The sequence below is a fragment of the Streptomyces sp. 17_S59 genome, from assembly GCF_056930295.1.
Genome location: NZ_JBXOWD010000001.1, coordinates 4832349 through 4886177, shown reverse-complemented (window position 1 = coordinate 4886177; position 53829 = coordinate 4832349). Strand labels below are relative to the sequence as shown.

Annotated in this window: 61 protein-coding genes and 1 pseudogene (2 of these 62 running past the window's edge); 19 read left to right on the top strand and 43 right to left on the bottom strand. The window is 71.0% G+C overall.

Features of this window, described 5'->3' with window-relative positions:
* From AC1Z4A_RS22330 to AC1Z4A_RS22225, 22 genes are all read right to left on the bottom strand, one after another.
* Window positions 1–1264: the 5' portion of a YfjI family protein gene (locus AC1Z4A_RS22330; RefSeq protein WP_483683682.1), read on the bottom strand. 221 nt of this gene lie to the left of the window's left edge; the window shows 1264 of its 1485 coding nt (coding positions 1–1264); its start codon is at window positions 1262–1264; its stop codon lies off the left edge, out of view.
* Window positions 1265–1320: 56 nt separating this feature from the next.
* Window positions 1321–1665, bottom strand: a complete 345-nt coding sequence (locus AC1Z4A_RS22325) for a hypothetical protein (RefSeq protein WP_483681456.1) — start codon at window positions 1663–1665, stop codon at window positions 1321–1323.
* Window positions 1662–2573, bottom strand: a complete 912-nt coding sequence (locus AC1Z4A_RS22320; protein WP_483681454.1) for a bifunctional DNA primase/polymerase — start codon at window positions 2571–2573, stop codon at window positions 1662–1664. The genes AC1Z4A_RS22325 and AC1Z4A_RS22320 overlap by 4 nt, the downstream gene beginning before the upstream one ends.
* 86 nt (window positions 2574–2659) lie before the next feature.
* Window positions 2660–3121, bottom strand: coding sequence for a single-stranded DNA-binding protein (gene ssb / locus AC1Z4A_RS22315; protein ID WP_483681452.1), 462 nt, complete (start codon window positions 3119–3121; stop codon window positions 2660–2662).
* 77 nt (window positions 3122–3198) lie between these two features.
* Complete coding sequence (locus tag AC1Z4A_RS22310; RefSeq protein WP_483681450.1) at window positions 3199–4032, bottom strand: phosphoadenosine phosphosulfate reductase; 834 nt, start codon at window positions 4030–4032, stop codon at window positions 3199–3201.
* Window positions 4033–4117: 85 nt separating this feature from the next.
* On the bottom strand, window positions 4118–4627 hold the full coding sequence (locus AC1Z4A_RS22305) for a hypothetical protein (protein ID WP_483681448.1): 510 nt from the start codon (window positions 4625–4627) through the stop codon (window positions 4118–4120).
* A 17-nt stretch (window positions 4628–4644) separates the two neighbouring features.
* Window positions 4645–4938: a hypothetical protein gene (locus AC1Z4A_RS22300; protein ID WP_483681446.1), complete on the bottom strand. Its 294-nt coding sequence runs from the start codon at window positions 4936–4938 to the stop codon at window positions 4645–4647.
* The gene (locus AC1Z4A_RS22295; protein WP_483681443.1) at window positions 4935–5453 is read right to left on the bottom strand and encodes a MazG-like family protein; all 519 of its coding nucleotides are present in this window, start codon (window positions 5451–5453) and stop codon (window positions 4935–4937) included. Before AC1Z4A_RS22295 ends, AC1Z4A_RS22300 begins: the two co-directional genes overlap by 4 nt.
* Complete coding sequence (locus AC1Z4A_RS22290; RefSeq protein WP_483681441.1) at window positions 5450–6064, bottom strand: hypothetical protein; 615 nt, start codon at window positions 6062–6064, stop codon at window positions 5450–5452. Before AC1Z4A_RS22290 ends, AC1Z4A_RS22295 begins: the two co-directional genes overlap by 4 nt.
* Before the next feature lie 10 nt (window positions 6065–6074).
* Complete coding sequence (locus AC1Z4A_RS22285) at window positions 6075–6269, bottom strand: hypothetical protein (RefSeq protein WP_483681439.1); 195 nt, start codon at window positions 6267–6269, stop codon at window positions 6075–6077.
* Window positions 6266–6472: a hypothetical protein gene (locus AC1Z4A_RS22280; RefSeq protein ID WP_483681437.1), complete on the bottom strand. Its 207-nt coding sequence runs from the start codon at window positions 6470–6472 to the stop codon at window positions 6266–6268. Before AC1Z4A_RS22280 ends, AC1Z4A_RS22285 begins: the two co-directional genes overlap by 4 nt.
* Before the next feature lie 209 nt (window positions 6473–6681).
* Window positions 6682–8853 carry a cell division protein FtsK gene (locus AC1Z4A_RS22275; protein ID WP_483681435.1) on the bottom strand — a complete coding sequence of 724 codons (2172 nt, stop codon included), beginning with the start codon at window positions 8851–8853 and terminating at the stop codon, window positions 6682–6684.
* A gap of 92 nt (window positions 8854–8945) precedes the next feature.
* The gene (locus tag AC1Z4A_RS22270) at window positions 8946–9161 is read right to left on the bottom strand and encodes a hypothetical protein (RefSeq protein WP_483681433.1); all 216 of its coding nucleotides are present in this window, start codon (window positions 9159–9161) and stop codon (window positions 8946–8948) included.
* Between the two features lie 16 nt (window positions 9162–9177).
* A complete protein-coding gene (locus AC1Z4A_RS22265; RefSeq protein ID WP_483681431.1) occupies window positions 9178–9507 on the bottom strand; it encodes a hypothetical protein in 330 nt (109 codons plus the stop codon).
* A gap of 82 nt (window positions 9508–9589) precedes the next feature.
* Window positions 9590–9784, bottom strand: coding sequence for a hypothetical protein (locus tag AC1Z4A_RS22260; protein ID WP_483681429.1), 195 nt, complete (start codon window positions 9782–9784; stop codon window positions 9590–9592).
* A gap of 29 nt (window positions 9785–9813) precedes the next feature.
* Window positions 9814–10200 carry an RRQRL motif-containing zinc-binding protein gene (locus AC1Z4A_RS22255; protein WP_483681427.1) on the bottom strand — a complete coding sequence of 129 codons (387 nt, stop codon included), beginning with the start codon at window positions 10198–10200 and terminating at the stop codon, window positions 9814–9816.
* A complete protein-coding gene (locus AC1Z4A_RS22250; protein ID WP_483681425.1) occupies window positions 10200–11504 on the bottom strand; it encodes a hypothetical protein in 1305 nt (434 codons plus the stop codon). The genes AC1Z4A_RS22255 and AC1Z4A_RS22250 overlap by 1 nt, the downstream gene beginning before the upstream one ends.
* Window positions 11501–11833 carry a hypothetical protein gene (locus AC1Z4A_RS22245; protein ID WP_483681423.1) on the bottom strand — a complete coding sequence of 111 codons (333 nt, stop codon included), beginning with the start codon at window positions 11831–11833 and terminating at the stop codon, window positions 11501–11503. The genes AC1Z4A_RS22250 and AC1Z4A_RS22245 overlap by 4 nt, the downstream gene beginning before the upstream one ends.
* Window positions 11830–12486, bottom strand: a complete 657-nt coding sequence (locus AC1Z4A_RS22240; RefSeq protein ID WP_483681421.1) for a hypothetical protein — start codon at window positions 12484–12486, stop codon at window positions 11830–11832. The genes AC1Z4A_RS22245 and AC1Z4A_RS22240 overlap by 4 nt, the downstream gene beginning before the upstream one ends.
* Window positions 12483–13127: a GGDEF domain-containing protein gene (locus AC1Z4A_RS22235; RefSeq protein ID WP_483681419.1), complete on the bottom strand. Its 645-nt coding sequence runs from the start codon at window positions 13125–13127 to the stop codon at window positions 12483–12485. The genes AC1Z4A_RS22240 and AC1Z4A_RS22235 overlap by 4 nt, the downstream gene beginning before the upstream one ends.
* Window positions 13124–13435, bottom strand: coding sequence for a hypothetical protein (locus AC1Z4A_RS22230; RefSeq protein ID WP_483681417.1), 312 nt, complete (start codon window positions 13433–13435; stop codon window positions 13124–13126). The genes AC1Z4A_RS22235 and AC1Z4A_RS22230 overlap by 4 nt, the downstream gene beginning before the upstream one ends.
* A gap of 127 nt (window positions 13436–13562) precedes the next feature.
* Complete coding sequence (locus AC1Z4A_RS22225; protein ID WP_483681415.1) at window positions 13563–13688, bottom strand: hypothetical protein; 126 nt, start codon at window positions 13686–13688, stop codon at window positions 13563–13565.
* Between the two features lie 857 nt (window positions 13689–14545).
* On the opposite strand from AC1Z4A_RS22225, the gene AC1Z4A_RS22220 reads away from it, so the two are divergent.
* The 4 genes from AC1Z4A_RS22220 (at window position 14546) to AC1Z4A_RS22205 (ending at window position 17759) form a co-directional block, all read left to right on the top strand.
* Window positions 14546–14914 carry a GntR family transcriptional regulator gene (locus AC1Z4A_RS22220; RefSeq protein ID WP_483681413.1) on the top strand — a complete coding sequence of 123 codons (369 nt, stop codon included), beginning with the start codon at window positions 14546–14548 and terminating at the stop codon, window positions 14912–14914.
* Between the two features lie 245 nt (window positions 14915–15159).
* Window positions 15160–16569, top strand: a complete 1410-nt coding sequence (locus AC1Z4A_RS22215) for a helix-turn-helix domain-containing protein (protein ID WP_483681411.1) — start codon at window positions 15160–15162, stop codon at window positions 16567–16569.
* Between the two features lie 39 nt (window positions 16570–16608).
* Window positions 16609–17292: a RibD family protein gene (locus AC1Z4A_RS22210; RefSeq protein ID WP_483681408.1), complete on the top strand. Its 684-nt coding sequence runs from the start codon at window positions 16609–16611 to the stop codon at window positions 17290–17292.
* Between the two features lie 35 nt (window positions 17293–17327).
* A complete protein-coding gene (locus tag AC1Z4A_RS22205; protein ID WP_483681406.1) occupies window positions 17328–17759 on the top strand; it encodes a cytidine/deoxycytidylate deaminase family protein in 432 nt (143 codons plus the stop codon).
* Between the two features lie 606 nt (window positions 17760–18365).
* Here AC1Z4A_RS22205 and AC1Z4A_RS22200 read toward each other — a convergent pair.
* The 5 genes from AC1Z4A_RS22200 to AC1Z4A_RS22180 all read right to left on the bottom strand — a co-directional run bounded on the left by AC1Z4A_RS22200 (window position 18366) and on the right by AC1Z4A_RS22180 (window position 22903).
* Window positions 18366–18707 (bottom strand): hypothetical protein, encoded by a 342-nt coding sequence (locus tag AC1Z4A_RS22200; protein ID WP_483681404.1) that lies wholly within the window; start codon window positions 18705–18707, stop codon window positions 18366–18368.
* A gap of 120 nt (window positions 18708–18827) precedes the next feature.
* Window positions 18828–19661 (bottom strand): transposase family protein, encoded by an 834-nt coding sequence (locus AC1Z4A_RS22195; RefSeq protein WP_483676202.1) that lies wholly within the window; start codon window positions 19659–19661, stop codon window positions 18828–18830.
* A gap of 54 nt (window positions 19662–19715) precedes the next feature.
* On the bottom strand, window positions 19716–20171 hold the full coding sequence (locus AC1Z4A_RS22190; protein WP_483676201.1) for a hypothetical protein: 456 nt from the start codon (window positions 20169–20171) through the stop codon (window positions 19716–19718).
* Window positions 20172–20799: 628 nt separating this feature from the next.
* Window positions 20800–21606: a polysaccharide deacetylase family protein gene (locus AC1Z4A_RS22185; protein ID WP_483681402.1), complete on the bottom strand. Its 807-nt coding sequence runs from the start codon at window positions 21604–21606 to the stop codon at window positions 20800–20802.
* Window positions 21607–21757: 151 nt separating this feature from the next.
* Complete coding sequence (locus AC1Z4A_RS22180) at window positions 21758–22903, bottom strand: ferritin-like domain-containing protein (RefSeq protein WP_483681399.1); 1146 nt, start codon at window positions 22901–22903, stop codon at window positions 21758–21760.
* A gap of 199 nt (window positions 22904–23102) precedes the next feature.
* Here AC1Z4A_RS22180 and AC1Z4A_RS22175 point away from each other — a divergent pair, with 199 nt between their 5' ends.
* From AC1Z4A_RS22175 to AC1Z4A_RS22155, 5 genes and pseudogenes are all read left to right on the top strand, one after another.
* Complete coding sequence (locus tag AC1Z4A_RS22175) at window positions 23103–24038, top strand: AurF N-oxygenase family protein (protein ID WP_483681397.1); 936 nt, start codon at window positions 23103–23105, stop codon at window positions 24036–24038.
* A 38-nt stretch (window positions 24039–24076) separates the two neighbouring features.
* The gene (locus AC1Z4A_RS22170) at window positions 24077–24799 is read left to right on the top strand and encodes a TetR/AcrR family transcriptional regulator (RefSeq protein ID WP_483681395.1); all 723 of its coding nucleotides are present in this window, start codon (window positions 24077–24079) and stop codon (window positions 24797–24799) included.
* A gap of 48 nt (window positions 24800–24847) precedes the next feature.
* A pseudogene (locus tag AC1Z4A_RS22165) lies at window positions 24848–25057 on the top strand (AAA family ATPase); the annotation flags it as partial.
* 125 nt (window positions 25058–25182) lie between these two features.
* Window positions 25183–25476, top strand: coding sequence for a hypothetical protein (locus tag AC1Z4A_RS22160; protein WP_483681393.1), 294 nt, complete (start codon window positions 25183–25185; stop codon window positions 25474–25476).
* A 141-nt stretch (window positions 25477–25617) separates the two neighbouring features.
* Window positions 25618–26304 (top strand): coiled-coil domain-containing protein, encoded by a 687-nt coding sequence (locus AC1Z4A_RS22155; protein ID WP_483681391.1) that lies wholly within the window; start codon window positions 25618–25620, stop codon window positions 26302–26304.
* Window positions 26305–26533: 229 nt separating this feature from the next.
* On the opposite strand, the gene AC1Z4A_RS22150 is transcribed toward AC1Z4A_RS22155, so the two are convergent.
* The 5 genes from AC1Z4A_RS22150 to AC1Z4A_RS22130 all read right to left on the bottom strand — a co-directional run bounded on the left by AC1Z4A_RS22150 (window position 26534) and on the right by AC1Z4A_RS22130 (window position 32322).
* The gene (locus AC1Z4A_RS22150; protein ID WP_483681389.1) at window positions 26534–27787 is read right to left on the bottom strand and encodes a styrene monooxygenase/indole monooxygenase family protein; all 1254 of its coding nucleotides are present in this window, start codon (window positions 27785–27787) and stop codon (window positions 26534–26536) included.
* A gap of 6 nt (window positions 27788–27793) precedes the next feature.
* A complete protein-coding gene (locus tag AC1Z4A_RS22145; protein ID WP_483683681.1) occupies window positions 27794–28399 on the bottom strand; it encodes a GTP-binding protein in 606 nt (201 codons plus the stop codon).
* A 106-nt stretch (window positions 28400–28505) separates the two neighbouring features.
* A complete protein-coding gene (locus AC1Z4A_RS22140; RefSeq protein WP_483681387.1) occupies window positions 28506–28928 on the bottom strand; it encodes a DUF742 domain-containing protein in 423 nt (140 codons plus the stop codon).
* Complete coding sequence (locus AC1Z4A_RS22135; RefSeq protein WP_483681385.1) at window positions 28925–29461, bottom strand: roadblock/LC7 domain-containing protein; 537 nt, start codon at window positions 29459–29461, stop codon at window positions 28925–28927. Before AC1Z4A_RS22135 ends, AC1Z4A_RS22140 begins: the two co-directional genes overlap by 4 nt.
* Before the next feature lie 26 nt (window positions 29462–29487).
* On the bottom strand, window positions 29488–32322 hold the full coding sequence (locus AC1Z4A_RS22130; RefSeq protein ID WP_483681383.1) for a sensor histidine kinase: 2835 nt from the start codon (window positions 32320–32322) through the stop codon (window positions 29488–29490).
* A 155-nt stretch (window positions 32323–32477) separates the two neighbouring features.
* Here AC1Z4A_RS22130 and AC1Z4A_RS22125 point away from each other — a divergent pair, with 155 nt between their 5' ends.
* Entirely contained in the window at window positions 32478–33251 is a 774-nt protein-coding gene (locus tag AC1Z4A_RS22125) for a hypothetical protein (RefSeq protein ID WP_483681381.1), read from the top strand.
* Between the two features lie 106 nt (window positions 33252–33357).
* On the opposite strand, the gene AC1Z4A_RS22120 is transcribed toward AC1Z4A_RS22125, so the two are convergent.
* The gene (locus AC1Z4A_RS22120; RefSeq protein WP_483681379.1) at window positions 33358–33876 is read right to left on the bottom strand and encodes a MarR family winged helix-turn-helix transcriptional regulator; all 519 of its coding nucleotides are present in this window, start codon (window positions 33874–33876) and stop codon (window positions 33358–33360) included.
* A gap of 233 nt (window positions 33877–34109) precedes the next feature.
* Here AC1Z4A_RS22120 and AC1Z4A_RS22115 point away from each other — a divergent pair, with 233 nt between their 5' ends.
* Window positions 34110–34964 carry a lysozyme gene (locus tag AC1Z4A_RS22115; protein ID WP_483681377.1) on the top strand — a complete coding sequence of 285 codons (855 nt, stop codon included), beginning with the start codon at window positions 34110–34112 and terminating at the stop codon, window positions 34962–34964.
* A gap of 71 nt (window positions 34965–35035) precedes the next feature.
* On the opposite strand, the gene AC1Z4A_RS22110 is transcribed toward AC1Z4A_RS22115, so the two are convergent.
* The 3 genes from AC1Z4A_RS22110 to AC1Z4A_RS22100 all read right to left on the bottom strand — a co-directional run bounded on the left by AC1Z4A_RS22110 (window position 35036) and on the right by AC1Z4A_RS22100 (window position 38837).
* Entirely contained in the window at window positions 35036–37882 is a 2847-nt protein-coding gene (locus tag AC1Z4A_RS22110) for a M4 family metallopeptidase (protein WP_483681376.1), read from the bottom strand.
* A gap of 135 nt (window positions 37883–38017) precedes the next feature.
* Entirely contained in the window at window positions 38018–38578 is a 561-nt protein-coding gene (locus AC1Z4A_RS22105; protein ID WP_483681374.1) for a Uma2 family endonuclease, read from the bottom strand.
* Between the two features lie 58 nt (window positions 38579–38636).
* Window positions 38637–38837 carry a DUF397 domain-containing protein gene (locus AC1Z4A_RS22100; protein ID WP_483681372.1) on the bottom strand — a complete coding sequence of 67 codons (201 nt, stop codon included), beginning with the start codon at window positions 38835–38837 and terminating at the stop codon, window positions 38637–38639.
* On the opposite strand from AC1Z4A_RS22100, the gene AC1Z4A_RS22095 reads away from it, so the two are divergent.
* Window positions 38803–39081 carry a DUF6255 family natural product biosynthesis protein gene (locus AC1Z4A_RS22095; RefSeq protein WP_483681371.1) on the top strand — a complete coding sequence of 93 codons (279 nt, stop codon included), beginning with the start codon at window positions 38803–38805 and terminating at the stop codon, window positions 39079–39081. The genes AC1Z4A_RS22100 and AC1Z4A_RS22095 overlap by 35 nt on opposite strands.
* A gap of 369 nt (window positions 39082–39450) precedes the next feature.
* Here AC1Z4A_RS22095 and AC1Z4A_RS22090 read toward each other — a convergent pair whose 3' ends face one another.
* The 4 genes from AC1Z4A_RS22090 to AC1Z4A_RS22075 all read right to left on the bottom strand — a co-directional run bounded on the left by AC1Z4A_RS22090 (window position 39451) and on the right by AC1Z4A_RS22075 (window position 46205).
* On the bottom strand, window positions 39451–43242 hold the full coding sequence (locus AC1Z4A_RS22090) for a multifunctional oxoglutarate decarboxylase/oxoglutarate dehydrogenase thiamine pyrophosphate-binding subunit/dihydrolipoyllysine-residue succinyltransferase subunit (protein WP_483681370.1): 3792 nt from the start codon (window positions 43240–43242) through the stop codon (window positions 39451–39453).
* A gap of 240 nt (window positions 43243–43482) precedes the next feature.
* Entirely contained in the window at window positions 43483–44580 is a 1098-nt protein-coding gene (locus AC1Z4A_RS22085) for a sensor histidine kinase (RefSeq protein ID WP_483681369.1), read from the bottom strand.
* 91 nt (window positions 44581–44671) lie between these two features.
* Window positions 44672–45409: a response regulator transcription factor gene (locus AC1Z4A_RS22080; RefSeq protein ID WP_483681368.1), complete on the bottom strand. Its 738-nt coding sequence runs from the start codon at window positions 45407–45409 to the stop codon at window positions 44672–44674.
* A 91-nt stretch (window positions 45410–45500) separates the two neighbouring features.
* Window positions 45501–46205: a spermidine synthase gene (locus AC1Z4A_RS22075; RefSeq protein ID WP_483681366.1), complete on the bottom strand. Its 705-nt coding sequence runs from the start codon at window positions 46203–46205 to the stop codon at window positions 45501–45503.
* A gap of 220 nt (window positions 46206–46425) precedes the next feature.
* Between AC1Z4A_RS22075 and AC1Z4A_RS22070 the strand changes: the two genes are divergently transcribed.
* The 4 genes from AC1Z4A_RS22070 (at window position 46426) to AC1Z4A_RS22055 (ending at window position 50930) form a co-directional block, all read left to right on the top strand.
* Window positions 46426–47220 (top strand): rhomboid-like protein, encoded by a 795-nt coding sequence (locus tag AC1Z4A_RS22070; protein ID WP_483681364.1) that lies wholly within the window; start codon window positions 46426–46428, stop codon window positions 47218–47220.
* 251 nt (window positions 47221–47471) lie between these two features.
* Window positions 47472–49874, top strand: a complete 2403-nt coding sequence (gene lon, locus AC1Z4A_RS22065; protein ID WP_483681362.1) for an endopeptidase La — start codon at window positions 47472–47474, stop codon at window positions 49872–49874.
* Between the two features lie 57 nt (window positions 49875–49931).
* Window positions 49932–50714, top strand: a complete 783-nt coding sequence (locus tag AC1Z4A_RS22060; protein WP_483681360.1) for a MerR family transcriptional regulator — start codon at window positions 49932–49934, stop codon at window positions 50712–50714.
* Window positions 50715–50735: 21 nt separating this feature from the next.
* A complete protein-coding gene (locus AC1Z4A_RS22055; protein WP_483681358.1) occupies window positions 50736–50930 on the top strand; it encodes a hypothetical protein in 195 nt (64 codons plus the stop codon).
* 14 nt (window positions 50931–50944) lie between these two features.
* Here AC1Z4A_RS22055 and AC1Z4A_RS22050 read toward each other — a convergent pair whose 3' ends face one another.
* The 3 genes from AC1Z4A_RS22050 to AC1Z4A_RS22040 form a co-directional block, all read right to left on the bottom strand.
* Window positions 50945–51130 carry a hypothetical protein gene (locus AC1Z4A_RS22050; protein ID WP_483681356.1) on the bottom strand — a complete coding sequence of 62 codons (186 nt, stop codon included), beginning with the start codon at window positions 51128–51130 and terminating at the stop codon, window positions 50945–50947.
* 182 nt (window positions 51131–51312) lie between these two features.
* On the bottom strand, window positions 51313–51564 hold the full coding sequence (locus AC1Z4A_RS22045; RefSeq protein WP_483681354.1) for a DUF6255 family natural product biosynthesis protein: 252 nt from the start codon (window positions 51562–51564) through the stop codon (window positions 51313–51315).
* Window positions 51561–51866, bottom strand: coding sequence for a hypothetical protein (locus AC1Z4A_RS22040; protein WP_483681351.1), 306 nt, complete (start codon window positions 51864–51866; stop codon window positions 51561–51563). The genes AC1Z4A_RS22045 and AC1Z4A_RS22040 overlap by 4 nt, the downstream gene beginning before the upstream one ends.
* A gap of 146 nt (window positions 51867–52012) precedes the next feature.
* Between AC1Z4A_RS22040 and AC1Z4A_RS22035 the strand changes: the two genes are divergently transcribed.
* The 3 genes from AC1Z4A_RS22035 to AC1Z4A_RS22025 form a co-directional block, all read left to right on the top strand.
* A complete protein-coding gene (locus AC1Z4A_RS22035) occupies window positions 52013–52861 on the top strand; it encodes a helix-turn-helix domain-containing protein (protein WP_483681350.1) in 849 nt (282 codons plus the stop codon).
* Entirely contained in the window at window positions 52858–53061 is a 204-nt protein-coding gene (locus AC1Z4A_RS22030) for a DUF397 domain-containing protein (protein ID WP_483681349.1), read from the top strand. The genes AC1Z4A_RS22035 and AC1Z4A_RS22030 overlap by 4 nt, the downstream gene beginning before the upstream one ends.
* Window positions 53062–53357: 296 nt before the next feature.
* A protein-coding gene (locus AC1Z4A_RS22025) for a M4 family metallopeptidase (RefSeq protein WP_483681348.1) crosses the window boundary here: on the top strand, window positions 53358–53829 show its start. The gene runs 2357 nt beyond the window's last position; 472 of the gene's 2829 nt are visible here — the first part of the coding sequence; it begins with the start codon at window positions 53358–53360; its stop codon lies off the right edge, out of view.

The following is a 53829-nucleotide window of genomic DNA, read 5'->3' as shown; positions in this document are numbered from 1 at the left end:
GGGTGAGGACCTGGTGGGCGGCTTCCTGGGCGGGATCGGCACCCATCGCGTCGAAAACGTGCTGGGCGTGGGCGGTGAAGTAGTCGCCGAGGCGGGTTGCGCCAGCGAGGGTGGTGGCCTCGATCGGGCGAGTCCAGCCGTTGTCCGGGTGGGTGGCCAAGTGGAGCAGACCGGCGATGCGGGCCACGGCCCCGTCGCGCTTGCTAGCCCACTTGACGATCGCGGCGAGCGGTCCGCCCTTGCCGATCCGGGACTCGGTGACCTTCTGGTAGGCGAGCAGGACCGCGTCGGCCTCGAGGGTCAGGGTCAACAGGGCGGGATCCGTCCAGCCGTTCATGGCCATGGCCAGGCCGCCGAGGCGGCGGGCGTAGGCGTCGGCGACGTCGTCGGGGATGAGGCCGGGGGTGAGGTTGCGTCTGCCGACGAGGGACTCGGGCTGGGCGTAGAGGAAGCGGGCGAGGAGCCCGCGGCCATCCGCGCCCTTGATCTGCCCGATGGACTCCAGCACTTCAGGCTGAACCGCTAGGCCCATGGTGACGGCGGGGCGTTCGATGTGCTGGGCGTCGCGGCCCTGGCGGTTGACCCGGACCATGTCGCCCGCGTGCCCCTTGAGGAACACTTCCATATTGGGGGCGCCGCTGTAGCGTCCGGCGATGATGTCGAAGATGCCGCCTTCCGGGGAGAGCACGGAGATCCGCCCTTCCTGCTCGGCGAGGAGGGTGGCGAGATTTTCGGGGGTGACGTCGTCGGCCACGAGCTGTGGCTTGAACGGCACCATGATGTCCTCGGCGGCCTGTGCCAGGGCGACGGCGTCGGCAGTGAGCTGATCGCGCATGCTCGGGTCGGCGTTCGCGGCCTTGGCCGCGGCCTTGTCGGCAGCCGCCTTGGCCAAGCGTGCGGTGGTCTCGGCCTCCGCCCTCACGGGTCCGGAGAGTTCCACGAGTGCTTTCTCCGCAGCCATGAGCGGTTCGGTCATCAGGGAGAACACGGCGGACTTGCGGTTGCCAGGGTCGAGGGCGACCGCCGTGTAGATGTTGACCGGCTCGCGCCAGCGTCCCCGTATACAGACGACGGCCCGACCACCAGCGGCGGTGGCGATGACGGCGAGGGCCAGGCATCCGGCGAGGTCGGCCGGGGTCTGGGTCTCCTCGGCGACCGCGGCCACCATGTCGGCCAGCCAGTCGGGCAGGGCATCGACAGGGAAGGCGGGCAGGTCCGGGCGGAAGCCGAGAGGGACCGGGTCATCCCAGACGGGCCCGGTCATCTCCTCGGCGGCGATGGCGTTGAACCCCGCCCACAGGTCGGTCTCAGGCTGGGCGGTCACGCGGCGTTCCTCCCTTCAGCAGGGACGGCGGGGTCCGGGTGGTGCGGGCAGGCGCCGGGCTGGGCACGGTCGGTGAGTTCCGCGACGGCGGTGCGGCCGCGGGCGCGTTCGTGGTGCCCGCAGGCGCAGAGCCAATCCGCGATGGGGACGCCCGTCATGCGGATCTGCAGACCGGGCTTTATGCCGGTGACACTGACGATGTCCGCGTGCGGCTCTGCCGTGGGGTGAAGAGCTGAAAGGACGCCCTGACGGGCGGCCTTCTCCTGGCCGCACGGCGGAGCCGTTGGTGGCGCACTGTTGGCGGAGTCGGCCGTCGACGGGTCTTCGGCGGGGTCGGTCATGAGGTCTGCCCTGTGCCGGCGTCGAGTCCGTTGGTGACGGCTCGGTGTGCGTATGGCTCGGGGACGCCGACGGAGACGGTGGCGGCGATGATCTGCTGGCCGATGGCGTCCAGGCCGCACGGCCCAGGGCACTGCACGTGCTGGGCGGCCAGGAACTTGGCCACTCCGAAGGCTTGCGAGCTGGCGCCGGTTTCGGTGTGGCTGCGCACCTTGGCCAGGCCGCGGTCGAGGCCGGTGCGGATGTAGGTCTCGGTGTGCCTGCACCCGCTGGCCACGCTCTTGTCCCAGACGGCGCGCATGGGGGTTGAAGAAGCCACCGCTCCGCGCGCGGGGGTGGCCTCTTCCCTTACGGCCAGGGCGCGGACGGCCGGTGGCAGGTCCACGACGGTGCCGGTGCCGTGCCCGAGCCAGCGGGCGTAGGCCATGCGCGATTTGATGTCGACGCCGGGCCGGACCGAGTTGGCCGATGGCATGGTGCCCCGGTAGATCCAGTGCTCCCCGCGGGTGGTCGGCACCGTGCGGGTGGGCGGCAAGGATTCCCGGGCCCACGTCACGGCGTAGGTGTTGTCCAGGTCGACGACGGTGAGCCCGGCTCCGGCGGGGTGGTAGGCGACGGCCACGGCCTGCCGCCATGCCGGGGCCCATGCGGGGGAGGCGATCACGGTGGGGTCGGTGGTAGCGGCGGCCCAGCCGTGGCACACCAATGGGCACTGGCAGGTGCCCGCGCTCTTCATGTGGGGCCGCCCGCCGCAGGCGCTGCGCCTGCACGCGCGGCAGTTACCGAAGGGCACCTTGCCCTCGCGCAAGGGCAGCACGGGGATGCCCGCGTGGGCGAGTTCCAGCGCGGTGGGCAGGGGATCGGCCATGGTGTGGGCGGGGGCTCGCCAGGTGTCGGGGAGTTGGGTCATGCTGGTGGGGTCTCCTGTTCTGTGAGCAGGGACGGAGAGCCGGGGCGGTCGCGGTCTTTGGCGAGAGGCGGCCGCCCCGGGCGTGCCTAGAACGGGGGCTGTGCGGAATCCCCGGGCGCTGTTGCCGGGGCGGGTGCCGGGGTGCTCCAGGCGTCGGGGCCGGTGTTCCGGGCGGGGGCCGTCTGGGTGCGCTGGGGTGCGGCGGTGGCGAAGCGCAGGCTCGGGCCGATGTCGTCGGTCTCGAGGACGAGCATGGAGCGGTTCTCGCCCTCGTCGGTCTGCCAGTCGATCTGGCGCAGCCGGCCGGTGACGACGACGCGGTTGCCCTTGGCGAGGCTGGCGGCGATGTTCTCGGCGAGGGCGCGCCAGGCGGTGCAGCGCAGGAACATGGCGGTCCCGTCCTTCCAGCCGCCGCTGTCCCGGTCGAAGCTGCGCGGGGTGGAGGCAACGGTGAAGCGGGCCATGGCCGCGCCTGCGGTGGTGTAGCGGAGTTCGGGGTCGGCGGTGAGGTTACCGACGACGGTGATGGGGGTTTCTCCGACGGACATGATGTGGCTCCTTTGGGTGAGCGTGGACGGGAGAAGGCGGGGGCACCCACAGGTGGTCGGAGGCGCCCCGGCCTTGTTCAGGTCATGCACCAGCCGGAGTCGCAACCGGTGTCGAATTCGTCGAACGGAAGGGTGTCCACCCCGTCCGGGATGGCTTTGCGGAGCGGCATGCCGAATCGTGTGAGGTACACGTGGTCCTTGCCGAGGGCCTCGCGTCGATGGTTGAGAAGCTCTTCGAGCTGGCACGCCTTCTCGAACAGGGCCGGTTCGCGGCGGCGCATCTCCTGCCAGGTCTCGGGACGGTGGAAGGGGCAGAACCAGCACGAGGATTTCGGCGGAACGGGCAGGCCCGCGCTGCGGATGATCCGGGCGCAATCGGCCCGGCGTATCCCGCGTTCCAGGAGCGGGTACTCGATGCGTTCGTGGGGTTCGCAGCGCCGTTTATTGGCGCGTTCGATCTCATCCAGGCTGATGCCAATTCCGACCGTCGCGGGCTGCTCGGCGGTGGCGCCGCGCCGCTTGAGTTCGTCGGCAATGACCTTGATTTTGAACTGTGCTGTGCATGAACGGGTGCCCGGGGCCCCGTTGGACATGCGCACGGGGATCTTCAGCGAGCGTGAACCCTGGCGGGTGAGGTCCTGGTAGAGAGTGCGGGTCTCGCCCGTGCGCTTCATGATGCGTTCAAGGACCGTGAGTTCGATCCCGTGGGCATGCGCGAAGGGGATGGCGTGCTGCCGGAGGTAACGCAGGGTCCCGGGGTGTTCGGAGTCGTCACCGACGTTGGCCATCAAGAACACCTGGAAGTCGAGGTCCCCCCGGGCGGCCAGCACGAGCGCGGCAGTGGACTGCCAGCCGCCGCCGAAGCTGAAGGACCTTAACTCTCGGGTGCTGCTGTCTGGGATGTTGGGCATGCTGATGGTTCTCCTGTTCTGTGAGCAGGGGCGGAGAGCCGGGGCGGCTGCGGTCTTTGGCGAGAGGCGGCCGCCCCGGGCGCAGCTAGCGGTGCTTGATCCAGTGGGCGTACTCCTGGCGGACGTAGCCGCGCGGGTTCGCCTCGGTGTCGGGGTGCCCGGGCCAGTACGGGTCGCCGTGGTAGGCGCCGTCGCTGGTCTGGTCGATTTCGATCAGGCGCCGGGCGGCTTCGGTGGCGACCTCGTCGGCGTCGCCGTAGAGGGCGCCGTCGTCGTCGGCGAGCGCGAGGCGGTCGAGGGCGGCGGCCTTGCGGAGCCAGAACTCCCGCGAGGACGGGTTGAGGAGGCCGGTGTGGACGAGGTAGTCGGTGGTCCAGGCGATCTCGCTGATGACGTCGGGTGCCAGGAGGTAGGCCGCCTCCGGCGTGGGCCACGGCTCGCCCTTGGGCCGGTGCTCGGCCTTCATGTACAGGCGGGTGCCTGTGCCGTCACGGGTGGGGAGCTGGCGCACCGAGCCGGTGGCGAACGCCTCGCCCAGGGCCTTGACGACGCGCTCGGCCTCGGCCGGGGCACAGATGACGCGGATTTCGAACACGGTGGTGTCCTTCCGGATCAGAACGGCGGTTCACTGCTGGAGACGGTGGCCCATGGGTCGCTGGCGGTCCGGTGACGGCGGGGCAGGGTCGGCAGGGGGAGGACCCATCGGCGGTCCGGGTTCCAGCAGGGGCAGGGCTCCCAGTCGGTGCCGGCGTACTCGTCGGTCTCGTAGTGGTAGACGGTGCCGCCGAGGCCCTCGCAGGCGGAGCATTCAGGTCGGGGCGTGTCGGTGATGATGGTGAGGATGAGGGCTGGCCGGGGCCGGGTGGCGCGCTGGAGGCGGAGCCGGGGCAGGGTGCGGTGGTTCATGCGACGCCTCGCTGTACGTCGGCGGCGGCCGTGATGTCGTCGAGGTGCAGGAGCAGGTCGCCGAGCTGGCGGCGCGTGAGGGCGTAGCCATGGGGGGCGTACCAGTCGTCGCAGTCCAGCTCGATGACGACGACCTCGTCGGCGCTGGTGTCCATCTCGCTCTGCTCGGTGGTCTCGGCGTCCGGGTCGGGGAGGCCGGTCCGGGCGTGGTCGAGGCGGCGGGCGGCGGCGTGCAGCTTGGCGTTCAGGACGGCGGGCGGGTGGTGGGTGAAGGAGTGCAGGGCGACGGTGGCGGCGATGATGACGTCGCACAGTTCGTCGGCCACGTCGGAGCGGGTGTGGGTCGTGCCTTTGCGGGGGTTCTGGCCGGTCATCCCGATGTATGCGGCGGCTGCCTCGCCCGCCTCCTCGGTGACCTTCATCAGGCGCATGGCCGTCTCGTGCTCGCCCGTGCCGTTGACGGCGTTCAGGGCCGTGATGATGCGAGCGGTGATCGGCCATAAGGCGGTGCTCATGCGGGCTTCCTTTCGCTGGTGGGGAGTTCGGGCAGACCTGCCGCTTCCAGGGCCCGGGGGTCGAAGCCGGGCAGGGCGGCGCGGGTGATGAGCGCGGTGGCGAGCTGTTCGGCGTAGGCGGCGCCGCTGCGGGCAACCTCGATCTGCGCCCCGGCGCGCAGGGCTTCGACGCGTTCGATGTGGGCGTGTTCCTCGCGCCGTACAGCCACGTCGCGTTCGTGGGCGAGGGTTTCGTGGTGGTCGGTGCGCCAGGTGCGGGCGGCGAGGGTGTAGGCGATGACGGTGGCCAGGGTCCACAGCAGCAGGGGCAGGGATAGTCCGTCGGCGTATCCGGCGACTCCGGCCAGGGCGAGGCCGCCGGAGGTGGCGAAGGCGGTAGCGGCCAGGACGTTGTCGCCGGAGCAGCCGAGGGAGGCGGCGGTGCCGGCCGCGGCGGCTCCGGCTGCCAGGGCGGCCATGAGAACGGCGTCCCCGGTGGAGTGCTGGGCGCCGTTGGCGTTCCAGATGCGGCCGAGGATCAGCACGGTGGAGGTGGCGATGGCCGGGGTCGCTTTCGGCAGCACGGCGGGAAGCCAGTGGCCCGGTGCCGGGCCGGTGGTGTGCGGCTGCATGATTCTCCGTTCAGGTGCGGAGGTTGGCGATGGCCTGGGCGAAGGAGACGCACAGGTCGTGGATCGGCCCGTACGCGCCGGTTCCGGCGGTGAAGAAGCCGAGCAGGAAGACCACCAGGGCGCTGCCGAGTCCGACGGCCTTGGAGCGCAGGAGGAAGAAGACGGCGACGGCCAGGAGGAAGACGGCGGAGACGGTCAGGGTCATCGGGTGCTCCGGCCGGGGGTGGGGCGGGTGCCGTCGTGGTGGATGCGGGCGGCGCGGTGGTAGAGGTGGCGGCCGAGGCGGATGCGCAGTCCGGTGCCGTCGCAGCGGCGGCAGTGGCGGCCGCGCTTGGGGCGTCCCTTGCGGTCGGTGGTCATCTTGAAGCCCCAGCCGCGGCACTTGCGGCAGGAGCCGAACGGGCTCACCGCACACAGAGCGGCATAACCGAGAGTGACGAACAGGAGAGCGGGTATAGCGGTGAGCGACAGGGGCATGAAGGGCCTCCCGGGCGGGTTTGACGGTGCGCGCAGAGAGGGCCGCTAGCCACTAGCGACCTGATCAGGGCATATGTGAGGTGCTAGCGGGGCCGCTATCGATAGCGGGGTGTGCTGCTAGCGATAGCGGCCCCGGCGCGTCATCCGGCGTCCCGGTTTCCGTCACGCTCTGCGACAGCTGCGGTGATGTCGGCGCGGGTGATGCCGCGCCGGTTGACGAACTTGCCGTCCACGCGCTTGCCGATCTGGGCGGTGTCGATGCCGAACGGCTTGAGGGCGGCGGTCAGTTGCTCGGCGGCCCAGCCGGTGTAGGTCTCGGGCCGCAGTTCCTCCAGGCGGGATACGACCGTCTCGTTCCAGATCTTCGGCTCGTCGACGGCGACCACGGCGAGGATGTCGCCGAGCAGGTCGAACGATGCGGCCGCATCGGGCTGCGGCTCCTCCCCGAGGGCGTGCCCGGAGAGAGTGCCGGCGTCCTTGCGGAGCTGGTACGCGCGCAGCGCGATGACGTCGGCGGTGGGGGCGTCGACGTAGACGGCGCCGACGATGCGGGCGTCGGAGCCTTCGCCGACGAAGTAGTGGATGCCCTTGTCGCCCCAGGCGAACATCGTCGCCTGCACCCCGCGCTTGTAGCTGCTGGTGCCCAGCACCATGTCGTTCTCCCGCTGGCCCATGACCTTCAGGCACCAGCGGCTGGAGGCGTTGGCGCTGATGCCGGTGGGCAGGGCCTTGGCGTCCGGGCGCTGGGTGGCCAGCAGCAGCGTGATCCCCAGGGCCGGGCCGCGCTTGACCAGGTCGGTGCAGATTTCCTCGAACTCCTTGCCGTGCTCGGGGTGCTCGAACCACACCTGGCACTCGTCCACCCCGGCCACGATCGGGTGCAGGCCGAGCTTCTTCATGTCCGCCAGCGCGCTGGTGACCTTCGACTCCGGGCACAGGTCCCGGGGCAGGCTGCGGATCACCTTCGCCCGCCGCCGCAGCTCCTCCCGCAGCGCCCGCATGTCACGCAGGGCGTAGGTGATGTCCTCGTCGTCGTCCCCCGCCCGGTAGCTGTGGCACACGCGCTCCAGCGGCCCCAGGTCGCCAGTGCCCTTGAGGTCGTAGGCGTGCAGCTCCGCACGCGGATCCAGCGCCGCAACGAGCATCAGCAGGCGCAGCAGGAACGTCTTGCCCATGCGGGGGATAGCCCCGATGATCCCGGAGATGTACATGAGGGTGACGTCCACCCAGCGGCCGCGCTGGTCGTTGCCGTAGGGGGCGGGCTTGAACAGGTCGACGTGCCCGGCCTTCAGCAGCGGCCACGCAGGCTTCTTCGCCTTGGACATGTCCTGATCCCCTACCCACAGCACCAGGCGCCCGGTGTGCTCCTCGGGGACCGCCTCGGGCCACACGCAACCCAGCGGGCGGCGCAGACCGGAGGCGAGCTTGTCGCGGCGTTCGATCACGTCGGTGACGGTCACGCCGTAGGGCAGGTCTCCCTCGGCGCGCCAGCCAGGGCCGTCGCGGGTGATGGGGGCGGTGAAGGTGAAGCCGTCCCGGCCCTTGCCCTGCGCCTGACTGATCGCCGATATCCCCAGCGCACCCAGGGCACGCAGGACGATGTCGCTCGTCAGCTTCTGCGCCTTGGGCACCTCCACCGCCCGCGTGACCACAGGCGCATCGGCCGCACCCCCGGCACTGCCCAGGGCCAGCAGCAGCGCGCCCGCGGACAGGGCCTGCAGCCAGCCCGGCGCCAGCACGTAGACCGCAAGAGCTGCGCCCGCGCCGATGAGGGAGGCGAGGATGGCCACCAGGGTGCGCAAGCGCACCCGGCCGTCACGCTGCCGCGACAGCTTCAGGTACTCGGCCGCATCCTCCCGCCGAACGGCCGCCGCCCGCACCGGCTCGCCCTCAGTGTCGGCGACCCACCGCATGGTGCCGCCCACGAACCTGGCCCCACCCCGCGGCGCCTGCAGAGCCAGACGAGCGGCGTAGACCGGGGAGCGCCACAGGTGATAGGCGGTCAGGTGCCCGTAGTGGCCGGCCGCCCACTTCGCCGCGGTCTCCAGCTCCGCCCGCGAGCGAAGCCAGGACGGGATCACCGGGTGGCGCTTGGCGCTCATGATCCGGGCCAGGAAATCCGGCCCGGCCACATCCGGGCCGTCCACCTTCACCACCGCTTCCGGGTTCTCGGCTATCGGCGGTGCGGTGGATTCGCTGCGGGCGGTGCGGGCCTTGTCCAGGTCGACGACCTCGGCCCCGCCAGCGTGCTCACCGGTCTGCGGGGACTGCCCGGGTTCCGGCTCGTGGTGCTCGTTGTCTGCGTGATTCACTTGCCGTTCCTTCCTCAAGGGAGGGGATGCGGGGCCCGGCCGGCGCTGTGGAAGGTGGGCGGCCGGGCCCCGCGCGATGGATGCGGTGCTGGTCAGAGCTGGTTGGGCTCCAAGGCGAAGTACAGGACGACGATCGGCAGGCCGTACTCGTCCCGCAGCTGACCCATCAGGTGGTTGAAGCACTCGCCGCGGGTGAACCCGGCGGGCACGGTCAGGAGCCCGTCACGGGTGTTGAGCAGGCCGTCGTTGGTCTGCACGGTGGTCACGTAGTGGAAGTCCGTCATCGTGGCCGTGGTCTGGGTGGTCACAGTCGTCTCCTGGAGGTCAGATGTGGTGGGTGTGGTCGTGGGTGGGGTGGGCGGCGGCGATCTCCTGCCACCGCCGGTTCTCGCCCGCATCCGGGCAGGTCAGCCGTATGCGGAAGCCGCACCCGGCGACAGGGCAGTGGTGGGTGGTGGCGCAGAGCGCCTCCACCCCCTGGCGCACCGCTGTGTGCACGACCGCGTAAATGGCCAGGGCACACGGGGTGATGAGCGTTGCGGGGGCGTGGTAGGCGGCCAGCCATCGCGCGTAGTCGGCACTGACAACCGCCCCGGCGACAACGGCGGCCACGAAGGCCAAGCGCCGGGCCGCTTTCGAGGTCACGCTGAACATGGCTTGCAGTCCTTCGGGGGGATGCGGGGCCCGGCCGGCGCTGTGGAAGGTGGGCGGCCGGGCCCCGCAGGTCTGGGGCTGGTCAGCCCTGGGCGGGCCGGATGAGGAAGCTGCCACGGTGCTGGAGGCCGTCCTTGGCCATGGCCGCGCAGGCGTCCTGGTAGGCGTCATCGGCGGTGTAGCCGTGCGGGCCACTGGCGGTGCCGTGGACCACGACGGTCATGCCGAACTCGTACACCTCGGCCGACCACTTGTACGTGACGATGTTGCTGCTCATGCGACATCTCCTCAGAGGAGTAGGGGAGTTCACAGGGCGCGCTGTTCTTCGGGGTAGGCGCAGGTCACGCACACCCCGAGCGAGGCGGGGATGCAGTAACCGGCGTCGGTGCGGCACTGGGGGCAGGTGCGGCGGGCCGTCATCGCCCTGTCGAGCGCGGCCTGCTTGCCCGGGGTCATCGGCCGGACGGGCTTGGCCCTGTCCAGCCGGTAGAGGTAGGCCACCGCCACCCCGGTCTTGCGGCCGCGGGAGCGGCGCATCACCTGGGCTGCGACCGGCTGGCCACCAGGCCGCATGCCTCGCGCCCGCAGCTGACGGCGGGCGGCCAGCCCGTCGGGGGCCAGGCGCCAGGGGTAGGTGGGTATCCCCCACGTGGTGCCGTTCGGGTCGTAGCACTTACTGAAGACGGCGAACATCACTGCCCCGCAAGGGCGAGGTCGACCTTGCGCTCAGCCTTGAGGGCTTCGCGCAGCTCACGGGCCCTGGTCGGGGCGGTGCGCAGGGTCTTGCGCAGGGCCTCAGCCGTCAGGTCCTCATCCGCCCAACCGGCGGTTGCCGTGCGGGCGGTGGTGAGCAGTTCGTCCCAGCTGCGCGAGGGCCGCGGCATGCGGGCACTGTCCGGGACACGTCCCGTCGGCCGCCGTCGGCCGTGCCCGTCGGGCGCTGGCCGGGCAGGTCGGATCGGGACTCGATCGGGCGCCGGTCCCCTCGATCGATCGGCCGATCGATCGGACCCAACGGGGGTCGATTCTTGCAGGTCACCCCTCGATTGATTTGCGGGAGAAGGCTGCGATTCCTCCTGATTTGCGATCGGAAGTTGGGAGACGGGGCCGAGGACGGGCAGAGCATTGTCGAACGTGGCCCACAGGCGGGCACTGACCCGCTGGGGGGCGGTGCCGGCGGCCGACTCGACGACCTTGCCGAGCCTGGTTTCGGCGGCGAGCCGGTCGGCCAGCAGTCCCGGGGTGAGACCGGGGGCGGTGCCGTGGTGTACCCGCCAGGCGGTGGTGAAGGCGTCCTCGGCCGCGAGGGTCCCGTACGGTGCGGCGGTGATCAGGCGGTCGGCGGCGCGGCATACCTTGCGGTGGTGCCAGCGGCGCCGCCGGGCGTGCCGGGCTTTGTCCCGCTCCTCGTGCGTGGGGGCGTGGGAGCCGTGCAGGTGCAGCTCCCACATGCCCACCGCGAACAGCGACGCCACCGCCAGGACGATGCCGAGCCACAGCCCGTAATCGCGGCTGCCGTGCCAGAAGTTGACGATCGCCGCCACCAGGGCGCAGGTCCAGGTGGCGGCCCGGTACCGGGCGGTGGGCCGCTTGGTGCGGGCGGCCTTGGCGGCGCCGAAGGTGGCCGCCCAGGCGCCGCCTTCGAGCATGGCGGCCAGCAGCGCGGCCAGCAGTGGGCCGACCCCGGCAGCGGTCAGGGCCGTGAACTGCGAGACGAGGGCGGGGATGATGGCGCAGGCCATGACCAGGCCGGTGCAGATCAGCGCCCCGTTCTCGACGATCCACGCCCGCCGCGTGCGCCAGCTCTCGGCGCGCTCGGCCTTGTCCCGGCGCTTCTCGCTGCGGTCCGCGGCCCGGTCGGCGCGGTCCTGCTCGCGCTCCAACCGGCGGTCCTCCCGCCGCCCGGCCGCCCGCGCAGTCTTGTCCTCCCGGTCCTGCTGACGGTCCGCCAGCCGGTCCTGGCGGCGTTGCTCCTGCCAGGTGGCGAGGTTGCTCATGCCGTCACCTCCACCGGCTCTTCGCCCGCAGCGGGGATGTCGGCGTAGCCGACCAGTTTCAGCACCGCCCCGGCCACGTCGGCCTGCGCGCTGAGGATCAGCACGCGACCGCCCTGCTCCCTGTAGACCACGGTGTCCGGGGCGATGCCCAAGGCCTCCCGCCACCTCTCGAAGCCCGGCAGGTCATCGTGCAACGACAGCTCCAGCTGCCGCGGATAAACGGTGCTGACGCACACGCACGGCGCCGGCAAGTGCCCGAACTCCACGGCCAGCAACCGCAGCGCACGCAGCGGCGCGGCCAGGTCGTCCAGGGTCAGTTCCCTGCTCATGCCGCCACCTCCGCCAGCTCCTCACAGGGGACCGCCACGTGGGTCATGCCGGCGTAGCGGGCGGCCTCGCCCCCGGTGAGGTGGCCGAGCTCGTCCACGGCCACCGCCAGGCGCAGCACCCGGTCCCACAGCAGGGCCAGGGCGGCGTCCGCGGCGGCCTGCACCGTGGCGTAGTCCATCCCCGACCCGGTGCGCGGGCCGTAGGTGAGGTCCATGCCGCGCACCTCACGCAGGGCATGGGCGACCTGCGCGCGGTCATTGGTCGCACCGCGCTCGCTCACCCACGCCCGCTCCGGCGTCCACAGGCCCTCCTGGCGCATCCACCGCTCCTGGGCCCGCTCCCCGGCCGCGCACATCGCGAGATAGCGCAGATACGGGACGCTGAAGTTGTGGCCGGTGCGCACCCAGGCGGCCCCGCCCTCGCCAGGGGCCTTGCCCAGGTCCTCGCACACGTGGATCTCGGCAACCGGGATGCCGCCCGCGAAGCTCAGGACGGCGTGCCCGGCCTCGTGCACCGCCATCCAGCGGCGCAGCACCGCGTCACCGAAGCCCAGGAGCGCGAAGGCGGAGGGCACCATGCGGTTGGTCCACTGCCCGGGCTCGGGCTGGCGGGTGTAGAGGGGCCGGTCGGTGTTCAGGTGCCAGACGCTCACCGGGGGCCTCCTGCGTAGGACGCGCCGGGGCGGCCCGTGCGGCGCCCGTTGGTGGTGGTCACCGCGGGAGTGGGCGTCTCGGCGATCCGCCAGCCGCCGCCCGCGCGCTTGGCCTCGTACATGGCCTCATCAGCCCTGCGCATCGCCCGCGTCAAGGCGGGCTCCGGCAGGCCCGCGGCCACGTACGCACCGATGGACGCACCACCCACCTGGACCGTGTGACGCCCGGCAGGCACCGGCCGGCACAGCCCCTCATACAGGCTGCACAGGGCCACCGGCAGGGAACGGGGGCCCGGCACCGCGGCGGCAAACTCGTCACCACCGAGCCGGGCCGCAAAGCCACCCTGCCTCTCGGCCCAGCCGTCCAGCTCGGCGGCCGCGGAGACGAGTACCGAGTCCCCGGCAGCGTGCCCGTAACGATCATTGACGGCCTTGAAGCCGTCCAGGTCCACGAAGACCACGGCCACCGAGTGGGTGCGCAGCAGCTTCGAGGTACGCCGCTCGAAGACATCCCGACCGTGCAAGGCGGTGAGTGGATCACGGCGAGCGCGGTCAATACGGCGCCGCCACAACAGCGTGTGAACCGACCAGCCAGCCGTCAGCGGAACGGCAGCCGCGAGGGAAGTCAGCAGCTCATTCATGCCGCTGCCCTCCCGGAGAAGCGGCCCGTGCCCGCTGAGCGCAGGAAGGGCACGGTGCGGGTGAGCGCGTCGGCGTACAGCGCGTCCCACGCCGCGACCTCGTCACCGCCGAGGCCCTGCGCCTCCAGGTCCGCGATGATGTCGCGGGCCGCGTCCTGGCGAGCGGCCCGCTCCTCGAGCGTCTCGGGCGTCAGCGGGCCGAGGAACAGGTCCCGGTCGAGACCGGTCGGCCGCTCCTCGAAGCCCAAGGCCAGCTCCTCGAACTCGGCGACGTTCACGACCTCGTGGTGTCCGATGTACGTGCGCACGGTGCTCTCCTTGCGTCGAAGGGACGGAGAACCGGGGCGGCCGCGGTCTTTGGCGAGAGGCGGCCGCCCCGGAATCGAGCGGTTCAGACGGCAGTGACGAGTGCGGCGGCCCGGTCGGCCGCAGGGGTCAGCCGCGCTTAACACGGGCGTTGTCCTCGCTGCGCTTGTTGACCTCGGCCACCTTGCGCGACAGCTCGTCGCTTTCAGCCTGGTTCAGTCCGGCGCACGCACCGGGCAGATCGATACGATCCATGGAGGATCGCCCTCCTAACTCTGGTAGGCGGGAAGTCCAGGCCCTGCCCGGTGGTGCAACACCTGGCAGGGCCGCTGCATGTGAAGCCGTGCTTCTCCGGCTCCCCTCAACCCCGCCCGTACGGCACGCAAAAGCGACCGGACGGGCAGGGGAGGCAACCGGCCCCAGCGCTGCGAGCGCTGCGGCTATGAGCAGAACCAGCCGAGGCAGCTACGGAATTGGCTTCCGTGCTCCTCGCCTGGCGGTGACACGGTGACGCGAAGGGCGTAGCCGCCGTACCGGTCCCGTACGGACGGCGCCCGGGTATGTCGTCGGTTCACACCGACCTCCCGCGAATCGCAGGGGCACGGCTTCACCGGTGCGCCGTTGCCACGGTGCACCGGTCCCGAGCCGGGAAATCGGGTGCGTCATCGTCACTGCTCTGACGCCAGCAGAGCGGCGCGTACCAGGTGGCAACCAAGGGGTTGACCTCCAGCAATGAAGGGATGATCCCCAGAGCTGTTCTCCAGAGCCGATACACGGACAGGACAGGTTCACCTGCCACAAAGTGGCCGCCGACGGCCGTCACCCGGGCCGTTGCGGGGACGGGGACTCGAACCCCGTCGAACTTGGCACGCTGTTGAGTTCTCAAGGAAACGGGCGCTTCCTTCGTACTCACCCTCTCGGGCTTTCCTCCGGGCGCTTGTGCGTTCGTGCAGGTCGAGGCAGCTCAAAGAAGGGCCCCGAACCGGCCGGAGCCCCATCTTTCGGGGCCGCCCGAGCCAGCAAGACTGTTCTAGCACGACTGACACAAGCAGTACAAGAAGCTGTGTCAGCAGTACCGGTTGGATCAATGAGGGGGTGGTTAGCATCGAGGCATGACGCCTACCGCCGACGACGCACGTCGAGTGAACGAGAAGATCGCGGATGCTCTTCGCGCAGAGATCGCTTCGGGCAACCTGAAGCCTGGCGACAAGCTGCCAGCGGTTCGCGATATCGCGGAGCAGTACGAGGTCGCCCCCGGCACCGCCACCAAAGCTCTACAGCTGCTAGCCAAATGGGGGTACGTGCGCGCCGTTTCCACCCGCGGCTACTTCGTGAGTGACCGCCCCGAGGGCGCAGGCGAGCAAGGGCCCAGCCCTGAGTTCAATGCGATCATGCGCGAGCTTGAGGCGATGCGCACACACCTTGCTCGCCTGGACGAGCGGCTTCAGACCCTGGAGAACTCAGCCCGGGACCACCGATGAGCCGAGCCACACGATCAACCCGCCGCTCAAGCTCATGCACCTCTTGCGAGATCCGGCTTAAGACCATCATCAGCTGGCGCTGCTCAGCAGCTGTCAAAGACATGGTCGCTCCTCCTGATTCACCCGGCTCCGGCAGATAAGTTGGGCTCCGCTGCCATCGTTTGTAGCGACGGCACTTGCCCAGTCGGCAGAGCCGTGATGTGGCCACCCTCGGTCGGCCACATGGGCCACATGAAGGGGGACTCATGGGACAACGTCCGAACGAGTTGACACCGTTCGCGAGCCCTCAACACTTTCTGGGCTCCGCCATGCGCGACTGGCGCAACCTGCGGGGCCTCTCCTTGGCCAAGCTGAGGGCACTGATCAGGTACGACTACTCGTACATGGGCCGCGTCGAGCGTGGCGAGCAGGCACCTTCGGAAGCCCTGGTCATGGCGTACGACCAGGCCCTAGAGGCCGGAGGCGCGTTAGTACGCCTGTACCGGCAGGTCCAAAGCGGGGCCGATATCTCCACTTTGTCCCGTGGCTATGTGGCTAAACCGGGGTCCCATGTGGCTAACGGTCAGCCAGCCCTGGCCGATGGTCCAGACAACCAGGCACGGTCGGAAGAGGGGGTTGCCGTCCCCTGCCGCACTTCCGACGGAAGGATCGTCTTCGTGTCTGTTCCTCGCAGGCTCTTCCTGGGGGGCCTTGGCGCTGCCGCTGTGGGCATCGCAGGTGCACCCTTTGCCCAGGCAAGCCCGCCCACTCCACCGATCTCGGCTCCCGATCGCAGCCCCATTGAGCATCTCCAAGCAGTCCGCCGTGTGCTCATCGACTCCGACAATCTCTTTGGTCCACGTCAGCTGATTCCGAAGGTTCAGGAACAGATCAGCGTCATCACGGCCCTGCGCGAGGGCAAGCGCGGTGCCGACCGTCGCCAGTTGCTCCAGCTGCAGACCCAGTTCGCGGAACTGTGCGGCTGGTTCCATCAGGATGCGGGAGATCACCGAGCAGCCCAGTACTGGACAGACAGGGCGTTCCAGTGGTCCCACATGGCTGGTGACCCCGATCTGACAACCTTCATCCTGGCCCGCAAGGGCCAGCTAGCCGGCGACATGCGGGATGCCGTCGAAGCAGTCGACGTGGCCGAAGCTGCAGAGGATGCGGCCCGTCCCGGCACTCGTCTGGCTGCCGTGGCAGCCACGTACGCTGCCCACGGCTACGCTCTCCGCGGAGACGCCCGCGAGAGCATGCGCGCGTATGACCGCGCCCGGGAGCTGTTGCATGGGGACATCAACCCGGACTCCAGTTGGGGAGTGTGGCTCGATGACGCCTACATCGACGTGCACCGTGCCCGAAGCCTTTCAGCCCTGGGAGACCATCAGGCAGCCGCTGAAGGCTTCGGCACGGCGATAGCCGCTCTACCAGCCGGATATCACCGCGACCGGGGTGTCTACCTTGCCCGTCAGGCATTGGCGCTCGCCGGAGCCCGAGACGCGGAACAAGCCTCGGTCGTCGGGCGCGAGGCCCTCGCCATCGGCACCGAGACAGGCTCGGCCCGCATCCTGACCGAGCTGGCACAGCTCGACTCCGACTTGCGACCGTGGCATGCGGTCGCCTCCGTGCGCGAATTCCAGGATGCGCTGGACTCCTCCGTGCTCCACGAAGCGTGACCTTCTCGTCCAGCCCATCGCCAGCAACTAGGAGATAACTTGCCTCGCCCGCATGTCCTGCTCAGTGTCGCGACGTCGATTGACGGATACATCGACGACACGAGCCCCGATCGCCTTCTCTTGAGCAACCCGGAGGACTTCGATCGCGTTGACCAGGTCCGCGCCGAATCCGATGCGATCCTCATCGGAGCCGGCACCCTTCGGGCCGACAACCCACGCCTCTTGGTGAACAGCGCACAGCGCCGTGCCGAACGGTCGGCTCGGGGACTACCCGAGTACCCGCTGAAGGTCACCATCTCCGGCACGGGCGACTTGGACCGCGAGGCGAAGTTCTGGCACCACGGCGGAGCCAAGGTTGCTTACACCACGGATGCGGGCGAAGAGAAGCTTCGTAGCCGACTCGACGGCCTGGCCGACGTCGTGTCGCTCGGCCAGACCATCGACTTCGGGAGGTTGCTGGATGACCTCGGCGAGCGCGGAATACAGCGCCTCATGGTGGAGGGCGGCGGCTCCATCCACACGGCGTTCCTCTCGCAGGGCCTCGCCGACGAGATTCACCTCGCCATCGCCCCGCTCGTGGTCGGCGACGCCGACGCGCCTCGCTTTCTGAACCCCGCCGAGTACCCCGGTGGCTCCACCCGACGGATGGCCCTGGTGGAAGCTCGCGCGATCGGCGATGTGGTCTTGCTCCGCTACCTGCCCAAGCAGGTGAGCAGCCAGTGAACCTGGGTGCTGTCAGCCCTGCCGACCAGTCCTGGATGGCCGAAGCCATCAGGTTGTCCCGCCTATGCCCGCCGGCCGAAGGGGCGTACTCGGTCGGAGCCGTCATTGTTGGTGCTGACGGCGCCGAGATCTCACGCGGGTACTCGCGCGAGAACGATCCGCATGTCCACGCTGAAGAGGCTGCGCTTGCCAAGCTGCCCGCAGATGACCCCAGGCTGGCGAATGCGACCCTCTACAGCACGCTGGAGCCGTGCTCCGAGCGCCGGTCGCGACCGCTTACGTGCACCCAGCTCATCCTCCGATCCGGAATCCGCCGAGTCGTCATCGCTTGGCGAGAGCCTTCACTCTTCGTGAGCGACTGCGTGGGGGTCGAGACCCTCCGACAGGCAGGTGTGGAAGTGGTCGAACTCCCCGGCCTGCGGGAAGAGGCGCGCGCCGTCAACGCCCACCTTGTCGTCGGCGAGTGAGTCTCCTCCCGACTGCCAGTGTTACGTGACACACGGAGGCCCCGATCTGGAACCAGGTCGGGGGCTTTGGCAGGCAGAAGGCGAGCGCCACGCGGAGTCCAGGCGTGAACGCAAGGCCCTCGGATACCAGGCACCGCACTTCGGGCACGGCTGCCAAGGGTCATCACGCACCGCCCCACACCGGGGACATCCGTCCTTCACAGACACAGCTTCCATGAAGCAGTAATCCCCCTGCAGGACGCGCAGAATGCGCAACCAGGGCTTTACGTACACCGCGCCGAGGTTGGAGTGCAGCCCGCCGCGGCAGTGGGGAAGACCTGGAACGGCTACTTCCGGTGAATACACGGTGGCTCCGGCAGGACGTAGCCCTACAGCCTCGACTTTCCGCAGGTCGGAGGCTTGCCGTTGGGATCCGGCCTAGTCCCTTCTAAGCCCTTCTGGCCCAGCTCCCGAGTACCACGTCAGCGGGAGCCGGGCCAGAGGTTCACTCACGGCTCCGAAAAATCGCTCACGGTTGTGACGAGACCTCCACCACGCACCAGATCGGCGACCGCCCACCAGCAGCCCAGGCAAGTCCTGGGCGAGCCTGGCGACCCGAAGCCCCGTTCAGTCTTCCTGGCTGTCGGGATGGGCTGAAGCATCTTCCAGCTTGTCTGCAAGCGTGCCCAGCATGAAAGCTGCGGTCTTCGGGTGCTTCTCGAAAACACCTTCCAGCCGCGCAGCACTGATGTAGGCGCCGATGAGGGACGAAGGCCTGTACAGCATCACGTCGGCCGTCTCCCGCGAAGGAAGCGGAGAAGGTAGGTGCTTGACTTCGTGCTTCGCAAGCCAGTCGCTGATCTCGGCCGCACGGCCGGTACTGAGCCGCCCCCACTCAGGCTCGTACTGCTCACGGAGCCACCCCATCGAAACGGCGGTGACTCCCCGGTCGTCATCCAGCTGGCTCAAGATGGCGTCGCGCCGACTGAGTTGTGTTCATCCTGAACGTGCAGGTCGCGGGGGTGGCGTGAGTGAGTGTTGTCGTGCTCGCGCTGGTCGTCGGGGCCTGTCTGGCGTGAAGATCGTCGGTCAGCGGGCGATTTCGTGCTGGGTGAGGATCATCAGGGCCCGGACGAGTCGGGTGGCCCACTTCACGTCGAGGCGGAGCCTGGTCAGCACGCGCCAGTTCTTCAAATGCGCGAACGCGTGCTCGCATACTGCTCGTTCCGCCGCGATCAGCTGGTTTACCAGCTTCTTCGCGGGCGGGAGCTTCTTGCCCTTCGGCTTCTTGTAGCCGGTGATGACCGCCGGGTCACCGGCCTCGTCGTCGAGGCCGACGAAGCCGAGGTCGGCGATCGCGGCCAGGCCCGCCTCGCGGAGCCGGCCGACCAGGCCGTCGTGCCGGCAGGCGGTGATCTCCGAGCCGCGGGCCGGGCGGGCGGTGGAGGTCCACAACAGCCGCCCGCGCACGTCGGTCAGGGCGATGACCAGCAGCCCGTGCCGTTTGTGCTTGGCCGACCAGCGGCGCCTTGTGGGCAGGCCGGTGCGGCGCTCGGTGGGTATCAGCGATCCGTCGAGCAGGACGACGCTGCCACCCTCGCGGGCGATTTTCGCCAGCACCCGCTGAAGCCGCGGCGCCTTCGCGGCCAGCAGTTGGGTCATCTCCTTCAGCCACCGGTCCACCGTCGTGCGCGAGATGCCGTTGCCGCCGGCGAGGTCGGCCAGGCGCTGGTCATGCCGCAGCGCGGCCAGCACGATCACCGCGATCCGCCCGGCCGGCAGCTTGCGCCAGCGGGAGCGGATCTTCTTCAGACGGGCGGCCAGCAGCGACGTCAGGTAGCGCAGGGTCTGCGTGGACAGCGGCAGCCTGCACTGGTAGACAAGCTCGGTGTGGTCCCCGGCCGGGGACGTCTTGGTAGGCATACCTGACCAACCCGGGCCGGGGGCCGCCTGGTTACGGCCCAGGAGACGGGTGTGTCACAGCCTGGTGGTGAAGGTGCCGTTCGGCAGCTTGTGCAGCCAGCCCCTCCCGGCGAGTTTTGACAGCTTCCCGCGCAACGGCTCCAGCCGGCCGGGCACCGAGGCGTCGATCCCGAGCTCGGCGCCGACCTCCTTGACCATCACCGGCCCGCCCGCGGCCTTCACGATTCTCAGCATCCGCTGGTAGTCGCCCGGCAGCACGGACGCATCCGGCACCTCACTGCGGTGCGGCACCTTCAACACCGACCGGCCCGCGACCTGCACTCGCTGCGGTGCCCCGGTGTCCTGCCCGGCGCCATCCCCGGCTTCCTGCCCGTACAGCCGCCGCAACACCCGCTCCGCGACCACGAGTTCCTCACGCTCGGCTTCGGCCTCGGCCAGCTGCTTGGCCAGGGTCTCCGCGAGCTCATCCAGCTCGGCACGGCGAGCTGCGATCTTCTCCAGCGACGACACGATTCCCCTCCCAAACGACCAGGCACCGCCCGCGATCGTAGGAACCACTCCGCCCGCGGCGCGGGCAAAGCCGGAAACGCCCATCCCCGACGCGTCAGATGATCTACGCTCCAGACTCCCGCCTCCGACCAGCGTGAGTACACCACCGATCTCCCACGCCAGCACCGCTGACCAGCACGGATTCAGGTTGTGCAGCTCTCACTGTGCATGGTCCCCCCTTGATCTTGTCCATGGGGATTCTGGCATCGCCATGCTGAGCCCTGTCGCGCTGGGGCAACGCCCAACCTGGTGACCTCGCCCCCGGAACTCTCCCTCCTGTCGGAGAAGCGGCGTGCTCGGTCGCCAGGGGCCCAGAGAGGGAGCCCACAGGTCTCCCTACGAGTGAGTGGCGCGTGAAGTTCACCGCCAGTTGATCTCCCGCCGTCGTTCCTGCAGGTCAGGAGCATATCCAAGGGGCAGCAACGCACGGCCTCCGGAGCCGTGTGCGCAGGTTCGAATCCTGCCGGGGGCACTCGCCGATCATCCAGGAACTTCCCGGCTGATCAGGGCGGATGCCGATGACGAAGGCCCGGACTCAGTTCGCTGAGTCCGGGCCTTCGTCGTTCCGCTCCGCGTTCCGTGCGGCTGCTCAGGCCTTCGGGAAGTCGAAGCCGTAACCTTCCTGCTTGAGCCAGGAAATGCAGCGGTCCAGTGCCTCGACGCTCTGGCTGCGGTCTCCTCCCCCGTCGTGGAAAAGGATGATCGGGCCCTCCTTGATCTCCCGCTTCACCGTTTCGACGATCCGGTCCACCCCCGGGCGCTGCCAGTCGTGGGTGTCCACGCCCCAGCCGAGCGGGCGCATTCCGGCGTCGGCGGCGAGTTTGCGGCTGTAGGGAGTGAAGGCTCCGCCCGGGGCCCGGTAGTAGCGGATCGTTACTCCACTGCCCGCTGCGTTCTCGATCATCTTCCTGGCGTCCAGGACCTGTTGCTTCTGGTAGTCCTCGGATCGCTTGTCCATCGACGTGTTGTGGTCGACCGAGTGGTCGCAGAGACGGTGACCGTCGGCCACAACCTGTTTGACCAGATCGGGGCGGGCCTTCGCCTGGGGGCCGATCATGCAGAAGGTCGCCTTGATGTTGTTCTTCTTCAGAACGGCCAGCGTTTTCGGCGTCCATACCGGGTCCGGGCCGTCGTCGATCGTTATGGCCACGGTCCTGCCGCCCTGTTCGGTCTCATGCGTGATGTCCGCCGGGACGGGGCCGGTCGGAGCGGGGTCGGGCGACGGTGTGGCCGACGCCTTTCCGTCGGGCGTGGCAGCAGCCTGGGCTCCCGGACCTGCGGTGCTCCCGGAGTCCTGGGTGGCCACGGCCACGGTTCCGGATATCGCCCCCGCGAGTGCCAGTACCGATCCCGCCGCGATCACGATCCGCCGCCGCCGGGAAGTCAGCCGGGCCATGGACATCGCACTCCCCCCTCGCGCACCCGAGTGTGTCCTGCCCGCGTAGACGGCTGCGTACCGCATGACGTTCCACAAAACGCCGTTGCTCACAGGACCGCGACAAAACAGACACGGGGTCGCTGTAAAGTGCCCAATTACCGCACCTTTGTTATCCCTTCGACATCTCCCCTGCTCCGGCCCCCGATACCGCCTCCGATACCGCCTCCGATATCGTCTCCGCGATCTCCGCCGTGCGGGCCGTTTCCTCGGCGGCGAACCTCCGGGCGTCCAGCTGTTCGGCGATCTCCTCGTCCTGGGTCATGAGCCGGTCGAGATCGGAGTCGCCCAGGTCGAGAACCCCCATGTCGACGTAGGCCCTTTGCAGCCTTTCGCCCCACAGCCCTATGTCCTTCACACAGGGCACAATGCGACTGAAAAGCAACTTGCGGAAGATCAGCAGGAATTCGGAACGCTCGCTCAGTTCCACGGCATCCGCCATCGGTATGCCGAAATCGGCCAGCACCTCCTCGCCGCGCAGCCGGTCGCGCATCAGATAGCACCCCTCGATCACGAATTCCTCGCGCTCGCGGAGTTCGGCGGCCGAGAGCTGCCGGTAGTAGTCGCGCAGCGCCATGCGGCCGAAGGCCACATGGCGGGCCTCGTCCTGCATCACATAGGCGAGGATCTGCCGGGGCAGCGGCTCGGTCGTGGTGTCGCGCAGCATGCCGAAGGCCGCGAGGGCGAGCCCCTCGATGAGCACCTGCATGCCCAGGTACGGCATGTCCCAGCGGGAGTCGCGCAGCGTGTCGTCCAGCAGCGAGCGGAGGCTGGGATTGACCGGATACATCACGCCGATCTTCTCGCGCAGGAAGCGCCCGTAGATCTCCACGTGCCGGGCCTCGTCCATGGCCTGGGTGGCGGAGTAGAACTTCGCGTCGAGGTCGGGCACGGACTCCACGATGCGGGTCGCGCACACCAGCGCGCCCTGCTCGCCGTGCAGGAACTGGCTGAACTGCCAGGAGGCGTAGCACCGGCGCAGCTCGCGCCGGTCGGCACCGCTCATGCGGTCCCAGTACGGGCTGCCGTGCACCGGCAGGCTCTCGTCGGGCACGCCGAGCGGGTCGTACGGGTCGACCTCCTGCCCCCAGTCGATGCGCTTGGCCGCGTCCCACTGCTTGTCCTTGCCCTTCTGGTAGAGGGCGAGGAGCCGCTCGCGGCCGTCGTCGTAGTCCCAGCTGAAGCGCGCGGCACCGGTCGCGGGGACCTCCCAGACCGCGGGGCCGGGGTCGTGCGCGTACAGCTCCTGCGTCGTCATGGACGCCTCCTGTCCCTTGCACACATGGGTAGTTGGCAGGCTCACACGGTGGTTACCGCCGGGTCAATGAGCGGGGCAATGAGCGGGTAACGGGCGGGGCGCGGATCCGTCCCCGGGGCTTGACGGCCTTACTGACAGGTTGTCTTATAAGGGCGGACCGCGGGTAACCCGGTGACCCCGAGACGAGGTGGAATCGGCCATGACGACCGCGCCCGAACGGCACGCGCCCCCGCCCGCGGACGCGCTCGGCCTGCTCAAGGACCGCGAACAGGTGGCCCAGCGGCTGCTCGATGCCTCCGCCCGGCACTCCTACGACCCCGACGCCGAACTCGACTGGTCCGCGCCGCCCGAGGACGGCAAGTGGTACTGGCCCCCGGAGCTGGTCTCCCTCTACGGCACGCCGCTGTGGCGGCGGATGCCGGAGGAGCAGCGCATGGACCTGGCCCGGCACGAGGCGGCCTCGCTCGCCTCGCTCGGCATATGGTTCGAGATCATCCTGATGCAGCTGCTGGTCCGTCACATCTACGACAAGCCGGTCACCAGCGCGCACGTCCGCTACGCCCTCACCGAGATCGCCGACGAGTGCCGGCACTCGAAGATGTTCGCCCGGATGATCCGGTACTCGGGCACCCCCGCCTACCCGGTCTCGCGGCTCCACCACGGCCTCGGGCGCTTCGCCAAGACCGTCTCGACCACGCCGGGCTCCTTCACCATGACCCTGCTGGGCGAGGAGATCCTGGACTGGATGCAGCGGCTGACCTTCCCCGACGAGCGCATCCAGCCCCTCGTCCGCGGCGTCACCCGCATCCACGTCGTGGAGGAGGCGCGCCATGTCCGCTACGCGCGCGAGGAGCTGCGCCGCCAGATGGTCACCTGCCCGCGCTGGGAGGCGGAGCTGACCCGGATCAGCTCGGGCGAGGCGGCCCGCGTCTTCTCCCGCGCCTTCGTCAACCCCCAGGTCTACGCGAGCGTCGGCCTGGACCGCCGCGAGGCGGTCGCCCAGGTGAGAGCCAGCGCCCACCGCCGCGAGGTGATGCAGACGGGCGCGAGACGGCTCACGGACTTCCTGGACGACATCGGGGTGCTGCGGGGCCCGGGCCGCCGCCTCTGGAGAAGCTCGGGGCTGCTGCCCTGACCCCGGGCGGGCGCCGTCGGCCCGTTACCCTGCGGGACATGACCGGCAGCGGAACCGCCTCCTACCGCAGGCTCAGCGTCCCCGAGCGGCGCGCCCAGCTGATCGGCGCCGCACTCGGCCTCTTCGCCCACCGGACGCCCGAGGACGTCTCCCTCGACGACGTCGCGGCCGCCGCCGAGGTCTCCCGGCCGCTCGTCTACCGCTACTTCCCCGGCGGCAAGCCGCAGTTGTACGAGGCCGCCCTGCGCAGCGCCGCCGACGACCTCGAACTCTGCTTCGCCGAGCCGCAGACCGGTCCCCTCACCAGCCGGCTCGCCGCCGCGCTCGACCGCTACCTCGCCTTCGTCGACCAGCACGACGCGGGCTTCAGCGCGCTGCTCCAGGGCGGCAGCGTCGCGGAGACGTCCCGCACGGGCGCCATCGTCGACGAGGTCCGGCGCGCGGCCGCCGCACAGATCCTCCGGCACCTGTCGGTGCCGGATCCCGGGGTGCGGCTGCGGATGATGGTGCGCACCTGGCTGACGGCCGTCGAGGCGGCCTCCCTGATCTGGCTGGACGAGGAGAAGCAGCCCCCGCCGGAGGAGCTGCGCGACTGGCTGGTCGACCACTTCGTGGCCCTGCTGACGGCCACCGCCGCGCGCGATCCGCAGACGGCCGCGGTGGCCCGCGCGGCCCTGGCCCTGGAGCCGGCCGACGGGCCCGTCGGCGATCTGGCTCGCCGCCTGGCACCCGTGGTCGCGGACGCGGCGCACCTGCTCTGAATGCCGCCTCCGAGCCGGTTGTCAGACCCCGCGCCTACGCTCGTACGCATGCTCGCGAACCGCGCTTACCTGTCTCCCGGGACGGTCGACACCGCCGAGCGGGACGACTGGCCCTGGTCGGTGCCCTGCGTGCGGGAGCTGCTGGACGGCGGCATCTCCTTCGACGCACCCGTCACCTTCCTGGTCGGCGAGAACGGCTCGGGCAAGTCGACGGTCGTGGAAGCGGTGGCGGAGGCCTACGGGCTGGACGGGCGCGGCGTACGGCCCGTGGAGTGGAGCGATCTGCTGCTGGTCGACCACTGGCGCCGCTACCTCGCCGACCCGGAGGCCTATCTGCGCCACCTCATACCGCGTGACGAGCGCGGCTGACGGAGACTGGGCGTGTGAGAAGCGAGAAGACGCCCTTCGAGGGCGGGCCGATGGACGGGCGTGTACTGCCGGTGCTCGTGGGGCTCAACGGTCTGCCGCCCAAGACCTATGAGATCCCGGTGCCGGCCGAGGAGCCGGGCGCGGCGCCGACGGTCCTCGTCTACCGGCGCGTTCCGGCGGCCACGACGCGGCGGCTGGGGCTGCCCAAGGGGTGGAAGTACGTCCACGACCCCGAGGGGAAGTCCGGCAGCGGGCTGCGGTGGCCGTGGTCGCGGCCGCCGGGCTCGCCGCCGGGCTCGCGCGGGTGACGGTGCGCCGAGTGGTGGCCGTCGGCTGAGCGTGCCGGGCGATTTCGCCCGTGCCGCTCAGACTAGTCATACCTATACATACTGCTGCACGTGGCACGATCCTCCCCAGGTGGAATCCCGCCCATCACCGGAGGTGAGCCCGTGTCAGGACGGTTCGTGCGCTCGGCCCGCGCGGCGGCGCTGGCTGCCGGGGCCGCCGCGTTCGTCGTGTCCACGACGCCCGTGACCCCCGCGGGTGCCGTGCCCGCCGCGCCGCCCGGCCAGCCGGTGAGCGCGCTGCTGGCCCGGCTCCACTCCCTCTACCGCAAGGCCGGGGAGGCCGCCGACGCCTACGAGGCGACCGGCGAGAAGCTCAAGGAGCAGCACGCCGAGGTCGACCGGCTCGACGAGGAACTCGCCGAGGCCCGCACCGCCCTCCACGGCAGCCGCAACGACGCCGGCCGGATCGCCAGGGAGCAGTACCGGGAGGGCGCCGCCGCGCTCTCCCCGCTCCTGCGGCTCGCGCTCAGCGCGGATCTCCAGGAGGCGCTGGATCAGCGGCACCGGATCCGGCGGGCGGCCGGGAGCAGGGCGTCCGCCGTCGGGCGGCTGGCGAAGGACGAGAAGCGGGCGGCGGAGCTGGCGTCGCGGGCGCGGGGGGCGCTGAATGCGGAGGAGACGCTGGCGGATCGGCGGAGGAGGGAGAGGGATGTGGTGCGGGAGCGGTTGGGGGAGGTGGAGCGGTTGCTGGCGTCGTTGACGCCGGGGCAGTTGGCGGGGCTGCGGACGCTCGAAGCGCGCGGGGGTGGCGCTGCGCGGGCCTTTTCCCCTACCCGCCCCTTCCCGTAACCGGGGGCTCTGCCCCCGGACCCTCGGGGGGAGGAGGATCGGGGGCTGCGCCCCCTGCCCCCGGGCCCCTGCGCTGCGCGCGGGGACAAGACTCGGGGGCTCCGCCCCCGGACCCCCGGTCCTCAAACGCCGGACGGGCTGAAATTTGCCCCCGGAACGGGGGGTCTGGGGCGGAGCCCCAGTTTCGGGAAGGGGCGGGGTGGGGAAAGGCCCCGCGCAGCGCCACCCCTCAGCCCACCCCCGTCGCTCCCGCCACGTACGCCTCCGCCCTCCCCGCGTCGAAGAAGTAGTCGTCGAAGTCCGACGGGTCGTCGTAGCCGTTGGCGAAGCGGTCCGCCACCGGCTGGGCCGTTGCCGCCGCCGCGATGAGGCCGCGGACGTGGCCCGCCGGTGGGGCCAGCATCGCGTTCGTCCAGCGGGTGACGTACTTCGCCGACGCCCAGTACCGGTCGAAGGCCGTCCGCATCCACACCTCGTCGAACGGCTCCTCCCCCCGCTCGATGATCGACGCAAGGTACGAGGCCGCGCACTTGGCGGCCGAGTTGGCGCCCTGCCCGGTGAGCGGGTCGTTGACGACGACCGCGTCCCCGACGCCCAGGACCAGGCCCCCCGACGGCAGCCGCCCCACGGGGCCGCGCACGGCGGGGGCGTAGCGCCCGGCCAGGACGGCCCTGGCGTCGGTCAGTTCGACGGCGGTGGCCCGCCCGTACTCCCAGGGCACGAACCGCTCCAGCAGCTCCAGCGTGCGCGCCAGGTGCTCGCCGGGGCCGTCGATGTCCCCGAAGACGTCGAGGGGGCCGCCCGGCAGGCCCTCCCAGAAGAGGATGTCGGCGCGGCCGGACGTGGTGAGCGTGGGGATGACCCACAGCTCGCCGACGCCGGGCACCAGGTTGCAGCGGGCGGCGTCGTACTCCGGGTGCTCGGCGCGCGGGCCCAGGCCGTGCACATAGGCGAGGGCCAGGGACCGCTGCGGCGCGCTGTACGGGGAGCGGGCGGCGTCGCGGGGGAAGAGGGACACCAGCTCGCCCTTGCCCGCGGCGACCAGCACCAGGTCGTAGCGGTGCGCCAGGAAGTCCAGGTCGGACACGGCCGCGGCGTGCACCACGAGCCGGCCGCCGCGGTCGGCGAAGGTGTCCAGCCAGCCGGCCATCTTCACCCGCTGGTCGACGGACTGGGCGTAGCCGTCGAGCCGGCCCACCCAGTCGACCAGGCGCTGGACGCCGGGCACCCCGGCCACGGTCCCGGCGACGGACAGGCCCAGGCCCTCGACCTGCGGGGCCAGGCTCTCCCAGAAGTTCAGGCCCAGCTCGCGCTCGTACCTCAGGGCGGTGCGGAACATCAGTTGTGTGGACATGACCCGCCCGGCGCGGATCTCCTCGGGCGTGCGGTTCGACATGACCGTCACGTCGTATCCCTTGGCCTGGAGCCCGAGGGCCAGCTGGAGCCCGCTCTGCCCGGCTCCGACTATGAGGATCCGTCGCACCTGCCCTCAGCTCCGCCCGGGTGTGCCGTCGGTGATGTCGAGGGCGCGGCCGACGAGCGTCAGCAGCGTCTCCACGACCGTGATCCGCCGCCGGGCGTCCATGGTGACGACCGGTACGTCCGGGGCCAGGGCGAGCGCGTCGCGCACGGCCTCCGGGGCGTGCCGCGGGGTGCCCTCGAAGTGGTTGACGGCGACGACGTACGGCAGTCCTCCGCTCTCGAAGTAGTCGAGCGCCGGGAAGCAGTCCGCCAGCCGCCGCGTGTCGGCCATGACGACGGCGCCGATGGCGCCGCGGACGATGTCGTCCCACATGAACCAGAACCGTTTCTGGCCGGGCGTGCCGAACAGGTACAGCACCAGGTCGGACTCGAGGGTGATGCGGCCGAAGTCCATGGCGACCGTGGTCGTCGCCTTGCCCGGGACCCCGGCGAGGTCGTCCAGCCCCTCCCCCGCCGTGGTCATCAGCGCCTCCGTCCGCAGCGGGGTGATCTCGGAGACGGAGCCGACGAAGGTCGTCTTGCCGACGCCGAAGCCGCCCGCGATGACGATCTTCGTGACGGCGGGGGCCCGGGAGAGGTCGGTCTGCCAGCCCCGCGGCCGCTCCGCCGCGATGCCGTCGAGGCCGCCGGGGCTGTTGGGACCATCGGGGCCGTTGGTGCCGTCGGGGGCCTCGCCCGCGGCCCCGCCCGCCGCAGCGCGGGCGGCGGGCGTTCCGGTGTCAGAGCCTGCGCAGTCCACTGAGCACCCTTTCCAGCAGCGCGCGGTCCGGCCGCCCGGTCGCGTGACCGGTGCCGTACACGCGGATCCTTCCCTGTTCGGCCAGGTCGCCGAGGAGCATCCGGACGACGCCCAGCGGCATCTTCAACAGCGCGGAGACCTCGGCGACCGAGCGCAGCCGACGGCACAGCCGGACGATGGCCCGCACCTCGGGCATCACCCGGGAGGCCAGCCCGCCGCCGCCCGGCTCCTGGGAACCGGCCTCGGCGCCCTGCACGGCCACGAACGTCTCGACGAGCAGGACGTGACCGAAGCGGGGGCGCCCGCCGGTGAGCGAGTACGGGCGCACCCGCGCGGTGCGGCGGCCCGCCGCCGCGTCGGGGGCCGCGGCGGTGACGGGCAGGGTGGCGGGGGCGGCGGTCATCCGACGGCCTCCACCGACTGGCGCAGTTCCCGGCGGAGTTCGGGGGTCAGGACGTGTCCGGCCCGGCCCACGAAGAGCGCCATGTGGTAGGCGACGATGCTCATGTCGCAGTCGGGCGCGGTGTGCACGCCCAGCAGCGAGCCGTCGCTGATGGTCATGACGAACAGGCCCCCGCCGTCCATCGCCACCATGGTCTGCTTGACCGTGCCGCCGTCCATCAGGGCCGCCGCGCCCGTGGTGAGGCTGCCGAGGCCCGCGACGATCGTGGCGAGGTCGGCGGTGGAGCCGCGCGGCCCCTCCGTCCCCCTGCCGCCGGGGCCGCCGCAGGCCCCCGGCCGGGGTGCCGGGCCCGGCGTCCGCTCCGGGCAGGACTCCGGGCAGGAGGAGAGCAGCAGCAGTCCGTCGGAGGACACGACGGCCACGGACAGCGCCCCGGGCACCTCCTCCACCAGATCGGTCAGCAGCCAGTGCAGGCCGCGGGCCTCGTCGCTCAGCCCGAAGGCGGAGGCGCCGGTGGCGCCTGCGGGGGTCACGGGCGACGCCCCCTGGGAAAATGCAGTCAACCGCGTGCCTCCTCGACGGTGCCGCCCTCGTCCGGCGCCCCCGCTCGGTTCCGATCACTTCCACGTTCACGTTCCGCGAACTCCGCCTCCGCGTCCCGGCGTCCGTCGCGCGCGCCCTGCTGGAAGCCGGCGAGCTTGCGGCGCAGCGCCTCCGCGTCCACGCCCTGACGCACGCTCAGCGGGACGGGCTTCCGGGCCACGACCCGGGGCGTCCGCCGGGGCAGGCCGGCCGGCCCGGCGCCGGTCTGCGGACCGGGGGCCGGCTCGGGGGGCCGGGCCTCCGGGCGCGGCTTGGGCACCGCCGCCTGGTGGGCGTGGTGCGCCTGGAGGGGCACCGGCTGGTGGGGCATGGCCGGCTGGGGCACGCCGGCCGGGTGCGGGCGGGGCTGGGCCGGCGGGGCCGGGCGGGCGTGCCGGCCGCCCGTGTTCCGCATGTCGTCGTACGGCGTCGTGCTCCGGGTGCCGTCGTACCCCGTAGCGCCCAGCGCGTCCTCGTACGAAGCCGTACCCAGTGAGTCGCCGTACGACGCCGTACCCAGCACGTCCTCGTACGACGCCGTACCCAGCACGTCCCCGTACGCCGCCGGGGCCTGCCGCACCGCCGGACCCGGGGGCGGCTGCCGCACCGCCGAGAGCTGGATGGTCTCCTCGTCCTGCCGGAACACGGGCGCGGTGTGCCGCGGCCCCTGGCCCGGATGCGGGTGGGAACGGCCGGGCAGCGCATGGGAGTTGGACTCGGCCACCACACCCGGCAGGTCGATGTGCGGGGTGGTCCGCGCGGCGCCCGGCACCGGCGGGGCGGCGGCCGGGTCGGACAGCGCCGGGGACTCGGCGGGCAGCAGATGGCAGGGCAGCACCACGACGGCGGTGATGCCGCCCGGCCGCTGCTCGCGCAGCTGGACGCGCACCCCGTGCCGGGCGGCGAGCCGCGCGACCACGTAGAGGCCGAGCCCCATCACGGGCTCGGCCTGCTCACCGCCCGCCGTCCGGCGTGGGTCGGGATCGGCCTCGGCCAGCAGGACGTTCAGCTCGTCCAGCCGCTCGGGGGCCATGCCGATGCCCTCGTCCTGGACGGAGAGCATGACCTCGCCGTTCTCCAGCAGCCAGCCGGAGACCTGGACCTGGACGTCCGGGGGCGAGAAGGCCGTGGCGTTCTCCAGCAGTTCGGCCACCAGGTGGCTGACGTCGTCGGCGGCGAACCCGGCGAGCTGCGCCCGCGCGGGCAGGGAGTGGATGCGCACGCGCTCATACCGCTCGATCTCGCTGACGGCCGCGCGCAGGATGTCCAGCAGCGGTACGGGGCCGCTGTGGCCGCTGTGGTGTTCGGCGCCCGCGAGGACCAGCAGGTTCTCGTTGTAGCGGCGCATGCGGGTGGCGAGGTGGTCGAGCTTGAAGAGGACTTCGAGGCGGTCGGGGTCGGCCTCGTGGGCCTCCATGGACTCGATGACAGTGAGCTGCCGCTCGACCAGCCCGAGGGTGCGCTGGGAGAGGCTGACGTATGTGCCGTGCACCCGCCCGGAGAGGCCGGACATCCGCTCGGCGAGTTCGCCGTACTTCACGCGCAGCACGTCGCGCTCGTCGGCGAGGTCCTGGCGGGCCGCGTCCAGCCGGTTGCGCTCGCCCTCGAGCAGGGCGGTGCGCTCGCGCAACCGGACGACGGTGCCGTGGAGGACGTTGACCGAGCGGGCCACCTCGGCGAACTCGTCGTCCCGGCCGCGGAAGGAGACCGGCTCCTTCGACACCGGGTCGGTGCACACACGCCGCACGCCGAGCCGCAGGGCGGCGAGCGGCCGGGTCATCGAGCGCGCGGTCTGCACCCCCGTGCCGAGCACGAGGAGGAAGCCCAGCGCGGCGAGCGCGCAGCGCACCTCCAGGGCGGCCACGTCGTGGGCGCGCAGCCCGGCCAGGCGGGCCATCTCCTCGGTGGCCAGCCCGGATTCGACGCCGCGCATCTGCTCGACGCGGGCAGTCAGTTCGGCCCGTACGGGCCCGGGGCGGTCGATCTCGGCGGCCGGGGGCTGCGGCCTGGCCGCGAGCCGGGACAGCCGGGCCTCCGCGGCGGCGACCTGGGGGCCGCTGACGGCGTGCGCGTACTGCTCGCGCAGCTCGGCCGGGGCGAGCTGCCGGAAGTCCGCGAGCGCGGCCTGCTCGCGCACCTCCGCCTGCCGGGCCGCCTCGCCCGGCTGGTCCTGGGTGCCGCGCGCGGCGAGCGCGGCGAGGTAGAGGCCGCGCGTGGCGGACGCGGCCTCCACCGCCCGGCCCAGCTCCGGCAGGGCCACCGCCTCGCCCGGCTGGGCGCGGGCGGGCAGCCGGTGGGCGAGCCCGACGGCGACGGCGTGCAGGGCCTGCACGGCCGCGGTGTAGGCGGTGTACGTCGCCAGGGCGTCGCCGGGCCCGGCCAGCGCCTGGCGGCGCACCTCGGGGAGGGCGTCGAGCCGGCGGCGCAGGGAGGGCGTGGCGTCGTCACGGAATGCGGCGATCTGCCGGTCCACGCGGGCGCGTTGGTCCTCGGTGACGGGCGGGGCGTCCGAGGCGGCACCGCGCCCGGCGGCGACGTACTCGGTCATGGTGTCGCGCTCGTCGGCCAGGGAGTGGGCCAGTGCGACGGCGGCGCTGTCGGTCTTGGCGAGGGCGGCCAGCCGCCGGGAGTCGCCGAGGTCGCGTATGGCGTCGGCGATGCCGAAGGCGCTCGCGCCCAGGGCGGCGAGCGAGACGAGGGCGACGGAGGCGATGAGCCGGTTGCGTACGCGGGCGGTGCGCTCGGGTACTGCCGTGGTCTGCTGTTCGCGCTGGCCGCCGCGAATCCGCTTCTTCCGCACCGGTGCTCGCATTCTGCTGTCGTCCGTGGTCCCGTGCCGCCCTGGTGGCCCGGGCCGGTGTCACTCACCGTTCCCCCCGGCAAGCGCCCACCAGGTAAACCGCCCGGCCCGCCGGAAGGATGCGCGCCAACGCCCGTGGAAATTCGGGCATCCGGCACACTGGCCGCATGCGCATCGAACTCGCCACTCAGCCCGCCGATCCGCGGCGCCCCAACGAGGACTTCGCATCGGTCGCCCTGCCCGCCTCGGGGCGCGGCGGGGCGCTCGTCCTGCTCGACGGGGTGACGCCGCCGCCCGACGGCCGGTCGGGCTGCGTGCACGGCGTGCCGTGGTTCACGGCCCGCCTGGGCGGCGCGCTGCTCGAACTGCTGTTGGCCGAGCGGGACATGACCCCGGCCCGCTGCCTGTCGGCCGCCATCTCCCGTACGGCGGAGGCGCATCGCGGCACGTGCGACCTGTCGCACCGGCGCACGCCGCAGGCGACGGTGGTGGCGGTGCGCTGGGACGAGGAGCGGGTGGAGCACCTGGTGCTGTCCGACTCGGCCCTGCTGGTCGAGTCCCCGGACGGCTCGGTGACGCCCGTACTGGACGACCGCATCGCCCGGCTCCTGGCCGCGGGCCCCGTGACGGACGAACAGCGCAACGCGGAAGGGGGCTTCTTCACGGCCGCGGCGGATCCGGCCGTGGCGGCGCGGGCGGTGACGGGCTCACTGGCGCGCGCGGAGGTACGGGCACTGGCCGCGCTCAGCGACGGGGCGGCGCGGTGGGTGGAGGTCTTCGGGGAGGGGGGCTGGCCGGAGTGCTTCGCGGTGCTGGCGAAGGAGGGGCCGGGGGTGCTGATCGACCGGGTGCGGAGCGCCGAGCTGGCGGACCCGGATGGGGTGGCGTTCCGGCGGGGGAAGCGTTCCGATGATGCGGCGGCGGTGTACGTGGAGCTGTGAGGGGGGCGCCTGCGGCGGTTCCTTCCCCACCCCGCCCCTTCCCGTAACCGGGGGCTCTGCCCCCGGGCCCCCGCTCCTCAAACGCCGGAGGGGCTGAAATTGCCCCCTACGACTCCGCGCTCTCGTTCAGCTGGTGCAGCAGCCGCGCCAGCTCCGCGATCTCCCCGCGATCCCAGTTCGCCAGCTTGCTCATGTACTGCGCGCGCCGCGCTTCCCGCACCCGCATAAACCGCACCCGCCCCTCCTCCGTGAGCTGGATGAGGGACGCCCGGCCGTCCGCCGGGTCGGGGTCGCGGCTGACCAGCCCCAGCTCGTACAGGGCCCGCAGCTGACGGCTCATCGTGGCCTTGCCCACGCCGAAGTACGCGGCGAGGTCCGTGGCCCGCTGCTGCCCGACGTCCACCAGACGGACCAGCAGGCCGTAGGCGGAGGGCTCCAAGTCGGGGTGGACCTCGCGGGCCATCTCCCCAGAAGACGCGCGGGCCCGGCGCAGGAAGACGGCCAGCTCGCGCTCCAGGGCGAGAAAGGGGTGGTCCGCGTCCTGGCCCGCGTCCTGGTCCACACCACTGCCGTTCCCCTCGCCCGAACCGAGGTCCCCGGAAGGCGGAGTAGTGGTCTCGTGCACGTCAGGCCCTCTCCCGCATTTCGGCCATTTCCAGCCGCTGAAAATTAATGTGATCGCGGCGCTTCACCGCAGCTCCGTCAGTATTTCGCAGGATTAGACCAACGGCAGCACCCCGGGTGCCTATCGCGGGGCGCGTCCACGTCCGTAGCTTGATTAATGACATGGTCATACCAATGTGTGGCCAGCGAGACAGACACCCCACCTCCCCCCACCCCTGGCCTCGGAGGCACTTCATGCCCGAGCACCACTACGGCCCGGGCCGCCGGGTCCCCCACCCCATGGCGGCCGTCCTCGTCTCCCTGCTCACCCTCCTCGCCCTGCTCACCGGCTTCCCCCGCACCGCCCACGCCGCGGCGCCCGCGGACAGGGACAGCAGACGGCCCGCCCACCCGGAACGGGACTGGATGGGCTCCACCGTCCGCACCCACGAGGGCAGAAACGTGCCCGCACCCGACCTGATCTCCTCCGTGGAGGGCGTGGACGTCAGCAGCCACAACGGCAACGTCTCCTGGCCGTCCCTCTGGAGCAGCGGCAGCCGCTTCGCGTACACCAAGGCCACCGAGGGCGGCAGCTACACCAACCCGTACTTCGCGCAGCACTACAACGGCGCCTACCGGGCGGGGATGATCCGCGGCGCGTACCACTTCGCGCTGCCGAGCAACTCCAGCGGCACCTCGCAGGCCAAGTATTTCCTCAAGCACGGCGGCGGCTGGTCGGACGACGGCATGACGCTGCCGGGCGTGCTCGACATGGAGTACAACCCCTACGGCAGCGCCTGCTACGACATGAGCGCCGACGAGCTGATCGACTGGATGGAGGACTTCTTCGCCGCCTACCGCTCCCGCACCGGGCGCGACGCCGTCCTCTACACCAGCACCACGTGGTGGAAGAAGTGCACCGGCAACTACGGCGGCTTCGGTCGCTACAACCCCCTGTGGGTCCCCAGCTACGGCTCCTCGTCCGGGCAGCTCCCGGCCGGCTGGGACTTCTACACCTTCTGGCAGTACACCGACACCGGCAAGGGCGTCGGCGACCACAACCGCTTCAACGGCACGTACAACAGACTGAAGGCCCTCGCCTACGGCTGACGGCGCAGGCGACACAGGGCCCCGGCGCAGCGGCGCCGGGGCCCTGTTCGCACTGTCAGCAGATCAGCCGATCAGCCACACTTGCCCGCCGGGCGCGCGCGGGTCACCAGGTCCGTGTAGCCCGTGGTGCCGTCGATCCACACCACCTGCCTGCCGCTCACGGCCGCGGCGTCCGACTGCTCACCGCGGTTGCAGGAGACCCGGACCGGCTGCGCGGGCGCGGCGGCGTCCGCGGGGAACTGCCACAACTTGGCCGACGTCTCGTTGCGGTACCGGGTGTCCGGCAGCTGCGCGGTCACCGTCACCGCCTCGTCGGAGGCGGTGAGCCCGTAGGCGTACAGGGCACCCTCGCCCTGCTCCTTGCTCAGGTCCACCGTGCCCGTGCCGTCGAGGTCCGCGCGCCGCACGGCCACCTGGCCCTGGTCCTCGACCTCGTCGGCCAGCCAGAACACGTGCTTGCCGTTGATGCCGGTCTGGCCGATGGCCTGCGGGCTGCCCAGCTGGGTCATGGCCTTCTTCTCGCCGCGCCTGAGGTCCAGCACCTCGACGCCCATCCGGTACGCGTCGCCCTCGGGCCGGGCCGTGGCGTACGCGATCCGGCCGCCGGCGAGGGACGGCATGCCCGAGCCCAGCTCATCCCGGCCGCCGTCGACCCAGGTCGGCGCCTTGTCGCCGGAGCGCAGGTAGCCCACGTGCCGGCCGCCGGAGGCGGTCAGCGCCTCGAAGACGGTCACCGGTCCCTCGACGGCGACCCGGCCGATGTCGGTGCCGGTGCCGCCGTAGAGCTTCTTGACGGGCCCGCCCGCGAGCGGCCGGGAGAGCACGTCCACGCCCTTGGGCCCGTATGCCGTCCACACCACGGTCTTGCCGTCGGTGGCCGGGTTGACATGGTAGCGGCCGTCGTTGGGGCTGATCAGCTTCTTCTCGCCCGTGCCGTCGACGCGCCCGGCCCAGACCGAGTACGCCTCGGTGCCGTCGTCGTTCGACTTGGCGGTGGCCCACCAGCCGCCGCCCGCACCCACGCCGGAACCGGCGGTGTTGAGCCTGCCGAGGAGCTGGTCGGAGTCGACGCCCATGGCCTCCTCCCAGTTGGGGACGATGCCGTGGGCGTTGAACGCGCGGGTGACCGCCTTGAGGTCCTCGGCGGAGACCTTGAGGTCCTTGGCGGCCGCGACGACCGCGTTGCGGCCCTCGGTGAAGCCGTCCAGCGGAGTCATGTACTCCGTGAGCGCCTTGTAGGCGATCCGGTCGGCCAGGGTGCGGCCGACGTCCTCGCGGATGTCCCACAGGGCGCCGGAGAAGATGGTGGAGTTCAGGTGCACGCCGCCGTTGTCCGAGCCGAAGCCGACGCCCACGAAGTTCTTGGACGTCGTCGCACCGTCGTTGAGGTCGCGGAAGGCGCACTGCCGCGGGGACTTGGTGCGGCACAGGTGGCCGCCGATCAGCCCCGCGTCGGGGTCGTCCATGGACATGCCCGCGGCGTCCACGGCGATGGCGTTGCCGAAGTAGTCGGCGAGGGCCTCGTTCATGGCGCCCGACTGGCCGGCGTAGACGAGGTTGGCGGAATTCTCCACCACGCCGTGCGTCATCTCGTGCCCGACGACGTCCAGGTCGGCCGAGAGGGTCTTGTACTCCTTGTCCCCGCCGCCGTACACCATCTTGGTGCCGTCCCAGAAGGCGTTGACGTACGGCATCCCGAAGTCCGTAGCACCCACGAGGGAGTTGATGGCCATGCCGTGGCCGTCGAGGCTGTCGCGGCCGTGGACCTTCTTGTAGTAGTCATAGACTTTGCCCGCCGCCCAGTGGGCGTCGACCGCTCCTGCCTCGGTGGCATCCTTGCCGAAGGCCGGGGCAGGCGATCCGAACTCCTTGATCCCGTCGGGCCAGCGGCCGTTGACCTCGGCGACGTCCTTGCCGCGCACGTCCCAGGTCGAGATCGTGTGCTGGCTGGTGTCCCACATGCGGGCGTGGTCGTTCATGACGTACTCGCCGCGCGCGGTGTCGAAGTACAGGCCCAGTTCGACGGTGGTGCCGTCGTACTTGACGCCGGAGCCGGTGACGCCCGGGTGCTTGCCTCGGTCGGCGGGCGCGCCGTCGGCCGCCGCCTTGGCCGGTGCCGCCTTGGCCGGCCCGCCGGAACCGCCGCTGCCGACGCCGCCGTCCGGGGCGCCGAAGGTCTTGATGCTGCTGTACTGGAGGACGGGGTAGCCGGCCTTGGCGTCGACGTACACCTCGCGCAGCACGGGCTGCTTGGTGGCAGGGTCGGTGCCGCGGACGGTCACGTGGTGGGTGAGGACGCCCGCGCCCTTGGGCAGGACGACCAGCCCGCGCGCGGTGCCGCTGAGCGCCTGGGCCGCCTGAGTCTTGCCGAGCCGCTTGCCGCTGAGCTGGGCGAGCGTGGCGTTGACTGCTCGCTCGACGGCGAGTTCCTCGCTGACCTCGGGGGTGGTGTCGGTGGTGAGGGCGGTGAAGTACTTGCCGGAGGTACCGGTGACGACGCGCTTGCCGTTCTTGTGTTCCATGCGGACGACGTACTGCCCGCCGAGGACGTCGACGCCGCGGTGCTTCTGCTGGAGCCGCACGGTCTCGGAGGCGCCGGTGCGCTGGGTCTGGACGGGCTTGAGGTCACGGTCGGGACGCTCGATGCGGTAACGGCTCTTCTTGTCCGCGAGGTGCCCGCGGGCGGCGTCGGCGGCACTGCCGGTCGCCTTGGCGGTGTCGCGGATGCCGTCCACCAGGGAAGGGGTGGAGGTCCCCTTCCCCGGAACCACCTCGGTGGGCCCCGGGGTGGGCGGCGCGGCCACGGCCTGGGCAGGCAGCGCGGACACAGCAAGGGCGGCCGCGCCGATCAGCGCTGCCGCCCCTGCTATGCCGCTCTTCGCGGCAGGTCTTCCTGAACGTGCTCTGGGCTTACGCAAGGTTCCCCCTCCGTACATGCCGGAACGTTCGCCGGAACTAACTTCGGTCGGCGCATATGCAAACCGGCGGTACGGGGGGTGGGCAATGGGGGGTGCGGGGGGTTGGGCCGGTTTCGGTCGAGTGTGCCGGTCCGGTCAGTCCCGGGGGAACCTGTCGGTCGCGAGGGCCAGGCCGAGGACGGTGTCGGTCAGGTCGATCGGCTCGCCGAAGTCGAGCTTCCGGTTGGCCCGGTACTCCCCGTCCTTCGGCATCGTGTGCACGTGGCAGTGCCCGGTGTACGGGTCTGCGATGACGTACACCGGGATCTCGCCGACGGCGTAGGCGTCCTTCTTCTTCCCGTAGTCGCGGTCGGCGGTACCGCGTGAGATCACCTCGAGGACGAACTCCACGTCTTGGTGGCGCCAGTCCCCCTGTGCATCGTGCTCGGCGTCGTCCGACAGCTTGTAGAGGTCGGGAGCGAAGGCGTTACCGAAGCCCGGGAGGTCGAGCCGGACATCGTGCATGACCTTGCTGCCCGGTCCGAAGTGATCTGTCAGCTGGGACAGCACATTCGCGATGATGTCCCAGTGCTCATCACACTGCGGCACCATGTGAATGGCGCCGTCGACGATTTCGGACTTGTAGCCACCGGGCGTGATCTTGTAGAGCAGGTCGAACATCTCGCCCACGTCCAGGTAGCCGTCGTCGTCGGCCATCGCGCACCCCCCTCTCGGCTGCCGGTCCGGCAGTTCAACGATGCGCAGGGAGTGCGGGTTACGCGCGCTTGATCGATTCCACGAAGGCGGACCAGGCCGCGGGGGCGAAGGCAAGGGCGGGGCCGTCGGGGTCCTTGCTGTCTCGGACCGGGACGGCCCCGGTTATGTTGTCGGCGATCTCTACGCAGTCGCCGCCGCCGGGCTGCGCCCCTACCTCAGCGGCTGTGACGAGTGCGCCGAGCTGGAGGCCGCGCGACACCTGCCGCCACCACTCCGGCTGGATCACCGCCCCCGGCGAGCAACGCTGCAAGGACTGTGGCACCCGCCGCTTCACCGACTACGGCGCCCTCCGCCCCCCGGGCCTCCCCGAATCCACCACCCCCCGCGACCACGACCGCGCCAAAGCCGACCGCAACGCCGCCATCCTCATCTCCCGCACCATCCACCACCTCAGCCACTGGGGCCGCAGCGCCACCGAACTCCGCCACAGCTACGCCGCCTGACCGGCAACCGGCCGCAGCCGGGCGAAAGTGACGGCGGGCATGCATGCCTCTGGTTCGGCAACTCCGACCGGTGGATGCCCTGGCAGCAGACGATCGACCCGCGGATCGCGCGGAGGATCGCGCGGGTTGAAATCCAGCACCGCTGGAGCCCTGCCTCGGCGCTTGAGGTCTACCGCCGCTGGCAGCCCGTGGTGTGCGCTGTGGTGACAGCTGCGGATGCCGCTGCCGACTGGGCCATCCCCTGTCCGCCAAAGCTATAGCCCTCACACGGTCTGAGGCAGGACGCGAAAACGGGGCTGGGCCCCACCGCAGCAGCGGTGGGGCCCAGCCCTTCGTACTCAGTGCCTACCGGCGGCTGCCGGTGTCGGCTCAGGCGTCGAAGACCTCGGCGATCAGTGCCGCCTGCTCGGCCTGGTGGCGCTTGGCCGAGCCGACCGCCGGGGACGAGGAGTGCGAACGGGAGATCCGGCGCAGTCGCTCGCGGGCCGGGACGTCGGCGCCGACGGCCAGGTCCAGGTGGTCGATCAGGTTGAGCGCGATGAACGGCCAGGCACCCTGGTTCGCCGGCTCCTCCTGCGCCCAGATGTACTTCTCGGCGTTCGGGAACTTGGCGATCTCGGCCTGCAGCTCCGCACCCGGCAGCGGGTAGAGGCGCTCGAGGCGGATGATCGCGGTGTCCGTGATGCCGCGCTTCTGACGCTCGGCCTCCAGGTCGTAGTAGACCTTGCCGGAGCAGAAGACGACCTTGCGGACGTCGCCCGGGTTGACCGTCTCGTCACCGATGACCGGACGGAACCGGCCGCTGGTGAACTCCTCCACCTTCGACGCCGCGGCCTTCAGACGCAGCATCGACTTCGGGGTGAAGACGATGAGCGGCTTGTGGTGCGGGTTGTGGACCTGCCAGCGCAGCAGGTGGAAGTAGTTCGACGGCAGCGTCGGCATGGCGACCGTCATGTTGTTCTGCGCGCACAGCTGGAGGAAGCGCTCGACACGGGCCGAGGAGTGGTCCGGGCCCTGGCCCTCGTAGCCGTGCGGCAGCAGCAGGGTGACGCCGGAGGTCTGGTTCCACTTCTGCTCGGAGGAGGAGATGAACTCGTCCACCACCGACTGGGCGCCGTTGACGAAGTCGCCGAACTGCGCCTCCCACATCACCAGCGCATCCGGGCGGGCCAGCGAGTAGCCGTACTCGAAGCCCATCGCCGCGTACTCGCTGAGCAGCGAGTCGTAGACGTTGTAGCGGGCCTGGTCCTCGGACAGGTACAGCAGCGGGGTGTAGTCCTCGCCGGTCTCCCGGTCGACCAGCACCGCGTGGCGCTGGCCGAAGGTGCCGCGGCGGGAGTCCTGGCCGGCGAGCCGGACCGGGGTGCCCTCCATCAGCAGCGAGCCGAAGGCGAGGGTCTCGCCCATGCCCCAGTCGATCGTGCCGTCCTCGATGCTGGCGGCGCGGCGCTGCAGCTGCGGCACCAGGCGCGCGTGCACCGTGACGTTGTCGGGGACGGTGACCTGGGACTCGGCGATCCGCTTGACGACCTCCTGGGAGATCGCGGTGTCCACCGCGACCGGGAAGCCGTCCAGCGGGGCCGGGGCCGTGACCTCGGCCGGGGCCGGGGCCGTGTCGGCCTCGCGGACCTCGACGAAGACCTTCTCCAGCTGGCCCTGGTAGTCCTGCAGCGCCTGCTCGGCCTCTTCCAGGGTGATGTCGCCGCGACCGATCAGGGACTCGGTGTAGAGCTTGCGCACCGAGCGCTTCTTGTCGATCAGGTCGTACATCAGCGGCTGGGTGAACGAGGGGTTGTCCGACTCGTTGTGGCCCCGGCGGCGGTAGCAGATCAGGTCGATGACGACGTCCTTGTTGAACGCCTGGCGGAACTCGAAGGCCAGACGGGCAACGCGGACGACCGCCTCCGGGTCGTCGCCGTTCACGTGGAAGATCGGCGCCTCGATCATCCGGGCGACGTCGGTGCAGTACATCGACGAGCGCGAGGACTCCGGCGGGGCAGTGAAGCCGACCTGGTTGTTGATGACGATGTGCACGGTGCCGCCGGTGCGGTAGCCGCGCAGCTGCGACATGTTGAGGGTCTCGGCCACGACGCCCTGGCCCGCGAAGGCCGCGTCGCCGTGCAGCTGGATCGGCAGGACGGTGAAGTCCGTGCCGGCCTTGCCGATGATGTCCTGCTTGGCGCGGGCGATGCCCTCGACGACCGGGTCGACGGTCTCCAGGTGGGACGGGTTGGCGGCCAGCGAGACGTTGATCTGCTCGCCGTCCAGGCCTGTGAAGACGCCCTCGGCACCGAGGTGGTACTTCACGTCGCCGGAGCCGTGCATCGACTTCGGGTCGAGGTTGCCCTCGAACTCGCGGAAGATCTGCGCGTAGGACTTGCCGACGATGTTGGCGAGGACGTTGAGGCGGCCACGGTGGGCCATGCCGATGACGGCCTCGTCCAGGCGGGCCTCGGCGGCCGCGTCCAGCACCGCGTCCAGCAGCGGGATGACGGACTCGCCGCCCTCCAGGGAGAACCGCTTCTGGCCGACGTACTTCGTCTGCAGGAAGGTCTCGAACGCCTCGGCGGCGTTCAGGCGGCGCAGGATGCGCAGCTGCTCCTCGCGCTCCGGCTTGGTGTGCGGGCGCTCGACGCGGTCCTGGATCCACTTGCGCTGCTTGGGGTCCTGGATGTGCATGAACTCGATGCCGGTGGTGCGGCAGTACGAGTCGCGCAGCACGCCCAGGATGTCGCGCAGCTTCATCATCGACTTGCCGGCGAAGCCGCCGACCGCGAACTCGCGCTCCAGGTCCCACAGGGTGAGGCCGTGCTCGGTGATGTCGAGGTCGGGGTGCTTGCGCTGGCGGTACTCCAGCGGGTCGGTGTCGGCCATGACGTGGCCGCGGACCCGGTAGGAGTGGATCAGCTCGAAGACGCGGGCGGCCTTGGTGACGTCGTCGTCGTGCGAGGCGTCGATGTCCTTGAGCCAGCGGACCGGCTCGTAGGGGATGCGCAGCGCCTGGAAGATCTCGTCGTAGAAGCCGTTCTCGCCGAGCAGCAGCTGGTGCATGATCCGCAGGAACTCGCCGGAGGCGGCGCCCTGGATGACCCGGTGGTCGTAGGTCGACGTCAGGGTCATGACCTTGGAGATGCCCATCTTGTTCAGGGCGTCCTGCGAGGTGCCCTGGAACTCGGCGGGGTAGTCCATGGCACCCACGCCGATGATGAGGCCCTGGCCGGGCATCAGGCGCGGCACGGAGTGCACGGTGCCGATGCCGCCGGGGTTGGTCAGCGAGGCGGTGACCCCGGTGAAGTCGTCCATCGTCAGCTTGCCCACGCGGGCGCGGCGGACGATGTCCTCGTAGGCCTGCCAGAACTCGAAGAAGTTCAGGGTCTCGGCCTTCTTGATGGCCGCCACCACGAGCTGGCGGTCGCCGCTCGGCTTCACCAGGTCGATCGCCAGGCCCAGGTTGACGTGCTCGGGCTTGACGAGGGTCGGCTTGCCGTCCTTCTCCGTGAAGGAGTGGTTCATCGACGGCATCAGCTTCAGCGCCTGCACCATGGCGTAGCCGATGAGGTGCGTGAAGGAGACCTTGCCGCCGCGGGCGCGCTTGAGGTGGTTGTTGATGACGATGCGCTGGTCGAACAGCAGCTTCACCGGGACGGCGCGGACGGACGTGGCCGTCGGCAGTTCCAGCGAGGCGTTCATGTTCTTGGCGACCGCGGCGGAGGGGCCGCGCAGCGTCACGAACTCGGGGCCGGCAGGGGCCTCGGTGGCCGGGGCGGCCTTGGCGGGCTTCGCAACCGGGGCGGGCGCAGCGGCGGCGGGCTTCGCCGGGGCCGCAGCCGGGGCGGCCGCGGGCTTGGCGGCCGGAGCGGCGGGGGCCGGGGCAGCAGCAGCCGGGGCCACGGGGGCCGGGGCGGCAGCAGCGGCAGGCTGGGCCGGCGCGGCCGCGGGGGCGGCGCCCGTCACGGCCGTCGGCGGCGTAGCCGCCTGGCCCGGCTTGTAGTCGGCGAAGAAGTCCCACCAGGCTCGGTCGACCGAGTTCGGGTCCTGGAGGTACTGCTGGTAGATCTCGTCGACGAGCCACTCATTGGGACCGAACACATCGGCAGGGGTCTTCCCCTGCCCGTCCTTGTCGGTCGAGAGGCTCGAGGTGTTGGGGGACTGTGGCGACACGGCGGCAACCGCCCTCTTCCGCTTCCTAAGGTGGTGGACAGCGGGAATAAAGGCTACGCCTCTCGGGACCTTTCATGCAGGCCAGCCGGGCAAGCAGTCGCCTAAGTCACACTCGCTGCCGGGTTTCGAGGCATGGCGTGGCGGGAAAGCCCCTTGGTTTCGCATCTCCCGGGGCTTCCCGGGTTCGCCGAAGCCAGCCCCGCATTCGACTGAATGCGTGCTTCCACCACCGACCCTACGTCAACTCGGATCTCTGGGCCTGCCCGGAAGCGTGACCTTGATGCGGCACCCACGCGGCGATTCGGCCACTCCTATGCTCCCGCCGTGCAGGTCGACCGCCCAGCGGGCGATCGCCAGGCCCAGGCCCGTACCGCCGTCGCCGACCGGGCCCTGCGCGCCGGAGGAGCCCCGGTTGAAGCGCTCGAAGACCCGGTGCCGCTCGGACTCGGGGATGCCCGGCCCCTCGTCCAGCACCTCCAGCGCCAGCGACTGGGGGCCCTCGCCCCGCCGGGCCCGGACTGTCACCCGGCCGTGCGGGGGGCTGTGCTTGACGGCGTTGTCCACCAGATTGGCCACCACCTGGTGCAGCCGCTCGACGTCCGCGTGCGCGGTCAGCTCGGGCGGCGAGACGTCCAGGTGGAGGTGGACGTCCTTGCGGGAGCGCGGCGTGCCGGCGCTGCCGGAGGCCATGCTGGCCTCCTTGAGCACGCCCGCCAGATAGGGCCAGACCTCGAAGCGCCGGGCGTGCAGCGTCACCACACCGTTGTCCAGCCGCGACAGGTCCAGCAGCTGCTCCACCAGCCGGCCCAGCCGCTCGGTCTGGCGCAATGCGGTGCGCATGGTCTCGGGATCGGGGGCCGAGACGCCGTCCACCACGTTCTCCAGCACGGCCCGCAGCCCCGCGATCGGGGTGCGCAGCTCGTGCGAGACATTGGCGACCAGTTCCTTGCGGTGGGTGTCCACCGCCTCCAGGTCGGCCGCCATCCGGTTGAAGGCATGGGCCAGGTCGCCGAACTCGTCGCGGCGCCCGGCCCGCACCCGGCGGCTGTAGTCACCCTGCGCCATCGCCCGGGTGACCTCGGTCATCTCGTCCAGCGGCGCGGTCAGGCCGTGCGCCACGAACTGGGTGATCAGCAGCGAGGCGATGATCGAGAAGACGGTGATCACCCGCAGCTCGGTCGCCGAGTGGATGGCCACGAACACCAGGAAGGTCGTGATCACCACCGAGCCGATGACCAGCGCCCCCAGCGCGGCCTTGACCGACCGGTAGGGGTCCAGCGGGCGCAGCGCCTCCCAGCACCGGCTCCACAGGCCCGCCGGGGGCGCGTCGCCGTTCATGCTGTGTCTTCTTCAATCGCTTCTCCGCCCGCGCGGCGCAGCGGTGCGGGTTTCGCCGTCGACTGCGGCCCGGCGGCCGCGCGTGCGTCGCTCATGCCGCAGGTGTCTCCAGCGCGTACCCCACGCCATGCACCGTACGGATCCGCTCCGCCCCGATCTTCCGGCGCAGGGCCTTGATGTGGCTGTCCACCGTGCGGGTGCCGGAGGCGTCGGCCCAGTCCCACACCTCGGCCAGCAGCTGCTCCCGGGAGAGCACCGCGCGCGGCGTGTTGGCCAGGCAGACCAGCAGGTCGAACTCGGTGGGCGTCAGATGGACGTCCGTGCCCCGCACCCGCACCCGGCGCTGCGCATGGTCGATCTCCAGCTCGCCGAGGCGCAGGATGCCGCTGCGCGGCGTGTGCGCGGCCAGCGTCGCCCGCTCCACGCGGCGCAGCAGCACATGCACCCGGGCCGCCAGCTCGCGCATGGAGAACGGCTTGGTCATGTAGTCGTCCGCGCCCACGCCCAGCCCGACCAGCATGTCCGTCTCGTCGTCCCGGGCGGTGAGCATCAGCACGGGCACGGGCCGCTGTGCCTGCACTCTTCTGCACACCTCCAGGCCGTCGAAGCCCGGCAGCATCACGTCCAGGACCAGCAGGTCCGGCTGCCATGCCTCGGCGCTGTCCACGGCGGCGGGCCCGTCCCCCGCCGTGCGCACCTGGAAGCCCTCGGCCCGCAGCCGGGCCGAGATGGCGTCAACGATCGTCCGGTCGTCCTCCACGACCAGTACCCGACGCTGCGCCCCGGCGGAGGCTGCGGCGCCGCCCGGGCCGATGTGTGTCTGCTCCATGCGCGCCCCGCCCCTAGCGTCCTCACATGCCGGTCACCCGGCGTGTCCTGCAGCTGTGGAAGGCAGGGTACGGGCACCCGGCGGGGCTCGGCTACGCGGCGCCGATGCCGAGGTGGACCACGTCCGGGACGCCTCGGGCAACGGCGATCTCTTCAGTAATTACCCCGGCGAATCCGGCATTCCGGAGGGCTTGTTCGAATGCCGGGGAGGGCTGGGCGGACCACACGGCGAGCACCCCGCCGGGCCTCAGCCGGGCCCGGCAGGCGGCGAGACCGGCGGGCGAGTAGAGGCCCTCGTTGTCCTCGGTGACGGTCCAGTCGGGGCCGTTGTCGATGTCGAGGCAGAGGGCGTCGAACCGTTCGCCGCTCCCGTGCACGTACGCCACCAGGTCGTCCTGGACGATCTCGGTGCGGGGGTCGGCGAGCGCCTCGGCCGAGACGGCGGCCAGCGGTCCGCGCAGGTGCCAGTCGACGACCGCCGCCTCCCGTTCGACCACCGTGATCCGCCCCCAGCGCGGCTCGGCGGCCGCCCGGGCGAGGGAGAAGCCGACGCCCAGCCCGCCGATCAGCACGGCCGGGGCGGCCCGGTCCGCGGGCAGGGCCGCGAGGGCCGCGTCGACCAGGAGGCGCTCGGAGCGGCCGTCGGCGGTGTCCATCAGGAAACAGCCGTTGGCGATGATCTCGTAGTGGGGCCCGCGCTGCCGCAAAACCACTTCTCCGTACGGGCCTTGGCGGCGGTCGAGGGTGACGGGGGCGGCGGGGGTGTCAGTGCGGGGCGCGGTGTTCGGAAGGGTCATACGGCCTCCTTACGCTCTCCTGTGGTCGTCTACGCAGAGACGGTTACCCAGCCGACGCAATCGGGCGTCAAGAGGTTGACAACGGTGACTGGAGTCACGGCCAGAGGTTGATTCGAGGGACCGCCGTGGACCTTAATGTTCAGATGCGGGTGGACGAACGCGTCGCCGGGTCGTGCCGATCGCCGAGCTCGAAGAATCCCGCGGAAAGGGGCTTGGCCGAGTGACTGCGGTTGACGCGGACGCGCGCGCCGACGTGGCGGAGTCCGCCACCGCACCGGCATCGCCCCGCAGCCGCCGCCGCAGCCGCCTGCTCCTGTTCCGCCGGTTCCTCGGCCGGGTGCTCCGGCTGCTGCCCACGCCCTTGGGCACGCCCTTCACCTTCTGCTACGGCCTGGTCCTGCTGGGCACCGCCGTCTACACCGACCTCGGCGACGAGGCCACTGTCAATCAGCTCCTGCGCGACTCCAGCACGGACGCCGCCCACCTCACGGAGCAGCCGCTGCTGGTGCTCATCGCCAGCGCGCTGTGGGTGGCGGGCGGCCTCTGGTCCGCGTACGGGCCGGCCTTCGCGCTCGTCCTGACCGCGCTGGAGCGCCGGGTGGGCGGGGCCCGGACGGCGGGCGTCTTCTTGGTGGGGCACGTACTGGCCACGCTGGCCACGGAGCTTCCGGTCGCGGGGGCGGTGGCCGCGGGACGGCTGCCCGAGGCCTCGCTGCACCGCCTCGACTACGGCATCAGCTTCGGCCTGATGGCGTGTGTCGGCGCCCTCTCCGGGCTGGTGCGACGGCGGTGGGAGTGGGTGATCCTGGGCGTGGCCGGGCTGATGTGCGCGCAGGACCTGGTGGAGCTGGCGGATCCGCTCGCGAGCTGGGGCCATCCGATCGCGCTGCTGACGGGCATTGCGTGCCGGGGGCTGATCCGGGAGGAGGCACGGAGCCGCTGGGCGGCGACGCGTGCGGCGGAGCCCGCGAAGCCTGTGGCCTCGGTGCCGGGGCAGCGGGGCGGCGAGGGCTGAAATCCAGCCCGTCCGGCGTTTGAGGACCGGGGGCCCGGGGGCAGAGCCCCCGGTTTCGGGAAGGGGCGGGGTGGGGAAGGCGCCGCAGGCACCCGCACCCGCACCCGCACCCGCACCCGCACCCGCACCCGCACCCGCGCCCGCACCCACCCCGCACCCCGATCGCTCACAGCGAACACACCCCCGGGAACATCCCGCCCTCCCCACGCATTGAGTCGGCATAGCTCAACTTGCCTGCCGAAGGGGAGATCATGGCTTCGACGTCCGCAACGCTCACCCTGCCCGTGCTGCCGCTCGACGACGAGGTGGTGCTGCCCGGCATGGTCGTACCACTCGACCTGACGGACGGCGAGGTGCGGGCCGCCGTCGAGGCCGCCCAGGCCGCGGCGCCCGCGCGCGGCGGTGGCAAGCCGCGCGTGCTGCTGGTGCCGCGCATCGACGGCACGTACGCGGGCGTCGGCACCCTCGGCACCGTCGAGCAGGTGGGCCGCCTCTCCGACGGCGACCCGGGCGCGCTCATCCGCGGTGTCCGCCGGGTGCGGATCGGGGCCGGCACCACCGGGCCCGGGGCCGCGCTCTGGGTCGAGGGCACCCAGGTGGAGGAGATCACCCCCGACCCCCTCCCCGGCTCGGTCACCGAGCTGATGAAGGAGTACAAGGCCCTGGCCACCAGCTGGCTGCGCAAGCGCGGCGCCTGGCAGGTCGTGGACCGCGTCCAGCAGATCGACGACCCCGGCCAGCTCGCCGACAACTCCGGCTACTCGCCCTTCCTCACCCCCGCCCAGCGCGTCGAGCTGCTGGAGACCGCCGACCCGGTGGCCCGGCTCCGGCTCGCCGTGAAGCGGCTCGGCGACCACCTCGCCGAGCAGGACGTGGCCGAGTCCATCGCCAAGGACGTCCAGGAGGGCGTGGACAAGCAGCAGCGCGAGTTCCTGCTCCGCCGCCAGCTGGAGGCCGTCCGCAAGGAGCTGGCCGATCTCAACGGCGACCCGGAGAGCGAGTCCGAGGACTACCGCGCCCGCGTGGAGGCCGCCGACCTGCCGGACAAGGTCCGCGAGGCGGCCCTGAAGGAGGTCGAGAAGCTCGAGCGGGCCTCGGACCAGAGCCCCGAGGGCGGCTGGATCCGGACCTGGCTCGACACCGTCCTGGAGATGCCCTGGAGCGAGCGCACCGAGGACGCCTACGACATACCGGGCGCCAAGGCCGTGCTCGACAGGGACCACGCGGGTCTGGAGGACGTCAAGGAGCGGATCACCGAGTACCTGGCGGTGCGCAAGCGGCGCGCCGACCGGGGGCTGGGCGTGGTCGGCGGGCGGCGCGGGGGCGCGGTGCTCGCGCTCGTCGGCCCGCCCGGCGTGGGCAAGACCTCCCTCGGCGAATCGGTCGCCCGCGCGATGGGGCGGAAGTTCGTCCGCGTGGCCCTCGGCGGCGTCCGCGACGAGGCGGAGATCCGCGGCCACCGGCGCACGTACGTCGGCGCCCTGCCCGGCCGGATCGTGCGGGCGATCAAGGAGGCCGGCTCCATGAACCCGGTCGTCCTCCTCGACGAGATCGACAAGGTGGGCTCCGACTTCCGCGGCGACCCGGCGGCCGCCCTGCTCGAAGTCCTGGACCCGGCCCAGAACCACACCTTCCGGGACCACTACCTGGAGGTCGAGCTGGACCTGTCCGATGTCGTCTTCCTGGCCACCGCCAACGTCCTGGAGGCCATCCCCGAGGCGCTCCTCGACCGCATGGAGCTGGTCCGCCTCGACGGCTACACCGAGGACGAGAAGGTCGTCATCACCCGCGACCACCTGCTGCCGAGGCAGCTGGAGCGTGCCGGTCTGGAGCCGGCGGAGGTCGTCGTCGAGGACGAGGCGCTGCGCAGGCTGGCCGGCGAGTACACCCGCGAGGCGGGCGTGCGGAACCTGGAGCGCACCGTCGCCCGGCTGCTGCGCAAGGTGGCGGCCGAGCACGAACTGGGCGAGCAGGAGCTGCCGTTCACCATCGGCGTGGACCAGCTCCGCCCGCTGATCGGCCGCCCGCACCACACCCCGGAGTCCGCGCAGGACCCGGCCGAGCGGCGCACGTCGGTGCCGGGCGTGGCGACGGGCCTGGCGGTCACGGGAGCGGGCGGTGACGTCCTGTTCGTCGAGGCGTCGCTCGCCGACCCGGAGACGGGCGGCGCGGGGCTGACCCTCACCGGCCAGCTCGGCGACGTGATGAAGGAGTCCGCGCAGATCGCGCTGTCCTTCCTCCGCTCGCACGGCGCCGAACTGGAGCTGTCCGTCGGCGACTTCAAGGACCGCGGCGTGCACCTGCACGTACCGGCGGGCGCGGTGCCCAAGGACGGCCCGAGCGCGGGCATCACCATGACGACTGCCCTGGCCTCGCTGCTCTCCGGCCGCCAGGTGCGCCCGGACGTGGCGATGACGGGCGAGGTGTCGCTGACCGGCCGGGTGCTGCCCATCGGCGGCGTCAAGCAGAAGCTGCTGGCCGCGCACCGGGCCGGGATCACCACGGTGATCATCCCGAAGCGCAACGAGCCGGACCTGGACGACGTCCCGTCCGAGGTGCTGGAGAAGCTGGACGTCCACCCGGTCTCGGACGTCCGCCAGGTCCTGGCCCTGGCCCTCACGCCGGCGACGGCGGAGGTGGCGATGGCGGCGTAGCCTCCCCTTCGGCCCTCGACTTGAACCTCACGCGACGTGAGGACGCATGGTTGCCCCATGACTGCTTCGACTGCTTCCACGACCTGGAAGGTGGGTCCGCTCGCCGAGGCCAGCGGACTCACCGTGCGCACGCTGCACCACTGGGACACCCTCGGTCTGCTCAGCCCCTCCCGGCGCACCGCGGGCGGGCACCGGGAGTACACCGAGGACGACCTCGTGCGCCTGTACCACGTGCTGGCACTCCGCGGCCTGGGCCTGAGCCTGGAGAGCATCGCCGTCTGCCTGGACGCCGGGGTCGATCCGACCCGGCTCCTCCGGGACCACCTGGCGGGCGTGGAGGCTTCCATCGCCGCGCTCGACGCCGTACGGCAGCGCCTGCGGGGGCTGGCCGCCGACCTGGAAGCCGACCGCTCACCGACGGTCCCGGCGCTGCTGGACGCCCTGCGGGCGATGAGCGCCACGGGCCCGGAGGGCGAGCAGGCGCTCGGCCGCCACCTGGACGCCGACCAGCTGCAGACCTTGCGCACGCGGGCCGCGTCCCTGGGCCCTGCGGTCCACTACCTGCTCGAAGTCGAATGGCCGGAGCTGTACCGCAGGGCCGATCGCCTCCGCACAGCCGGCACCCCGCCCACGGATCCGAAGGTCCGGCGGCTGGTGGCCCGCATGGACGAGCTGAGCACGTTGTTCTCGGGCGGCGACGCGGAGATCTCCACCGGGGTGCGCGACGCGTGGCGCGAGGACCCGGCCGCGATGTCCGGAACGCCGATCAGTGCGGCGGATGCGGACGACTGGCGGGACCTGGCCGACTACCTGGACACCGCGCGGCACGGCGCGAAGTAACTCTCAGCGAGGAGCACTCCCATGAACCGACGGACCCGTATCCGTATCGCCCTGGCCTCGACGATCCCCACCCTCCTGACTCTGCCGTTCGCCTGCCTGCTCGCTGCGTTCGGCGTGCTGCCGTGGTCAGTGCTACTGGCCGTGCCGGTCGCGCTCGCGGTGCACGGTGCCGTCACCTTCGCGCGGTTGCGCCCGGTCGCCGATCAGGCGGCGTAGCCGTATGGGACGACTCAGACGAGGCTGACTCCGGCCTGAGCTTTGATGGTGTCCACGGCCTCGTCGGTGAGCCAGCGAAGGGGGACCACGGTCCACCTGTCGCGCTTGCGCATGACCACGGCCTTTCCGTCCGGGGTGGTCTCGCACCGCATGAAGCCCTGCTCCCTCAGGTCCCGAATCAGGTCCTCGCCTCGCTTCATTGCCCTTCCCGGTCCTTGTCGTCAGCGTGCGAACTGTGCACGTCGCCGTTCTGGGAGACGCGGGTGTCCGGGTCTGTCGCCTGCTCCTGGTTGGCGTGCGGGTCCCAGGGCTCGCCCGCGTTCTCGAACTCCTTCTTACCCAGTTTGTGTACTCCTTCTGGGGGGAGAGAACGGGCCGCTGGTCAGGCGGCGTAGCTGTAGCGGAGTTCGGTGGCGCTGCGGCCCCAGTGGCTGAGGTGGTGGATGGTGCGGGAGATGAGGATGGCGGCGTTGCGGTCGGCCTTGGCCCGGTCGCGGTCGCGGGGGGTGGTGGATTCCGGGAGGCCCGGGGGGCGGAGGGCGCCGTAGTCGGTGAAGCGGCGGGTGCCACAGTCCTTGCAGCGCTGCTCGCCGGGGGCGGTGATCCAGCCGGAGTGGTGGCGGCAGGTGTTCACGAGTGCTCCTTGATGGTCTGGGTGGTGGTGGAGTGGGCGACGATCCAGTGGGTTCGGGCGGCGGCGGTGGCGTTGGCGCGTTGGGCGGGGGCGGCCTGCTGCCGGGCGGCCTCCAGCTCGGCACACTCGTCACAGCCGCTGAGGTACGGGCGCAGCCCGGCGGCGCTCCGCTCCTCGCGGGTGGCCAGCCGCAGCGCGGATGCGGGCACTTCCCATTCCAGGCCGCCACCGGGGCGCTGGACCTGCACGCGGGTTCCGGTCACGCCGATGACTTGGGCGATCCTGTCCTCGCTGGTGTCCACGACAAAGACACCCTTCCGATACGTCACCTCACTACGCCTTCCACTGGTTCGTCACTACTTTGCCTGCATGACTGTTCGTGCGGGGGACTTACAGCGTGACGGCGCGGTTCTAGGCTCCGGAAGAGCCGGGCTGTAGCCCGTATCGCATGGACCACAGGGGAGTTGTAGTGCCCGCACGTAAGTCCAATTCCGGGGGCAAGCCCTCGGCACGACGGATGCTCGCATCGGAACTGACGCGGCTACGCGAGGAATCGGGCAAGTCCTTGAGCACTCTGGCGGAGGAGACGACGTACGACCGCGCCTATCTACACAAGCTCGAGAAGGGAGACCGGCTCGGGTCGCGGGATGTCATCGAGGCGCTGGACCGGACGTACAGCACGGGCAGGCACCTCATCCTCCTGTGGGAGCTGGCCGCGCAGGAGGTAGTCCCCGACAAGTACAAGCGGTTCATGACGCGGGAGAGGGAGGCGACGGTCCGGTACGAGTTTGCAGTGAGTACGGTTCCCGGCATCCTCCAGACTGAGGACTACGCTCGTGAAATCCTCAAAGCCAGTCGCCCTCGAACCGAGGATGAGCTGGAAGAACAGGTAACGGCCAGACTCGCGCGACAGAAGTGGCTGACGAAGCCTGACCGCTCCCACTACCGAGTCATGCTGGACCAAGCAGTCCTGTGCCGCGCCGCGAAAGACCCGAAGGCATGGCAAACGCAACTGAATCGGCTGATCAACATGTCCGACCGGCAGTTCGGGACGCTTCAAGTCGTGCCGTTCTCTGCAGGGCTTCACGACCTACTCGGCGGATCGCTGACAATCCTGTGGTCGCCGAATGGGGATTCGGTCGCCTACGTGGAGAGCAGCACCTCGGGTGACCTGTACGAGGACCCTGCGGATGTCGAACGGCTGCGGCTGTCGTACGACCTGCTACGGGACTCGGCTCTTTCGCCTTGCGAGTCCGTGGCACTCGTTCGGCGAGTGATGGAGGAAAGCTCTGCATGAGAACCCGGCAACCAGTATCAAACGCCATGCGATGGCATAAATCCACGTACAGCAACTCCAACGGAGGGAACTGTCTGGAAGTCGCCGACCCCATAACTAGGGCCGTCCCGGTCCGAGACAGCAAGGACCCCGGCGGCCCCGCCCTGGCCTTCATCCCCTCGGCCTGGTCCGCGTTCATAGAGTCGATCAAGCACGCGTAACCCGAACGCCGTGCGCATCACTGAACCGCCGGACCGGCAGCCGGGAGGGGGTTTGCGCGATGGCCGACGACGCCGGCTACCTGGACGTGGACGAGATGTTCGACCTGACCGACACCGTCCTCGGCCTGGCCCTCGCGACCGACAGGTTCCCCCGGGACTGACCGGACCGGCACACTCGACCGAAACCGGCCCAACCCCCCGCACCCCCCATTGCCCACCCCCCGTACCGCCGGTTTGCATATGCGCCGACCGAAGTTAGTTCCGGCGAACGTTCCGGCATGTACGGAGGGGGAACCTTGCGTAAGCCCAGAGCACGTTCAGGAAGATCAGGAAGACCCGCCGCCAAGAGCGGCATAGCAGGGGCGGCAGCGCTGATCGGCGCGGCCGCCCTTGCTGTGTCCGCGCTGCCTGCCCAGGCCGTGGCCGCGCCGCCCACCCCGGGGCCCACCGAGGTGATTCCGGGGAAGGGGACCTCCACCCCTTCCCTGGTGGGCGGCATCCGCGAAGGCGTGAAGGCCGGCGGCAGTGCGGCCGACGCCGCCCAGCGGCACCTCGCCGACAAGAAGAGCCGCTACCGCATCGAGCGTCCCGACCGCGACCTCAAGCCCGTCCAGACCCAGCGCACCGGCGCCTCCGAGACCGTGCGGCTCCAGCAGAAGCACCGCGGCGTCGACGTCCTCGGTGGGCAGTACGTCGTCCGCATGGAGAAGAAAGACGGCAAGCGCGTCGTCACCGGTACCTCCGGCAAGTACTTCACCGCCCTCACCA

Bases quoted from the DNA above. Each gene is read 5' to 3' on its own strand.
- AC1Z4A_RS22325 (WP_483681456.1), bottom strand. From the start codon at position 1,665: ATGACCGACCCCGCCGAAGACCCGTCGACGGCCGACTCCGCCAACAGT.
- AC1Z4A_RS22320 (WP_483681454.1), bottom strand. From the start codon at position 2,573: ATGACCCAACTCCCCGACACCTGGCGAGCCCCCGCCCACACCATGGCC.
- ssb (WP_483681452.1), bottom strand. From the start codon at position 3,121: ATGTCCGTCGGAGAAACCCCCATCACCGTCGTCGGTAACCTCACCGCC.
- AC1Z4A_RS22310 (WP_483681450.1), bottom strand. From the start codon at position 4,032: ATGCCCAACATCCCAGACAGCAGCACCCGAGAGTTAAGGTCCTTCAGC.
- AC1Z4A_RS22300 (WP_483681446.1), bottom strand. From the start codon at position 4,938: ATGAACCACCGCACCCTGCCCCGGCTCCGCCTCCAGCGCGCCACCCGG.
- AC1Z4A_RS22295 (WP_483681443.1), bottom strand. From the start codon at position 5,453: ATGAGCACCGCCTTATGGCCGATCACCGCTCGCATCATCACGGCCCTG.
- AC1Z4A_RS22290 (WP_483681441.1), bottom strand. From the start codon at position 6,064: ATGCAGCCGCACACCACCGGCCCGGCACCGGGCCACTGGCTTCCCGCC.
- AC1Z4A_RS22285 (WP_483681439.1), bottom strand. From the start codon at position 6,269: ATGACCCTGACCGTCTCCGCCGTCTTCCTCCTGGCCGTCGCCGTCTTC.
- AC1Z4A_RS22265 (WP_483681431.1), bottom strand. From the start codon at position 9,507: ATGTTCAGCGTGACCTCGAAAGCGGCCCGGCGCTTGGCCTTCGTGGCC.
- AC1Z4A_RS22260 (WP_483681429.1), bottom strand. From the start codon at position 9,784: ATGAGCAGCAACATCGTCACGTACAAGTGGTCGGCCGAGGTGTACGAG.
- AC1Z4A_RS22255 (WP_483681427.1), bottom strand. From the start codon at position 10,200: ATGTTCGCCGTCTTCAGTAAGTGCTACGACCCGAACGGCACCACGTGG.
- AC1Z4A_RS22250 (WP_483681425.1), bottom strand. From the start codon at position 11,504: ATGAGCAACCTCGCCACCTGGCAGGAGCAACGCCGCCAGGACCGGCTG.
- AC1Z4A_RS22245 (WP_483681423.1), bottom strand. From the start codon at position 11,833: ATGAGCAGGGAACTGACCCTGGACGACCTGGCCGCGCCGCTGCGTGCG.
- AC1Z4A_RS22235 (WP_483681419.1), bottom strand. From the start codon at position 13,127: ATGAATGAGCTGCTGACTTCCCTCGCGGCTGCCGTTCCGCTGACGGCT.
- AC1Z4A_RS22225 (WP_483681415.1), bottom strand. From the start codon at position 13,688: ATGGATCGTATCGATCTGCCCGGTGCGTGCGCCGGACTGAACCAGGCT.
- AC1Z4A_RS22220 (WP_483681413.1), top strand. From the start codon at position 14,546: ATGACGCCTACCGCCGACGACGCACGTCGAGTGAACGAGAAGATCGCG.
- AC1Z4A_RS22215 (WP_483681411.1), top strand. From the start codon at position 15,160: ATGGGACAACGTCCGAACGAGTTGACACCGTTCGCGAGCCCTCAACAC.
- AC1Z4A_RS22205 (WP_483681406.1), top strand. From the start codon at position 17,328: ATGGCCGAAGCCATCAGGTTGTCCCGCCTATGCCCGCCGGCCGAAGGG.
- AC1Z4A_RS22195 (WP_483676202.1), bottom strand. From the start codon at position 19,661: ATGCCTACCAAGACGTCCCCGGCCGGGGACCACACCGAGCTTGTCTAC.
- AC1Z4A_RS22185 (WP_483681402.1), bottom strand. From the start codon at position 21,606: ATGGCCCGGCTGACTTCCCGGCGGCGGCGGATCGTGATCGCGGCGGGA.
- AC1Z4A_RS22180 (WP_483681399.1), bottom strand. From the start codon at position 22,903: ATGACGACGCAGGAGCTGTACGCGCACGACCCCGGCCCCGCGGTCTGG.
- AC1Z4A_RS22175 (WP_483681397.1), top strand. From the start codon at position 23,103: ATGACGACCGCGCCCGAACGGCACGCGCCCCCGCCCGCGGACGCGCTC.
- AC1Z4A_RS22170 (WP_483681395.1), top strand. From the start codon at position 24,077: ATGACCGGCAGCGGAACCGCCTCCTACCGCAGGCTCAGCGTCCCCGAG.
- AC1Z4A_RS22140 (WP_483681387.1), bottom strand. From the start codon at position 28,928: ATGACCGCCGCCCCCGCCACCCTGCCCGTCACCGCCGCGGCCCCCGAC.
- AC1Z4A_RS22130 (WP_483681383.1), bottom strand. From the start codon at position 32,322: ATGCGAGCACCGGTGCGGAAGAAGCGGATTCGCGGCGGCCAGCGCGAA.
- AC1Z4A_RS22125 (WP_483681381.1), top strand. From the start codon at position 32,478: ATGCGCATCGAACTCGCCACTCAGCCCGCCGATCCGCGGCGCCCCAAC.
- AC1Z4A_RS22115 (WP_483681377.1), top strand. From the start codon at position 34,110: ATGCCCGAGCACCACTACGGCCCGGGCCGCCGGGTCCCCCACCCCATG.
- AC1Z4A_RS22105 (WP_483681374.1), bottom strand. From the start codon at position 38,578: ATGGCCGACGACGACGGCTACCTGGACGTGGGCGAGATGTTCGACCTG.
- AC1Z4A_RS22085 (WP_483681369.1), bottom strand. From the start codon at position 44,580: ATGAACGGCGACGCGCCCCCGGCGGGCCTGTGGAGCCGGTGCTGGGAG.
- AC1Z4A_RS22080 (WP_483681368.1), bottom strand. From the start codon at position 45,409: ATGGAGCAGACACACATCGGCCCGGGCGGCGCCGCAGCCTCCGCCGGG.
- AC1Z4A_RS22075 (WP_483681366.1), bottom strand. From the start codon at position 46,205: ATGACCCTTCCGAACACCGCGCCCCGCACTGACACCCCCGCCGCCCCC.
- lon (WP_483681362.1), top strand. From the start codon at position 47,472: ATGGCTTCGACGTCCGCAACGCTCACCCTGCCCGTGCTGCCGCTCGAC.
- AC1Z4A_RS22060 (WP_483681360.1), top strand. From the start codon at position 49,932: ATGACTGCTTCGACTGCTTCCACGACCTGGAAGGTGGGTCCGCTCGCC.
- AC1Z4A_RS22055 (WP_483681358.1), top strand. From the start codon at position 50,736: ATGAACCGACGGACCCGTATCCGTATCGCCCTGGCCTCGACGATCCCC.
- AC1Z4A_RS22050 (WP_483681356.1), bottom strand. From the start codon at position 51,130: ATGAAGCGAGGCGAGGACCTGATTCGGGACCTGAGGGAGCAGGGCTTC.
- AC1Z4A_RS22035 (WP_483681350.1), top strand. From the start codon at position 52,013: ATGGACCACAGGGGAGTTGTAGTGCCCGCACGTAAGTCCAATTCCGGG.
- AC1Z4A_RS22030 (WP_483681349.1), top strand. From the start codon at position 52,858: ATGAGAACCCGGCAACCAGTATCAAACGCCATGCGATGGCATAAATCC.